Source organism: Pseudomonas sp. 18175 (assembly GCF_050432925.1).
Classification (GTDB): domain Bacteria; phylum Pseudomonadota; class Gammaproteobacteria; order Pseudomonadales; family Pseudomonadaceae; genus Aquipseudomonas.
Window position 1 is genome coordinate 1 of the sequence record NZ_JBKFTO010000033.1, and the last position, 53,256, is coordinate 53,256.

General features: G+C 58.1%; 63 protein-coding genes and 5 pseudogenes (1 of these 68 only partly in view). 47 read left to right on the forward strand and 21 right to left on the reverse strand.

Features of this window, described 5'->3' with window-relative positions:
* Nucleotides 1-105 precede the first annotated feature (105 nt).
* The 5 genes and pseudogenes from ACLD1Y_RS29060 to ACLD1Y_RS29080 form a co-directional block, all read left to right on the forward strand.
* Nucleotides 106-1,011: pseudogene (locus tag ACLD1Y_RS29060) on the forward strand (efflux RND transporter periplasmic adaptor subunit); the annotation flags it as partial.
* 2 nt (nucleotides 1,012-1,013) lie between these two features.
* Complete coding sequence (locus tag ACLD1Y_RS29065; protein WP_429481114.1) at nucleotides 1,014-4,097, forward strand: efflux RND transporter permease subunit; 3,084 nt, start codon at nucleotides 1,014-1,016, stop codon at nucleotides 4,095-4,097.
* 134 nt (nucleotides 4,098-4,231) lie between these two features.
* Nucleotides 4,232-8,973, forward strand: a pseudogene (locus ACLD1Y_RS29070) (RHS repeat-associated core domain-containing protein).
* 2 nt (nucleotides 8,974-8,975) lie between these two features.
* The gene (locus tag ACLD1Y_RS29075; RefSeq protein WP_429481115.1) at nucleotides 8,976-9,365 is read left to right on the forward strand and encodes a hypothetical protein; all 390 of its coding nucleotides are present in this window, start codon (nucleotides 8,976-8,978) and stop codon (nucleotides 9,363-9,365) included.
* Between the two features lie 36 nt (nucleotides 9,366-9,401).
* On the forward strand, nucleotides 9,402-9,815 hold the full coding sequence (locus ACLD1Y_RS29080) for a hypothetical protein (protein ID WP_429481116.1): 414 nt from the start codon (nucleotides 9,402-9,404) through the stop codon (nucleotides 9,813-9,815).
* An 87-nt stretch (nucleotides 9,816-9,902) separates the two neighbouring features.
* Here the strand turns inward: ACLD1Y_RS29080 and ACLD1Y_RS29085 are convergent.
* From ACLD1Y_RS29085 to ACLD1Y_RS29150, 14 genes and pseudogenes are all read right to left on the reverse strand, one after another.
* Nucleotides 9,903-10,016 (reverse strand): annotated as a pseudogene (locus ACLD1Y_RS29085) (GDP-mannose pyrophosphatase); the annotation flags it as partial.
* Nucleotides 10,017-10,198: 182 nt separating this feature from the next.
* Nucleotides 10,199-10,555 (reverse strand): Mor transcription activator family protein, encoded by a 357-nt coding sequence (locus ACLD1Y_RS29090; RefSeq protein WP_429481117.1) that lies wholly within the window; start codon nucleotides 10,553-10,555, stop codon nucleotides 10,199-10,201.
* Nucleotides 10,552-10,992, reverse strand: coding sequence for a gp16 family protein (locus ACLD1Y_RS29095; RefSeq protein WP_429481118.1), 441 nt, complete (start codon nucleotides 10,990-10,992; stop codon nucleotides 10,552-10,554). Before ACLD1Y_RS29095 ends, ACLD1Y_RS29090 begins: the two co-directional genes overlap by 4 nt.
* A complete protein-coding gene (locus tag ACLD1Y_RS29100; protein WP_429481119.1) occupies nucleotides 10,989-11,276 on the reverse strand; it encodes a hypothetical protein in 288 nt (95 codons plus the stop codon). Before ACLD1Y_RS29100 ends, ACLD1Y_RS29095 begins: the two co-directional genes overlap by 4 nt.
* A 1-nt stretch (nucleotide 11,277) precedes the next feature.
* A complete protein-coding gene (locus ACLD1Y_RS29105; protein WP_429481120.1) occupies nucleotides 11,278-11,472 on the reverse strand; it encodes a hypothetical protein in 195 nt (64 codons plus the stop codon).
* A 1-nt stretch (nucleotide 11,473) separates the two neighbouring features.
* Nucleotides 11,474-12,091, reverse strand: coding sequence for a DUF3164 family protein (locus tag ACLD1Y_RS29110; protein WP_429481121.1), 618 nt, complete (start codon nucleotides 12,089-12,091; stop codon nucleotides 11,474-11,476).
* Complete coding sequence (locus tag ACLD1Y_RS29115; protein ID WP_429481122.1) at nucleotides 12,084-12,563, reverse strand: hypothetical protein; 480 nt, start codon at nucleotides 12,561-12,563, stop codon at nucleotides 12,084-12,086. Before ACLD1Y_RS29115 ends, ACLD1Y_RS29110 begins: the two co-directional genes overlap by 8 nt.
* Nucleotides 12,560-12,835 carry a hypothetical protein gene (locus ACLD1Y_RS29120; RefSeq protein WP_429481123.1) on the reverse strand — a complete coding sequence of 92 codons (276 nt, stop codon included), beginning with the start codon at nucleotides 12,833-12,835 and terminating at the stop codon, nucleotides 12,560-12,562. Before ACLD1Y_RS29120 ends, ACLD1Y_RS29115 begins: the two co-directional genes overlap by 4 nt.
* A gap of 43 nt (nucleotides 12,836-12,878) precedes the next feature.
* The gene (locus tag ACLD1Y_RS29125) at nucleotides 12,879-14,060 is read right to left on the reverse strand and encodes an ExeA family protein (protein ID WP_429481124.1); all 1,182 of its coding nucleotides are present in this window, start codon (nucleotides 14,058-14,060) and stop codon (nucleotides 12,879-12,881) included.
* The gene (locus ACLD1Y_RS29130) at nucleotides 14,060-15,835 is read right to left on the reverse strand and encodes an integrase (protein WP_429481125.1); all 1,776 of its coding nucleotides are present in this window, start codon (nucleotides 15,833-15,835) and stop codon (nucleotides 14,060-14,062) included. Before ACLD1Y_RS29130 ends, ACLD1Y_RS29125 begins: the two co-directional genes overlap by 1 nt.
* Nucleotides 15,836-15,838: 3 nt before the next feature.
* The gene (locus ACLD1Y_RS29135) at nucleotides 15,839-16,768 is read right to left on the reverse strand and encodes a hypothetical protein (protein ID WP_429481126.1); all 930 of its coding nucleotides are present in this window, start codon (nucleotides 16,766-16,768) and stop codon (nucleotides 15,839-15,841) included.
* A gap of 10 nt (nucleotides 16,769-16,778) precedes the next feature.
* On the reverse strand, nucleotides 16,779-17,081 hold the full coding sequence (locus tag ACLD1Y_RS29140) for a helix-turn-helix domain-containing protein (RefSeq protein ID WP_429481127.1): 303 nt from the start codon (nucleotides 17,079-17,081) through the stop codon (nucleotides 16,779-16,781).
* Nucleotides 17,078-17,557 carry a hypothetical protein gene (locus tag ACLD1Y_RS29145; RefSeq protein ID WP_429481128.1) on the reverse strand — a complete coding sequence of 160 codons (480 nt, stop codon included), beginning with the start codon at nucleotides 17,555-17,557 and terminating at the stop codon, nucleotides 17,078-17,080. Before ACLD1Y_RS29145 ends, ACLD1Y_RS29140 begins: the two co-directional genes overlap by 4 nt.
* Before the next feature lie 205 nt (nucleotides 17,558-17,762).
* Nucleotides 17,763-17,972: a DNA-binding protein gene (locus ACLD1Y_RS29150; protein ID WP_429481129.1), complete on the reverse strand. Its 210-nt coding sequence runs from the start codon at nucleotides 17,970-17,972 to the stop codon at nucleotides 17,763-17,765.
* 145 nt (nucleotides 17,973-18,117) lie between these two features.
* Here ACLD1Y_RS29150 and ACLD1Y_RS29155 point away from each other — a divergent pair, with 145 nt between their 5' ends.
* The 30 genes from ACLD1Y_RS29155 (at nucleotide 18,118) to ACLD1Y_RS29300 (ending at nucleotide 39,787) form a co-directional block, all read left to right on the forward strand.
* Nucleotides 18,118-18,489 (forward strand): helix-turn-helix domain-containing protein, encoded by a 372-nt coding sequence (locus ACLD1Y_RS29155; RefSeq protein ID WP_429481130.1) that lies wholly within the window; start codon nucleotides 18,118-18,120, stop codon nucleotides 18,487-18,489.
* A gap of 164 nt (nucleotides 18,490-18,653) precedes the next feature.
* Nucleotides 18,654-19,058, forward strand: a complete 405-nt coding sequence (locus ACLD1Y_RS29160; protein WP_429481131.1) for a hypothetical protein — start codon at nucleotides 18,654-18,656, stop codon at nucleotides 19,056-19,058.
* The gene (locus ACLD1Y_RS29165) at nucleotides 19,055-19,447 is read left to right on the forward strand and encodes a hypothetical protein (protein ID WP_429481132.1); all 393 of its coding nucleotides are present in this window, start codon (nucleotides 19,055-19,057) and stop codon (nucleotides 19,445-19,447) included. Before ACLD1Y_RS29160 ends, ACLD1Y_RS29165 begins: the two co-directional genes overlap by 4 nt.
* Nucleotides 19,448-19,462: 15 nt before the next feature.
* Nucleotides 19,463-19,882, forward strand: a complete 420-nt coding sequence (locus ACLD1Y_RS29170) for a hypothetical protein (RefSeq protein WP_429481133.1) — start codon at nucleotides 19,463-19,465, stop codon at nucleotides 19,880-19,882.
* Between the two features lie 110 nt (nucleotides 19,883-19,992).
* The gene (locus tag ACLD1Y_RS29175) at nucleotides 19,993-20,493 is read left to right on the forward strand and encodes a structural protein (protein WP_429481134.1); all 501 of its coding nucleotides are present in this window, start codon (nucleotides 19,993-19,995) and stop codon (nucleotides 20,491-20,493) included.
* Nucleotides 20,490-20,708, forward strand: a complete 219-nt coding sequence (locus tag ACLD1Y_RS29180) for a hypothetical protein (protein ID WP_429481135.1) — start codon at nucleotides 20,490-20,492, stop codon at nucleotides 20,706-20,708. The genes ACLD1Y_RS29175 and ACLD1Y_RS29180 overlap by 4 nt, the downstream gene beginning before the upstream one ends.
* 174 nt (nucleotides 20,709-20,882) lie before the next feature.
* Nucleotides 20,883-21,500 carry a lysis protein gene (locus ACLD1Y_RS29185; protein WP_429481136.1) on the forward strand — a complete coding sequence of 206 codons (618 nt, stop codon included), beginning with the start codon at nucleotides 20,883-20,885 and terminating at the stop codon, nucleotides 21,498-21,500.
* 6 nt (nucleotides 21,501-21,506) lie between these two features.
* Entirely contained in the window at nucleotides 21,507-21,725 is a 219-nt protein-coding gene (locus tag ACLD1Y_RS29190) for a TraR/DksA C4-type zinc finger protein (protein ID WP_429481137.1), read from the forward strand.
* Nucleotides 21,722-22,027 carry a DUF2730 domain-containing protein gene (locus tag ACLD1Y_RS29195; protein ID WP_429481138.1) on the forward strand — a complete coding sequence of 102 codons (306 nt, stop codon included), beginning with the start codon at nucleotides 21,722-21,724 and terminating at the stop codon, nucleotides 22,025-22,027. Before ACLD1Y_RS29190 ends, ACLD1Y_RS29195 begins: the two co-directional genes overlap by 4 nt.
* Complete coding sequence (locus ACLD1Y_RS29200; protein WP_429481139.1) at nucleotides 22,024-22,317, forward strand: ArsR family transcriptional regulator; 294 nt, start codon at nucleotides 22,024-22,026, stop codon at nucleotides 22,315-22,317. Before ACLD1Y_RS29195 ends, ACLD1Y_RS29200 begins: the two co-directional genes overlap by 4 nt.
* A gap of 2 nt (nucleotides 22,318-22,319) precedes the next feature.
* Nucleotides 22,320-22,871, forward strand: coding sequence for a phage protein Gp27 family protein (locus tag ACLD1Y_RS29205; RefSeq protein WP_429481140.1), 552 nt, complete (start codon nucleotides 22,320-22,322; stop codon nucleotides 22,869-22,871).
* Nucleotides 22,868-24,472, forward strand: coding sequence for a hypothetical protein (locus ACLD1Y_RS29210; protein ID WP_429481141.1), 1,605 nt, complete (start codon nucleotides 22,868-22,870; stop codon nucleotides 24,470-24,472). Before ACLD1Y_RS29205 ends, ACLD1Y_RS29210 begins: the two co-directional genes overlap by 4 nt.
* Complete coding sequence (locus ACLD1Y_RS29215; protein WP_429481142.1) at nucleotides 24,469-25,965, forward strand: DUF935 domain-containing protein; 1,497 nt, start codon at nucleotides 24,469-24,471, stop codon at nucleotides 25,963-25,965. The genes ACLD1Y_RS29210 and ACLD1Y_RS29215 overlap by 4 nt, the downstream gene beginning before the upstream one ends.
* Before the next feature lies 1 nt (nucleotide 25,966).
* Nucleotides 25,967-26,797, forward strand: coding sequence for a phage minor head protein (locus tag ACLD1Y_RS29220; protein WP_429481143.1), 831 nt, complete (start codon nucleotides 25,967-25,969; stop codon nucleotides 26,795-26,797).
* Nucleotides 26,798-26,807: 10 nt separating this feature from the next.
* Nucleotides 26,808-27,284, forward strand: a complete 477-nt coding sequence (locus tag ACLD1Y_RS29225) for a phage virion morphogenesis protein (protein WP_429481144.1) — start codon at nucleotides 26,808-26,810, stop codon at nucleotides 27,282-27,284.
* A 233-nt stretch (nucleotides 27,285-27,517) separates the two neighbouring features.
* Nucleotides 27,518-28,618 carry a peptidase gene (locus tag ACLD1Y_RS29230; RefSeq protein WP_429481145.1) on the forward strand — a complete coding sequence of 367 codons (1,101 nt, stop codon included), beginning with the start codon at nucleotides 27,518-27,520 and terminating at the stop codon, nucleotides 28,616-28,618.
* A 14-nt stretch (nucleotides 28,619-28,632) separates the two neighbouring features.
* Nucleotides 28,633-29,553: a hypothetical protein gene (locus ACLD1Y_RS29235; protein WP_429481146.1), complete on the forward strand. Its 921-nt coding sequence runs from the start codon at nucleotides 28,633-28,635 to the stop codon at nucleotides 29,551-29,553.
* Nucleotides 29,554-29,795: 242 nt separating this feature from the next.
* Entirely contained in the window at nucleotides 29,796-29,921 is a 126-nt protein-coding gene (locus ACLD1Y_RS29240) for a hypothetical protein (RefSeq protein WP_429481147.1), read from the forward strand.
* A complete protein-coding gene (locus ACLD1Y_RS29245) occupies nucleotides 29,918-30,250 on the forward strand; it encodes a DUF2190 family protein (RefSeq protein WP_429481148.1) in 333 nt (110 codons plus the stop codon). The genes ACLD1Y_RS29240 and ACLD1Y_RS29245 overlap by 4 nt, the downstream gene beginning before the upstream one ends.
* Nucleotides 30,251-30,258: 8 nt before the next feature.
* Nucleotides 30,259-30,690: a gp436 family protein gene (locus ACLD1Y_RS29250; protein ID WP_429481149.1), complete on the forward strand. Its 432-nt coding sequence runs from the start codon at nucleotides 30,259-30,261 to the stop codon at nucleotides 30,688-30,690.
* A gap of 1 nt (nucleotide 30,691) precedes the next feature.
* On the forward strand, nucleotides 30,692-31,180 hold the full coding sequence (locus ACLD1Y_RS29255; RefSeq protein WP_429481150.1) for a Gp37 family protein: 489 nt from the start codon (nucleotides 30,692-30,694) through the stop codon (nucleotides 31,178-31,180).
* A complete protein-coding gene (locus ACLD1Y_RS29260; protein ID WP_429481151.1) occupies nucleotides 31,177-31,449 on the forward strand; it encodes a hypothetical protein in 273 nt (90 codons plus the stop codon). The genes ACLD1Y_RS29255 and ACLD1Y_RS29260 overlap by 4 nt, the downstream gene beginning before the upstream one ends.
* Entirely contained in the window at nucleotides 31,439-32,863 is a 1,425-nt protein-coding gene (locus ACLD1Y_RS29265) for a phage tail sheath subtilisin-like domain-containing protein (RefSeq protein WP_429481152.1), read from the forward strand. Before ACLD1Y_RS29260 ends, ACLD1Y_RS29265 begins: the two co-directional genes overlap by 11 nt.
* Nucleotides 32,864-33,388, forward strand: a complete 525-nt coding sequence (locus ACLD1Y_RS29270; protein ID WP_429481153.1) for a phage major tail tube protein — start codon at nucleotides 32,864-32,866, stop codon at nucleotides 33,386-33,388.
* A gap of 608 nt (nucleotides 33,389-33,996) precedes the next feature.
* Nucleotides 33,997-34,326 carry a phage tail assembly protein gene (locus tag ACLD1Y_RS29275; RefSeq protein WP_429481154.1) on the forward strand — a complete coding sequence of 110 codons (330 nt, stop codon included), beginning with the start codon at nucleotides 33,997-33,999 and terminating at the stop codon, nucleotides 34,324-34,326.
* A gap of 160 nt (nucleotides 34,327-34,486) precedes the next feature.
* The gene (locus tag ACLD1Y_RS29280) at nucleotides 34,487-37,051 is read left to right on the forward strand and encodes a phage tail tape measure protein (protein ID WP_429481155.1); all 2,565 of its coding nucleotides are present in this window, start codon (nucleotides 34,487-34,489) and stop codon (nucleotides 37,049-37,051) included.
* Nucleotides 37,051-37,932 carry a phage tail protein gene (locus ACLD1Y_RS29285; RefSeq protein ID WP_429481156.1) on the forward strand — a complete coding sequence of 294 codons (882 nt, stop codon included), beginning with the start codon at nucleotides 37,051-37,053 and terminating at the stop codon, nucleotides 37,930-37,932. Before ACLD1Y_RS29280 ends, ACLD1Y_RS29285 begins: the two co-directional genes overlap by 1 nt.
* The gene (locus tag ACLD1Y_RS29290) at nucleotides 37,932-38,138 is read left to right on the forward strand and encodes a tail protein X (protein WP_429481157.1); all 207 of its coding nucleotides are present in this window, start codon (nucleotides 37,932-37,934) and stop codon (nucleotides 38,136-38,138) included. The genes ACLD1Y_RS29285 and ACLD1Y_RS29290 overlap by 1 nt, the downstream gene beginning before the upstream one ends.
* On the forward strand, nucleotides 38,126-39,238 hold the full coding sequence (locus ACLD1Y_RS29295; protein ID WP_429481158.1) for a phage late control D family protein: 1,113 nt from the start codon (nucleotides 38,126-38,128) through the stop codon (nucleotides 39,236-39,238). The genes ACLD1Y_RS29290 and ACLD1Y_RS29295 overlap by 13 nt, the downstream gene beginning before the upstream one ends.
* 15 nt (nucleotides 39,239-39,253) lie before the next feature.
* Entirely contained in the window at nucleotides 39,254-39,787 is a 534-nt protein-coding gene (locus ACLD1Y_RS29300) for a phage baseplate assembly protein V (RefSeq protein WP_429481159.1), read from the forward strand.
* On the opposite strand, the gene ACLD1Y_RS29305 is transcribed toward ACLD1Y_RS29300, so the two are convergent.
* Nucleotides 39,788-40,417, reverse strand: a complete 630-nt coding sequence (locus tag ACLD1Y_RS29305) for a DUF4145 domain-containing protein (protein ID WP_429481160.1) — start codon at nucleotides 40,415-40,417, stop codon at nucleotides 39,788-39,790.
* Nucleotides 40,418-40,523: 106 nt separating this feature from the next.
* Between ACLD1Y_RS29305 and ACLD1Y_RS29310 the strand changes: the two genes are divergently transcribed.
* The 7 genes from ACLD1Y_RS29310 to ACLD1Y_RS29340 all read left to right on the forward strand — a co-directional run bounded on the left by ACLD1Y_RS29310 (nucleotide 40,524) and on the right by ACLD1Y_RS29340 (nucleotide 45,218).
* Nucleotides 40,524-40,901 carry a GPW/gp25 family protein gene (locus tag ACLD1Y_RS29310; RefSeq protein WP_429481161.1) on the forward strand — a complete coding sequence of 126 codons (378 nt, stop codon included), beginning with the start codon at nucleotides 40,524-40,526 and terminating at the stop codon, nucleotides 40,899-40,901.
* Entirely contained in the window at nucleotides 40,885-42,003 is a 1,119-nt protein-coding gene (locus tag ACLD1Y_RS29315; RefSeq protein WP_429481162.1) for a baseplate assembly protein, read from the forward strand. Before ACLD1Y_RS29310 ends, ACLD1Y_RS29315 begins: the two co-directional genes overlap by 17 nt.
* Nucleotides 41,996-42,577, forward strand: a complete 582-nt coding sequence (locus ACLD1Y_RS29320) for a phage tail protein (RefSeq protein ID WP_429481163.1) — start codon at nucleotides 41,996-41,998, stop codon at nucleotides 42,575-42,577. The genes ACLD1Y_RS29315 and ACLD1Y_RS29320 overlap by 8 nt, the downstream gene beginning before the upstream one ends.
* Nucleotides 42,577-43,524 (forward strand): gp53-like domain-containing protein, encoded by a 948-nt coding sequence (locus ACLD1Y_RS29325; protein WP_429481164.1) that lies wholly within the window; start codon nucleotides 42,577-42,579, stop codon nucleotides 43,522-43,524. Before ACLD1Y_RS29320 ends, ACLD1Y_RS29325 begins: the two co-directional genes overlap by 1 nt.
* A gap of 3 nt (nucleotides 43,525-43,527) precedes the next feature.
* On the forward strand, nucleotides 43,528-44,112 hold the full coding sequence (locus ACLD1Y_RS29330) for a hypothetical protein (RefSeq protein ID WP_429481165.1): 585 nt from the start codon (nucleotides 43,528-43,530) through the stop codon (nucleotides 44,110-44,112).
* Between the two features lie 150 nt (nucleotides 44,113-44,262).
* Nucleotides 44,263-44,442 (forward strand): Com family DNA-binding transcriptional regulator, encoded by a 180-nt coding sequence (locus tag ACLD1Y_RS29335; protein WP_429481181.1) that lies wholly within the window; start codon nucleotides 44,263-44,265, stop codon nucleotides 44,440-44,442.
* Complete coding sequence (locus ACLD1Y_RS29340; RefSeq protein ID WP_429481166.1) at nucleotides 44,424-45,218, forward strand: DNA adenine methylase; 795 nt, start codon at nucleotides 44,424-44,426, stop codon at nucleotides 45,216-45,218. Before ACLD1Y_RS29335 ends, ACLD1Y_RS29340 begins: the two co-directional genes overlap by 19 nt.
* A gap of 69 nt (nucleotides 45,219-45,287) precedes the next feature.
* On the opposite strand, the pseudogene ACLD1Y_RS29345 reads toward ACLD1Y_RS29340, so the two are convergent.
* Nucleotides 45,288-45,779, reverse strand: a pseudogene (locus ACLD1Y_RS29345) (NUDIX domain-containing protein); the annotation flags it as partial.
* Nucleotides 45,780-45,966: 187 nt separating this feature from the next.
* Here ACLD1Y_RS29345 and ACLD1Y_RS29350 point away from each other — a divergent pair.
* Nucleotides 45,967-46,893 carry an alpha/beta hydrolase gene (locus tag ACLD1Y_RS29350; protein WP_429481167.1) on the forward strand — a complete coding sequence of 309 codons (927 nt, stop codon included), beginning with the start codon at nucleotides 45,967-45,969 and terminating at the stop codon, nucleotides 46,891-46,893.
* Between the two features lie 192 nt (nucleotides 46,894-47,085).
* Here the strand turns inward: ACLD1Y_RS29350 and ACLD1Y_RS29355 are convergent, their stop codons facing one another.
* Nucleotides 47,086-48,246, reverse strand: coding sequence for an alpha-hydroxy acid oxidase (locus ACLD1Y_RS29355; RefSeq protein ID WP_429481168.1), 1,161 nt, complete (start codon nucleotides 48,244-48,246; stop codon nucleotides 47,086-47,088).
* 121 nt (nucleotides 48,247-48,367) lie between these two features.
* Between ACLD1Y_RS29355 and ACLD1Y_RS29360 the strand changes: the two genes are divergently transcribed.
* Entirely contained in the window at nucleotides 48,368-49,153 is a 786-nt protein-coding gene (locus ACLD1Y_RS29360; protein WP_429481169.1) for a DeoR/GlpR family DNA-binding transcription regulator, read from the forward strand.
* On the opposite strand, the pseudogene ACLD1Y_RS29365 reads toward ACLD1Y_RS29360, so the two are convergent.
* Both ACLD1Y_RS29365 and ACLD1Y_RS29370 read right to left on the reverse strand, forming a co-directional pair.
* Nucleotides 49,118-49,815: pseudogene (locus tag ACLD1Y_RS29365) on the reverse strand (DUF72 domain-containing protein). The gene ACLD1Y_RS29360 and the pseudogene ACLD1Y_RS29365 overlap by 36 nt on opposite strands.
* A gap of 35 nt (nucleotides 49,816-49,850) precedes the next feature.
* Complete coding sequence (locus tag ACLD1Y_RS29370) at nucleotides 49,851-50,282, reverse strand: DNA methylase (protein WP_429481170.1); 432 nt, start codon at nucleotides 50,280-50,282, stop codon at nucleotides 49,851-49,853.
* A gap of 226 nt (nucleotides 50,283-50,508) precedes the next feature.
* Here ACLD1Y_RS29370 and ACLD1Y_RS29375 point away from each other — a divergent pair, with 226 nt between their 5' ends.
* Nucleotides 50,509-51,012 carry a DUF4142 domain-containing protein gene (locus ACLD1Y_RS29375; protein ID WP_429481171.1) on the forward strand — a complete coding sequence of 168 codons (504 nt, stop codon included), beginning with the start codon at nucleotides 50,509-50,511 and terminating at the stop codon, nucleotides 51,010-51,012.
* A 30-nt stretch (nucleotides 51,013-51,042) separates the two neighbouring features.
* Nucleotides 51,043-51,603 carry a type 1 glutamine amidotransferase domain-containing protein gene (locus ACLD1Y_RS29380; RefSeq protein ID WP_429481172.1) on the forward strand — a complete coding sequence of 187 codons (561 nt, stop codon included), beginning with the start codon at nucleotides 51,043-51,045 and terminating at the stop codon, nucleotides 51,601-51,603.
* A 57-nt stretch (nucleotides 51,604-51,660) separates the two neighbouring features.
* Here ACLD1Y_RS29380 and ACLD1Y_RS29385 read toward each other — a convergent pair whose 3' ends face one another.
* The gene (locus ACLD1Y_RS29385) at nucleotides 51,661-51,867 is read right to left on the reverse strand and encodes a PLD nuclease N-terminal domain-containing protein (RefSeq protein WP_135288788.1); all 207 of its coding nucleotides are present in this window, start codon (nucleotides 51,865-51,867) and stop codon (nucleotides 51,661-51,663) included.
* Between the two features lie 292 nt (nucleotides 51,868-52,159).
* Between ACLD1Y_RS29385 and ACLD1Y_RS29390 the strand changes: the two genes are divergently transcribed.
* Complete coding sequence (locus tag ACLD1Y_RS29390) at nucleotides 52,160-52,636, forward strand: hemerythrin domain-containing protein (protein ID WP_429481173.1); 477 nt, start codon at nucleotides 52,160-52,162, stop codon at nucleotides 52,634-52,636.
* Nucleotides 52,637-52,700: 64 nt separating this feature from the next.
* Here ACLD1Y_RS29390 and ACLD1Y_RS29395 read toward each other — a convergent pair whose 3' ends face one another.
* Nucleotides 52,701-53,256: the 3' portion of a putative natural product biosynthesis protein gene (locus tag ACLD1Y_RS29395; protein WP_429481174.1), read on the reverse strand. It continues 14 nt past the right edge of the window; only the last 556 of its 570 coding nucleotides appear in the window; its start codon lies beyond the right edge, outside the window; it ends in the stop codon at nucleotides 52,701-52,703.

The following is a 53,256-nucleotide window of genomic DNA, read 5'->3' on the forward strand; positions in this document are numbered from 1 at the left end:
CGCAATTGGCGTTTGCCTGATCATGTCTACCTGAATCGCGAGCGCGAGCCTGTGAATAAACAAGTCACTTGAGATCTGACGCGACAACTACGTTGACACACACCGGTCAGCGGCAAAGTGAACGAACGCAAGGTCGATCCCGGCCAGCATGTTTCCCGGGGCGACACCTTGTTGGTGCTGGATATCGGCGACTTCGAACTGGCTCTGCGCTCGGCCAAGAACCGCGTCAACGCCGCCCAGGCCCAACTGCGCCAACGCCGTGACGATGAAAACCGCTACCAGCGCCTGGCCAATACCGGCGCGGTATCGCGGCAGATCTTCGACCAGTCGGCGACCAACCTGCGGGTAGCCGAAGCCGAGTTGGCCTCGGCGCAATCGGACGCCAGCCAGATCGAAAACCGCCGCACCTACTCCGTGCTCAAGGCCGATGGCGACGGCATCATCACCGACGTGCGGGTGGATCGCGGCCAGGTGGTCGCCGAAGGGCAAATCGTGGCACGCCTGGCCCATGACGGCGCCCGCGAAGCCATCGTCAACCTACCGGAAAACCAGCGCGACCAAGCCTCGCAAAAAGCCCTGGCCTTCCCCTTCGGCGCGCCCGACCACGCCGTGACCGCCACCCTGCGCGAACTCTCCGCCAGCGCCGACCCCACCACCCGCACCTACCGCGCCCGCTACGTCCTGCATGGCACCGTCGAGCGCTTCGCCCTCGGCTCCACCATCACCGTGCGCCTGCAAGGCAACGGCCAGGCCCAGCAAACCCGCGTCCCCATCGGCGCCTTGCAGGACACCGGACAAGGCAGCGGCGTATGGCTGATTGGCGCTGATGACAAGGTCAGCTTCGCCCCGGTCAAGGTCGCCAGCCTCGGCCAGGAGGACGCCCTGCTCGACAGCGGCGTAGTCCCCGGCCAGGTCATCGTCGCCCTTGGCGCACACCTGCTGCACAGCGGTGATGCGGTGCGCCTGCTACCCGCCCAGGAACTGGCCCTCAACCGCAAGCAGGATCACTGAGCATGCGCGGCATCAATCTCTCTGAACTGGCGGTCAAGCACCGCGCCGTCACGTTGTTCCTGATCATTGCGATCCTCGCCGCCGGGGTCTTCTCGTTCGGCAAACTGGGGCGCGCCGAAGACCCGTCGTTCACGGTCAAGGTCATGACCATCACCGCCGCCTGGCCCGGCGCCACGGCCCAGGAGATGCAGGAACAAGTGGCCGACCGCCTGGAAAAACGCTTGCAAGAGTTGGACTATTACGACCGCGTCGAGACCATCGCCCAGCCAGGCTTTGTGTCGATGCGCATGACCTTCAAGGAGTCCACCCGGCCCAACGAAATCCAGGACCTGTTCTACCAGACCCGCAAGAAGCTCAGCGATGAGGCGGCGAAACTGCCCAAGGGCGTGATCGGGCCGTTCTTCAACGATGAATATTCCGATGTGTACTTTGCGCTGTATGCCTTGGAAGCCGAGTACCTACCGCACCGACAGCAGGTGCAGATGGCCGAAGCACTGCGCCAGAGTTTCCTCAACCTGCCGGGGGTGAAGAAGGTCAACATCCTTGGCGAACAGGCGCAGCGCGTGTTTGTGGAGTTTTCCTATGAGCGCCTGGCGACCCTGGGCATCAAGCCAGACCAGATTTTTTCCGCCTTGGCCGCACAAAACGCTGTAGCGCCCTCGGGCTTTGTGGAGACCGCCGGGGCCCGCGCTTACATCCGTATCGACGGGGCTTTTGACAGCCTGTCGCTGATTGAAAACGTGCCGCTGGAAGTCAACGGCCGCGTCCTGCGCATCGCCGATGTGGCCACGGTAAGCCGTGGTTATGAAGACCCGCCCAGCTACCGCATCCGCCACCAGGGCGACCCGGCCTTGATGTTGGGCGTGATCATGGAAAAACACTGGAACGGCCTGGAACTGGACAAGAGTCTCAAGGCCCAGGAAGCCAGGATCCACGCCGACCTGCCCCTGGGCGTGAATTTCGCCAAGGTCTCCGACCAGGCAAAAAACATCAGCCTGGCGGTGAATGAGTTCATGCTCAAGTTCTTCGTCGCCCTGGCCGTGGTGATGGTGATCAGCCTGTTGGCGCTGGGCTTTCGTGTGGGTCTGGTGGTGGCTGCGGCAGTGCCGCTGACCTTGTCGGTGGTGTTTGTGATCATGCTGCTCACCGGGCGTGAGTTCGACCGTATCACCCTCGGTGCACTGATCATCTCCCTTGGCCTGCTGGTGGACGACGCCATCATCGCCATCGAGATGATGGTGGTGAAGCTTGAGGAAGGCTTTGATCGGATTCACGCCGCGACCTTTGCCTGGAGCTCCACCGCCGCGCCGATGTTGACCGGCACCTTGGTGACCATCATCGGCTTTCTGCCGGTGGGGTTTGCGCGTTCGGGCGCGGGGGAATATGCCGGCAATATCTTCTGGATCGTCGGCTTTGCGTTGATTGCTTCGTGGCTGGTGGCGGTGGTGTTTACGCCGTATCTAGGCGTGAAGTTGCTGCCGCAGATCAAGCCCGTTCCCGGCGGGCATGATGCGATCTACGCCGGGCGTTACTACCAGAAGCTGCGCGGGCTGGTGGAGGCATGTGTGCGTCGGCGCTGGCTGGTGACCGGTCTTGTGGTCACCGCGTTTGTACTGTGCGGCTTGGGCATGGGCGTGGTGAAGAAGCAGTTCTTCCCCAACTCGGACCGTTCCGAGCTGATTCTTGAGGTGTATATGCCGCCCGGCAGCGCGTTCAAAAGCACTGAGGCGGTGGCTGCGCAGTTGGAGAAGGCGCTGCTGCAAGAGCCACAGACCACGATGGTCGACACCTACGTCGGCGGTGGCGCGCCACGCTTTTTCCTGTCGCTGAACCCTGAGCTGCCGGACCCTGCGTTTGCCAAGTTGATCGTGCAGACGCCGGACTCCCACGCCCGCGATGCGCTGAAGGTACGCATGCGTGAGCGCATTGCTGCCGGTGAATTTCCCTCCGCTCGGGTGCGTGTGACCCAACTGCTGTTCGGGCCACCGGTGCCGTTCCCCGTGGTGTTCCGCGTCTCGGGGCCCGATGTGGAGGTGCTGCGCGGCCTGGCCGAAGACGTGCGCAAAGTCGTCGCCGCCAACCGCCTCACCAAGGACGCCTTCCTCGATTGGGGCGAGCGCACCAGCGGCTATCGCCTGGTATTGGACCAAGACCGCCTGCGTCTGCTGGGTTTCACCCCCAACGAGGTCAAATCCCAGCTCAATGCCTTGCTCAGCGGCAACCCGATCACCGAAGTACGCGAAGGCAACCGCACCGTCTCGGTGGTCGCCCGCGCCGAGGGCAGCCAGCGCGAGAACCTGGGTAACCTCAACAACATGACCCTCACCAACAGCGCCGGCACCTCAGTGCCGCTGGCACAGGTCGGGCACTTCCAACCGGTGATGGAAGAGCCGATCCTCAAGCGCCGCAACCGCGCGGCCACCGTGGAAGTACGCGCCGACATCATCGACGGCGTGCAACCGCCCGATGTGGAAATGGCCGTGTACAGAGACCTGCAACCCCTGATCGCCGCGTTGCCCGCTGGTTACCAGATCGACATCGGCGGCCCGGTGGAAGAAAGCGCCAAGGCCAACGTCGCCCTGGCTGCGCTGTTCCCGATCATGATCCTGCTGACCCTCACCGTGATCATGTTCCAGGTGCGTTCGTTCGGGGTGATGTTCATGGTCTTCGCCACCGCGCCCCTGGGCTTGATAGGCGCGGTGCCGACCTTGTTGCTGTTCAACCAGCCGTTCGGCTTCAACGCGATTTTGGGGCTGATTGGGATCGGCGGGATCTTGATGCGCAACACGCTGATCTTCACCGACCAGATCCGTCAGAACCAGGAACACGGCATGGCGATTCGCGAAGCGATTGTCGAAGCCACCGTCCGCCGTGCACGGCCAGTGATCTTGACAGCGCTGGCGGCGGCCTTGGCGTTTATCCCGCTGACGCTGTCGGTGTTCTGGTCATCCCTGGCCTATGTGCTGATTGGCGGGGTATTGGTGGGCACGGTGTTGACGCTGTTGTTCCTACCGGCGTTGTGCAGTCTGGTGCTGGGGCGCACGGCGCAGAAACCTGTCGAAATTTCCCACATTACGGCCGGATAAGCTCTACTCCCCGCCCCTGAAATCCTCTGCAAAGTCCCTCGCCTGAATACACAGTGCGAGGGATTGCAGATGAATTTAGTGGTTGCAAGGGTTCAAGCGTGAACCCGGCCATTGGCAGGCTGGCCCTGACCCCAATGAATGTGAAAACGGTCGATGTCGAGGCTGTTTTCCGAGATTTTCGCGGTTGCTTGAATACCTTTGACGAGTGGGCTTCAAGCTTTTGGAGCTTCTCGGCGCTGGATGTCGAGCAGGTGTTCAAAGTCGGCGACGAGGTGGCGCTGGTCGCGCCGATCACCGGTTCGCTGTTTCCTAGCACCACCACTGCGATGTGCGGCGCAAACGGCACATTGACCCTGGTGCACCTGTTCCAGAGCACCCGTTTTGTGCCGATCGGCAATACGCCGGTGATGCTGCAACGTATCGACCCCAACGGCGGCCCACTGGGTGAGCCGATCCACCACACCATCGGCCCGAGCGGCATTCTCGAAATCACCGAGTGTGAGCGCAACCAGCAGTATCGGGTCAGCTTTTATCCCAACGTTTCCCAGGATCATCTCAAGGCGCTGTATGGGTCTTATCAGTCGGTGATTGATGAGCTGGAAGCGCGCCTGCGTGAGGCGTGGACAGATACCTTCCAAGCCCAGTGGCAAACCTTTACCGACGCCAAGCCACTCGACCAGCGCCGCCTGTTGGAGAGCGCATTTCTACGCGGCATGGGCACAGCGCTTTACAGTCTTTGGGACAATTTCACACAGCTGTATGACCTGCTGGCGGACATCCAGCCCAACAGTGAAAAGCTGCTGGCGTACCTCTCCGAATCCGAACTCGATGAACTGCTGAAGCTGGGCAATGACGCCATTTCCAAGGGCTTGCTGGTGCTCAGTGATGAGCCGCTGATGTTTATCTACCTGTCGGCGATAGCCAGCTGGATACGGCTGTTGCCGCCGCAGGACATGAGCGAGGTGATGGGGGAAATCACTGGCGAGGTGTTGATCAACCTGCTGCTGTTGAGGGTTGCAGGTGCCATGGGCGTGGCGGTGCGCCTCGGTGCTCAGGGGTTGAGCCAAATCAAATCCAGTCGGGTACGGCAGTTGCTGGAGGTGCTGGCCCGACAGCTTGTGGGGCCGCATTTGGCCGCGCATGCCGATGCGGTAAAGCCGGTGCTGTTAGGGGGGCCAGCGACGTCGATCAAGACGATCCCGGCGGTGCCGTTGAAGGCTGGGGATGAGTTGGTTTCGAACCCGGTGGCGATGGCGCGGGATAAGGCCATGCAGAGGACTGCGTTGGTTCGGCAGGAGCACGTGGATGACGTGCCGGTTTCGGGGAAAAACCCGAACGGGGATGCGGCTTCAAGTGCGGATAAAACAGCCACCAATGGCTGCCCGGTGTCGATGGTCACCGGCGAAGAGCTGCTGACTTTGGTGGATGGAGCGCTGGACGGGATTTTGCCGTTTGAGTGGACCCGGTTGTATCGCACCAGTGCGGTGGAAGTGGATGGCGGGTTGGGGTTTGGTTGGAGTCACTCGCTGGCGCATCGGCTTTCTGTTGCTGGTGATTCGGTGGTGTGGACCGATCATGAGAATCGCGCGATTGCCCTGCCCTTGCCCTCTTCTTCTCGGCCTGCGATTACCAATAGCTTGGCCGAAGTGGCGATCTACTTGGGCTCGGTGCCAGAAGAATTGGTACTGGCGCAGGAGTCACGTTTCTACCACTTCGTTAACGGCGCGCTGACGGCGATCAGCGATGCGTATGGCAACCGGCTGCGTATTTCCCGTGACTTTTTGGGCCGCATTGAACGCGTGGATAACGGTGTGGCCGCTCGCTGTTCTTGCGGTATGAATCGGGCCGCATTGTGGCGGTGGAGTACCAGATTCAGCGGGCCAAGGACTATGAACCCTACGTCTGGGTGACCGAACATTGCGTGGTTTCCTACGCCTATGACGAACTCGGCAGGCTGGTTTCGGCGACCAATGCCATAGGCGAAACCGAGACTTATCGCTACGACGATCAGCACGTCATTCTTGAACGCGGCTTGGCCGGTGGGGCGAGTTTCTTCTGGGCGTGGGAACGCTCTGGCAAGGCGGCGCGATGTGTCCGGCATTGGGCCAGTTTCGCGCAGATGGACACGCGGTATGCCTGGGATGACAACGGCCGCGTCACTGTGTTTAACGCCGATGGCAGCCAGGAAGTCTATGTGCATGACCAGCGCGCGCGGCTGGTGCAGCGGGTTGATCCGGATGGCGCCCAGCACTTCAAATCCTACGACGACAACGGCCGGCTGACGGTTGAGCAAGACCCGTTGGGGGCGGTGACGGCGTATCAGTACGACGACGCCGGGCGTTTGGTGGCGGTGTTTCCGGGGGAGGATGAGCCGACATCCTACGAGCATCACAACGGCTTCGTACGGGTGGTACGGCGCGGTGAAGCGGTTTGGAAGTACGAGCGTAATGATCAGGGCGATGTCACGCGCAAGATTGATCCTGATGGGCATATCACCGACTACAGCTACAACAAATATGGGCAGTTGATTGGGGTTTGGTATCCCGATCACAGCAGTCAGCGGTTGGTTTGGAATGAGCGCGGGCAGTTACTTGAGGAACAGCTGCCCAATGGCGGTATCAAGCGGTATCGCTATGACGATATTGGGCGGCAGATTGCGCGGGAGGACGAACATGGCGCGCTGACCCAGTATCAGTGGGACAGCGTTGGACGCTTGATCCGTTTAGTACTTCCGGGCGGTTTGACGCGGGAATACAGCTACAACCCCTATGGAAAAATCACCGCCGAGCGCGATGAACTCGGGCGCGTGACGCGGTACGAATATGCGGATGGTTTGCACCTGATCAGCCGCCGCATCAATGCGGATGGCACCCAGGTTAAATACCGCTACGACAACACCCGGTTACTGCTGACCGAAATCGAAAATGAGGTCGGTGAAAGCTACCGGCTGGATTACCACCCCAACGGGCTGATCCAACAGGAAACCGGGTTTGACGGCCAACGTACTGCCTACGTCTACGACCTCAACGGCAATCTGCAGGAAAAAACCGAACACGGTGATGACGGTAGTCAGCTCGTCACTCGTTACGAACGCGACTTCGCCGGGTGCCTTGTACGAAAAACCCTGCCTGATGGAAAGGCTATCGACTATGCCTACGACCGCCAGGGCAATCTCCTTAGCGTCGAAGACGGCCATTGGGCACTTTCCTACGAATACGACCACCAAAACCGCCTCATCGCCGAACATCAAGGCTGGGGCACCTTGCGTTACGGCTACGACGCCTGCGGCCAGCTCCAAAAACTTCGCCTGCCAGATAACAACCGTGTTGTTTTTAATCATGCAAAAGGCGGCCACCTCGCCACAGTCGAACTGAACGGCGAAATCCTCACTTCACACCTCTACAAATCCGGCCAGGAACACCAACGCCTACAAGGCCACCTCCTCAGCCACTACCACTACGACGACCAACAGCGCCTCCACGCCCATGCCGTCACTCACCAAGAACACTACTTCTACCAACGCCAATACGACTACGAAAAATCCGGCAATCTCACCCGCCTATTCGACACTCGCAAAGGCGAACACCTTTACCAGTACGACCCCCTCAACCGCCTAACCCGCGCCGATCACTCCCAAGACCTGCAAGAACGCTTCGCCCACGACCCGGCGGGCAACCTGCTGATGCAAGACCGCCCCGGCCCCGACATCGTGGCGGGTAATCGCCTGCTGATGCAGGGCGACAACCACTACGACTACGACGCCTTCGGTAACCTGATCCGTGAACGGCGCGGCAAAGGCCATCAACTCGTCACCGAATACCGCTATGACTGTCAGCATCGGTTGATCGGGGTCACCAAACCCAACGGCCAAACTGCCAGCTATCGCTATGACCCGTTTGGGCGGCGTATCAGCAAAACCGTGGATGGGGAAACCACGGAGTTCTTCTGGCAAGGCGACAAGCTCATTGCCGAGCATCACAAAGACCGACACCGCAGCTACCTCTACGAGCCGGATAGCTTTCGTCCACTGGCAATGCTGGAAGGCTTCGGCCCAAAAGCGACCAAGCCCTACCACTACCAACTTGACCACCTCGGCACGCCCCAAGAACTCACCAGCCCTGACGGCGAAATCGTCTGGTCCGCCCACTACCGCGCCTACGGCGAAATCTCCCGCCTTGATATCGCCAAAATCGACAACCCGCTACGTTTCCAAGGCCAGTACTTCGACCAGGAAAGCGGGCTGCACTACAACCGCCATCGCTACTACCATCCGGATATCGGTCGCTACCTGACCCCTGACCCGGTGAAGCTAGCGGGTGGGATCAACGCCTACCAATACGTGCCCAATCCGACAGGTTGGATAGACCCGCTAGGCTTGAACAACTGTCCACATGCGGATAGCTGCAAGCCACCAATCAGCAAGGAACATTCGGGCGTACAGACGAAGGTAAATGAGGATGCTCCCTCGCTACCCGCGCCAAGTGCAAAAAAAGAATATTTATATCGAGGAGACTCAAGGCATCCAGACGAAATTTTTAAGACCGGTTTTGAGAGCAGAGGAAAAAGTACGGACCTCTACCTGCACTCCCAAAACAACGCAAACCCGCCAAGCAACTTTGTAAGCACGTCGACCTCAAGAGAGCAAGGATTAATGTTCGCCACAACATTTGGATTGGAGGAAGGCTACCTTTATACTCTGAGAAAAATTCCCGGCCGGGATGTCAATAAAGAACTAGGTAGCTTATCCGATTATAAAACTGAGCGTGAAATCGCAATACCGAATCGAATAGACACCAAAGATATACTTGGCGCCACACCTGTTCACGATGATGGAACACACAAAGGCTACTCCTTAATCAATCCAAACAGAGATTAACAATGATAACTCTCGGCATTGAAATTATTAGAAACCTTCATCGCGAGACAGCTGAAATCGAAGTTGATAGAAGCACGTCAACACTGTCGATCACATTCGCCAACGGGCTTAAAAAAACCTACTCCGACATAGATATTTACATCTGTTTTGGATCGCTAAGAAAAGAATTTAACGATATAAAATTCCTTTGCAAGGGATCAAAGATAAATGTCTACCCCTCTGCAATGGCATCCCAAATGTCTAGCGGCGTGGTCGCCTACGAAGTAATAATGGGTGACCCTGATGCGAAACTCGTTCGTATATTCGATTACGAAGAAGCCGACCTTACAAATGACATCAATGAACAGATCGCCTTTCGAAACAAGTGGGCTGAATCACTGCAGAACAATTAACACGCCAATACACCTTTACTTTAGGACAAAGCAACAATGAAAATAAAGACCGTCATGGTCAGGGTCGACAACCAAAAAATCGAGACTACCGTAGAGTTTGATGACAAGGCCTATAAAATGCGCTTTTCAGAGTCAAGTAATCCCGGAAAAATCTACACAGGAAAAGATATATACAAGTGCCTAGCAGCGGTCAGAGCGGATTTCCCACACATGACATTTTTGTGTAAGGGCGCAAAGATAAATGTCATGCCATCAAGGATGGCATCCCAGATGAGTGCAGGGCTTATCGCTTACGAACTGACACTAGGCAAGCAAGCGACTAGCGAGGACATAGTCCACTTATTCGATTATGAAGAAAACAACCTCACCAACAACCCACAAGTTCAGATCGACTTCTTTAAGAAATGGCTCACTTCATTAAGTGCTCAACGATATGAAAAATTCAATTGAGGATTTGCTCAAGCAAATTGATTTCGTCTGTTACAGAATAGGCCCGCAGCCCAGTGCTGGGTAAGCCCCCACACCAAAAAAGCTGGCTCACCAGCGTTCTTTTAGCATGCGCAGCTCCAGATGTTGCAACAACATGATGGTCTTCCCATCCACAATCTCCCCACTCTGCACCATCGCAAACGCCTGCTCAAACCCCAGTTGTTCAGGACTGAGATAAATCCCAGCCATGTGGCTAGATAAATCCGGGACACCCTGGGATAAAGCGGTTCATTCTGGGGGGGATTTTGAAATAGGGTTGCCACCCGTGCAAGAACCATTACCCCCGTTCAGCCGACGCTGACCGGGGGTTGGTTTCGTCTGGCGAAGCGCCCGTTACCTGATCCTCATTCGTCATCGGGAGACGCAAACAGGTCGCGCTGGTTCTTGGCGATGGTTGCCAGGCGCATCCTCTTCATCACTTTATAGACCAACTGAACACAAACCCCGTGCTTGGTCGCAACCTCATGATGGTTGCGACCGTTACAGTCGTCGTAGATTTGTTGATGTAGTTTGGACGTCCGGACACTGATTCTCTTGGGGATGTAAACCACCTGACCACCCCATAGATGAGCAAACATCGTGATAATTTCGATGCAGGTAGCCTCGGCAACCTCTGAGCTGACACCCAAGCTTTGCTGAATCACTTTTGTCATGGGCTCGATTGTTTCGCTCAGTAGATCATCGCCTCGAATGGTGCTCATGGCTCAACTCTCTTTATCCACTGTTTCAATTGCTCAATGACCCAGCTAGCTTGGGCCGGAGTAATCCATTGCAGTGCTGAAACCTTGGTTCTGCTCAGCACGAACTTCGCCAGGGCCTCCTCGGAGCTATCGCGCACCGCCCCCAGATCGTGTAACGAAAGCCACAGAGATCGGATTTTCTTCGACTGCTCATCATCAGCCAGCGGACGCGTCTGCACTTTGGTTGGACGAACCTTGAAGCCCCGAAGCTTGAGCTGTTCCAAAACCCTGATCAGGTTTGGAAGGCTCAAGTCAGCCGTAGATGTAGCGCCATTCAAACCCTGCATTCCAGCCAACATCAGCCGATAGGTATCGTCGTCCATACGTAATTCTCGACGAGCAACGTGGATCAGCTTGATATAGCGCAGGCGATCGGAGCTGGAGGGCGCGTTTTTCACTGGGTATCTCCAGATTCGTCTTCCTCATCGACCTTCGTGATCGATAGTGGAAATTTGCCAAAAAGATCCAACGCAGTAGCTAGCCCGGCCTTAAAACCTTTGCGCTCGTCGCCTAGCAAGATGACTTGCTGATCGTTGGCACCACGTAGCACCAACTCCGCATCCGCTGGCGCCTGCACAATCATCTGAAGCTGTGAGACGCGTTTGGCATGCCACTCCTGAAGCAGCTCTACGATCTCCACTACGTCAGGGTCAACGATATTCGCTTTCACTTGATCGCTCATGTCAGATGCTCCTATCCACTGTGTCGGGCAAGACGACTTCGACATATTCGACGGAGCAGCCAAAATCACTCAATGTCAGCAGCAGGTCGAGGCCCTCGTTCAAGGAGAAGAACAACATCCAGAGAGCAAAACAAACCCAAACGCTCTTAGGGACTTTGGGTAAAACGATGATGGGACCCACTTTAGAAATTTCCATGTCACACCACCGCCAAGTCGAGGGGGATAGCCTTGTAGCTGTCCGAGTCACCAATTCGCTCATAAACTCGGATGTACACGGAACTGCCCGTGACGAGGATGGAATCCTTCACCGCCTGCATCGCGGCCTTCCAGTTTTCGTCATTGATCTCCAGGCGTAACAAGTCGAGCACGTCGGAGGTCTTGATCTGGCCGTTGCGGTTAGGACTAAACGTCCTGTCGACGATTGCTAAAAGATGCCCGTCCGCGCCCTTACTCCAAGCGCGGATGCAGTCGTAAACCATGACTTTCGCCACCTCCATTTCCTCGGTGAAGGTCAGTCGGTCGGCGTAGGCTCGCTGTACCTTGAATTGGCCGTCGTAGGTGGCAATGGTCACATTGCCCTTCTTGCCGCCCATCTGAACGCCATAACGCTCACCGGCAATGCTGATCAAGTCCGCCACGTCAGCCAGGGTTTTTTGCTTGAAATTTTTCAGTGCCAGGTTCAGCGCCTTGGCCGCTTCAGCCACCTCACGAGCTACTTGATCACGCAGCTTGTCCTGCTCCCGCACCTGGTCGACGGGCACCAGGTGGCCCATAGCGTTGCGTACGAAGCCATCTAGAACTTGGTTGTCAGACATTGCTGTTCTCCTTTGCAAACGCTTGAAGATGCAAGGTGGTCCACTGACAGGTGTCATCAGCGCGCAGGCCTTGAGTCTGCACTGCGACCCGCTCGACGCCGCCTGATTTGTCGTAGACGGTGATCAGCCAACCACTAACGCGGTTGAAACCGATCTCCAGCCTGAGGAACGGCTTCAGCTTCAATGCCTCGTCAAAGGCCTCCAATAGACCATCCAACTGGATGACGTGATCGCTGCATTCAGCGTGTAAACAGTTCATGACGACGCGCAGGTGTTCAATTGCATCCGGCAACCGATCCTCTGCAATGGCCGTGTGAGCAGCCTCAAGCACTAGCGAGGAATCAGGCACCTGCTGAACATGGTCCAGAAGCACGGCCACATGCTGCTGCGTCTCTCGCCAGAGCAAGGTCTGGGTTTCAGATTCCACAGCGGCTCTGAGAGCTTTAATCGAAGCATAAAGGGTGCGATTCATTGTTCTTGCTCCTTCACCTGCGTAAGCCACACCACCTCGACTCCACGAATCTTCACGGTATTGCAGGTGAAGCGCCCTTGGGTCAGGTAGCAAATGCCACGGACCTCTTGCCCAAAGCGGTTTAAAAGCAACTGGGCACTGGACGGTTCGATAAAAATCCTGTGCTCGGTGAGCATCAGAGCGCAGATTTCAACGCCAGCGGTACGCATGCAGCGGGAGACATCGTTGAAAGCTGACAACTTCCCCGGAAACTCTTCGGCGAGAATACTCATGGGTGTTGCTGACCGGCTCGCGACTAATTTCAATGCAGGCATCTCACACCCCCTTTACAACGTCAGCGGTAACTACCGGCACCCCAAGTTGGGTAGCAAGGTTCATAGCGGCGACCATCAAGTTGCCGATAGCCAAGGGATACAGCAGCGACACTGTCTGCTCACGCCCTCCACGGCGATCCGGTTGGGACAGGCGTTCAGCAATGGCTTGAAGGCCGCTTGCATCAATGACCTCTGCAAGTGGCTTACCCACTCGTTCGAAACGAAACGCCAGAAACTCCTCCAGACGGGCACCTTCGACAGGCGGCAACGTGACCCGCTCGCACCGTTGTACAACTTCCCGCACATCCGCGTTGCGCTCACTCAGCTTCACGCTCAGTTCGGGCTGGCCGATCATGATGATACTCACCAGTTTGGTGAAGCCAACCTCCAGCTCCAGGATGCGCTTGAGGTGCTTGAGCGTCGGGATCGGCAAGCTATGCGCCTCCTCGATCACCAGGCAATGGCGATAGCCTGCGGCGTAGGACTCTTTCAACACCTTGTGTAACTGGGCAAAGCGGGCCTCGGGACTGTTTTTCGGCTTGGTCAGGGGCGAGACGGCGGCCATCATTGCCTCGGCAATGTGAGTGCTTTTCAGAGATTTACCCTTCGTGTCGTTGTCTTCAGAAGCCAGCACATATGGCTCAATGACCAACACGGGCTCGTTGTTCTCCGCAATCCGGTTCACAAGGTCGCGGCGCAACGTACTTTTCCCTGCGCCGGACTCCCCTTCAATCGCCAGGAACCCGCCGTGCCGTGCGGTCTGAAACATCACCTCTCGGACGTAGCGAATGTCAGGGCTAACCCACATGTCTTGAGTGCAGGAAAACTCCCCAAAGGGGTCTCGGGTCAAGTTGAATGCCCGACGAGTAATTGGCAGCAAGGTTTGTTTTGGCAGTAACATGGCATCGTCCTCCCCGGACGGCTCATTCATTTGGGCCGGATCTGTCGTGTTGGCGCACGGCAGGTCCACTTCTTCAAAAGCGCTGGCGATGTCTGCATCGTTGACGCCTGACTCATTCAAGAACACACGAATGCGCCCCTGTAACACCTCACAGTCCAGGCTGCGCGGCCATTGGCTGTGGTTCAGCAATTGAGCAACAGCAGCGCTGCTCAGGTTCAGCGACTCGGCCAGGGCCGACTGAGGCCGACCGACCTCCTGTAAAACGCGCTTAAGTTTCAACATCACTCACCTCCAACCGCCGCCAGAACCAGGCTGAACGGTTTGCGCATGACCTCGACAGGTCGTTTTAGCTCCGCCTCAATGGCGTTGAGCTGTTCTTGGGCAATGCCCTCCGGGTAATGCTGCTGTAGCCAGGTGAAAGCCTCGGAGGACCAGAGGTCCGCCATCCGTGGGCGCAGCAGTTTCGCTGCCTCGACATGCGTGAGCAGTGACTGCTCGACAGTCGGGGCGTTGACGTTCAGGGCCGTACCGCGACGCGGCAGGTATGCCGGTAGCACCGTGTCGGTCACATGTTTGTGTGGGTCGATCAGGCCTCCGAACGGAATCGCCTTGGCCTTGCGAGCGGTTTCGGCTCCGGCCACGCTGGTGGTGCCCGTGGCGATCTGCTCCAACAGCTTACGCGCCGTTTGCGCAGGCGTTTCGGAGTGGCGCTTGTGCTGCTCACCGATGGTGGCCGAGGTGTCGGCAAAGCCGAATTGATCCGTGCCGACCCGCTCGACAACGTGGTAATGCTCGCGGCCATCAGAACCAATCAACACCGCGATGGCTGAGTCTTTGTCGCGCCAGCAGTTGCGGGTCATCAGCAGCTTGTCGCCGACCATCACCTCGGGTACCGAGCAAACATCGAACTGATCGCCCCTGAACGAAACACGCAACAGATTGCTGACCTTGCGGTATTCCGGCGTGCTGACGGCCAGTTCGCGGCACACCTCAACGCTCGGCGCCAGGCGCAACTCGCCTTGTTTGATCATCAGCCACACGCTATAGCGGCTACGCTCGGTGCGGGTATGAATGGCTGTGGCATTGAAGTAACGCATCCATTGCCCCGCCCAGGTATTGATCTGCCCCAAGCTGGTCGCAGCCTGAAGTTTCAGGGCACTCTCAAACTCTCGCTCAACGATGTTATGGGCCTGCTCCACCTGTCCCTTGGCCCTAGCATTGCCGACCTGATTGATGATCAGTTCAATGGACATTGCCCGGCACAGGTTGCGAAAAATCCCACTGGTCATGGCCGCGCCTGGGTCCGTCATCAGCATCCAGGGCACGCCGTGGAACGGGTCGGACTCGTGACGCTTCTGCATTGCGTTGATCAACACACCGCACAGATTCTCCGCCGACTCCGCACCCAGCACATACTCGACATACAACGTGCCGCTGGTGTGGTCTGTAATCACATAACGCCACAGGCGCTGACGCTCGATCCTCTTCAGGTTGCCCGGTTTTCCGTCATAGAACTCGGCCTGCTTCATCACGCGAACACCGTCATTCGCCAGGTAGAACTGCGTCGAAATAGAGGCGTCCACCTGCCACACATGGTTAGGGTGCTTGCTGGCCAGCGACACAGCCGGCGCATCCTGCAGCAGTTGCTCGGGGTGCAGCTTGTAGCCGCGCAACGCCCGGCTGATGGCGCCATTGGAAAGTGGCCGAAATGCACCCGTGGTTTCGTCCACACGGCCTGCGACTATAAGGTTGTTGCTGCGCAGTCGCTCCACCGCTCGTTCGATGGTCGACAACTGTTTGTTATTGGCCCTGATCGACTCCAGCAACATCGCCGAGATCAGCCGGGCTTCATTCAAAGGCAATGCGCTATTACCCGCATCACTGCGACGCTTACGTGGCTTACTCACAGAAACCTCCTTCAACTTACGTTGCAGGGTTTGAAGGGAGATACTCAGCTCGGCCGCACCGGCCTTATAGATCGCGGTGCGCTGGCCGTGCGGGGCGCAGGCTGCCCGTTGGGCAATCTGAGCCAGTTGCTGGGTCAGTACCGGGTTCATGGCTTAAGCCTCAGCCGGGCTCATCCATTCGGGGGTATCGCCCTGGTGCTCGGGCAAATGGAACTCGCTGCGTACCTTTGCCAAGGTGGTGACAAGCTGACGGATCAAGTCCGCCTGATAGGCACGGTGATCCTGGCCCTGTTCGACACCGTGCTCAGCCATCTTGGAGAAGCCTTCGCGCAACTCGCCGAGGATCTTGGCTTCAATCTGAAAGTGCAGGCCGACCACCTCAGCGCGCAGCTCTTTGATGACATCGTCCGGCGTGGCGGACTGAATACGCCTGCGGGTTTTCTCCAGCTCCATCTTGGTCTGGTCTAACTCGCCGGAACGCTTGGCCATTATCTCGCCCTGGGCTTCATAATCCGCATTTACGTCGTTCAGACGTTGAGTCAGTTCGGCTTTTTCCTTGCTGTGTTTGGCAATCATTTCCTCGGCGAGATCGACAAATGCTTCCTTGTCACCCGCCTTGGCAACCTCAATCAGGGCGGCTTTCTCATCTTCAGGAAGGCGCCGGTACTGACGCATTTCGCGGTAGCCGATGCCCATGCGGGACATGGACTCAAGGGCGCCCTCGCCAAATTGGCGCAGGTTATTTATGTCTTCGTTTACCTTGGGTGCAGAAGTGCCCAGCAGGCTGCAAAATTCTTCCCAAGTGCCGCTCAAACCGCGACCGTCGCGGTCGTGCATCCCCGCCAAGCCCCGGTACAGCTTGTTTTCTTTCACATAGGCCATCTTGGAAACCGCGACCGTCGCGGTGAACTTGCCTATGGAGTCAGCCATTTGAGCCTGGCCGAGCAACTGATTGATGATGTCCCGCTCCTCACTATGCGAGGTCATTGCGGTGGCCATCGAATTTTGAGTGGCGGTCAGCATTTCGCCATCTAAAGCAGGCAATTCAATGGGGTCAGTAATTTGGGCTTTTGCGCGTGCCATGGTTGTCTCCTTAGTTGATCGCGCCAGCAGCAATACGCTGATTGATTTCTTGCATCCTCTGAGTCAGCCGCGCCATGTGTTCGGCATGAGCCTGGGCGATTTGCAACATCGCTACCGAATGGGCAAAGCGGCCGTTGTCCAACTTCACCGCCAACCCTTCTTCAATCAGGGTTTGCATTGCGCGGGTGATATTGCTCGGGCTGTTTTGGGTCAGCTGGGCCAGCTCGTTGTTGCTCAGGCCCGTGACCGTGTGGCCCTTCAAGGCTTTCAATACGCCCAGCACGCGGGCAGCTCCTGAGGCGGTGCGGCTCATGGCTGCCCCTCCAGTTCAAGTTGTGGGTGTAGAGTTTGGCTAACGTTGCCTCGGTGCCAGGCGAGTCCTTCCATGGCAGCCTGAATGGCGGCCAGGGTTTCCTCGGCCTCGCTGTGCTGGGTGTAGAACGCGAGCAGCTTCCCGGCGGCAGTTGTCAGCAGCTCCTGTAGGACCTGGGTGTCTTGGGCGGTACACGAGCGCCCGGTAGGCATCTCGATGGTCAGCCGCCCGGCGCTGGCAGCGATCCAGCGGGTGACGAAATCACAGTGACAAACACGCTCGTAAGGCCGGATTAAGTTGGCCGGCATGCGACCAGTTTGTAACCATTTATAAAGAGCCCAGTGATCAGGCAACCCCATCTCATCGGCAATGCGCTGAACGCTTTTACTATGAGCTTCGATTGCAAAATCCTTGCACAGCTCTAGAGCGTGGCGCAGAGACGTAGGACGAACGCTCTTCCAACGGCGGCGATTCATTGGCAGCCCTCCTGTAAGCGGCTTTCCAAACAAATACTTTTTTTGCAGCTAGCCAAACAGGTTGCATCAATTGCAAAGTTTTGCGGTACATTCGCAACCAGAGAGGTGGTTAAGCAGCCAGTAGATCGAGTCGGCAGTTGCGCGCCCATCTGTGGGACAACTCCCATTTTTTCGGAGTCTGCGCCACTGATTCGGCGTACGGAGATCATGCTGCCACCGCATCAGATTTCAGTCCGAGTTTCACAGCGATGTCATGAGCCTTGCCGTAATGGGCTTTAGCTTGGCCATTGAGCACGCGGTACACCTCGTTGCGGGTGTAGCCGTTTTCAGTGGCCCATTCGGTGATGGTCTTGCCGAGCTGGCGAAAGTTCTCTTTCACCTGGTCGGCGGATAAGGCTTTGGCATGGGTGGCCATTCGTAGTGGCTCCTGTGATGCAAAGATTGTTGGTGTTTGTGCTAACTATGATTGCTCAATATTTTGAGCATTACAAGTGGAGATGCTCATTTTAATGAGTAATTTTAGAGAGAGATTTGAGTCCGAGGTCGAACGGATCGGGGGAGTGACGGCCATCTCCAACAGCATGGGGGTAGCGCGAAACACAATTTATAACTGGATGGCGAAGGGCAATGTCCCCCTCAATAGCCTCGTCGGGCTCGCAGGGATGTTGGGGATGGATGCTGTGTATGTGCTGACTGGAAAGCACATGACTGACGCGCTGAACGCCGAAGAGGCCAAGCTGTTGGACGGCTTTCGCAGTGCGCCTAAGTCGGTACAGAACGCGGTAAGCGGCGCTTTAGCGGCAGGTCGCGAAAACGCGAAGGTTAAAAAGGTAAAGCAGATATTCAATGGCCCCGTAGGGCAGTCTGTTGACGGTGACATCACCAACCATCAACCAGTGACGTTCAACCTGGGAGATACCCCCAAGGAATAGCGCTGGGGCGCTGTGAACCCCCCGATAGCAGACGGACCTGCTGTCGATGGCAGTGAAGGCCGGTAACGTACCCGGCCCGATGCTTGCCGAAGTGTCGCAGCATAGATCTCATGGCCCTGAAAAATTGCCGCTGAGGGCACTGGTTTACACGCAAGGATATCGAGATGAAAACAAGGAATTTAGGCGTTTCGATTTTATCTCTTCTGGCGCTGGCCGGATGCGAAAGCGAGAAAGCCTCAAGTGAATTCGCGGTAGAAAAAAACTCAACCCTTGAGCCTTCCACCATTGTGGCTATTCGTCAGGCTTGTCCGGGCTTGGACAAGTACGCATGGCAATTCAAAAACATCAGGATAGAGAAACTGTTTCGTCGCTCTATCCTTTTTGATGTTCCAGAGCGGTCGCGCATACCTGACGCCTATAAAGCCGGTGGGCATACCTGCTATTTAGAAGTCAGCTCAGATGACAAAACGCTGTTCATTGAAAAGCTTGCCTGTAAGTCCATTTGCCTTGACCAACTGAATACGCCAGCAGGGCAACTTAAGCTCCCGCTGACAGGAGAGCAGCCATGACAGGTCGAATCATCTTCAATGGACCAGTCGGCCAGGTTGCAGCCGGAGATATCAGAAATGATATGGGTGATTTGTCAGACCTCAGCCGTAACGAGGTCGCAGCCCTAAAGCAGCATTTAACCGAACGTTTGGCTGACGCCCGTAAAAAAATACTCATCAACCCGGTTGTATGCTGGATGCTACTGGGGGGCGTGGTTGCGCTCACCATGATGCTGACCGGGCAGGCATTTGAGCACTCCTGGCGTTTCTTTTTCGCAATGCTGGTCGGTGTTATCGGCCCCTACTTTTTCTTTATCCCGATTCAGAAAAAATACGGCCCATTGGTGTTTGCCTATCGGGCCAACATCCAACAAATCGAAATATTCCAACACCGGCACGGCTGGATCTGATCAAGAGGGAATTGCATGGCAAGCCAACATTTTAATGGCCCTGTAGGGCAAGTAGTGGGCGGCAACAATTACAACCAAGGCCATTCGCGGTGGGACCGTTTTTCCGCCGCTGAGCTTAAAGGCATCAAATCAAAATACGCCCGCGAGCGAACCAGGACAGTCATTGGTGAATACATCAACAAATACGCGCTTGGGCTATTGATCACGCTTATTGGCATGGGGTTCTGGGGCACTTATATGATCAAGACATCTGGACTGACGGGACCCATCCCGGACCAAAACCTCGCAGTGTTGGCCGCATTTGTCGTCGCTATAGCAATCTTTGGCCTTGGCCTCGCTAAAGTTAGAAGTACGGCCAGCACGACGATTGCAGAACTCGATGATGACCTCAAGGGTATTAACCAAGCAATCCGCCTGAAGAAAACCCAAAGGTAAACGCCTCTTTAAACCTGATTAAAAGCCTTCCTGCCCCACGCAGCCGATCATGGCGGCGTGTGTATTTCTGGCGCTTCAAATCGTAGTGGCGCCGAGACAGGAGGCGCCCCATGCGAACCGAAACCCCACGCGGTATCCGCAACTTCAACCCCGGCAATATCCGTCACTCTAAGGGCGTGCGCTGGCAAGGCCAGGCCGTCATCCAAAGCGATACCGCGTTCGTGCGCTTCGAAGGCCCGCGCTGGGGTATTCGCGCCATCGCCCGCGTACTCATCACGTACCAGGACAAGCGCCGCGCCGCCGACGGTAGCCGCATAGACAGCGTGCGCGAGATCGTGGGGCGCTGGGCCCCGCCAATTGAAAACAACACCAATGCCTACACCCTGGCTGTCGCCCGTGCCTTGGGTCTTGATCCTGATTTTGAAGGCGTAGATGTCTACGATTTCATCGTCATGCGCGACTTGGTGCAAGCGATCATCCGCCACGAAAACGGCCCTGGCCCGCTGCCCGGCGGGCAGTGGTACGGCGACTCTCTGATTGCGGAAGGCTTGGCCCTGGCCGGGATTGAGCGCGGCATCCGCCACGGGCAAGGCGCCGAGGTGTCGGTATGAAACTGATCGCTCACTGGCGCTGCTGCTACAAGCTCTACAGCGTGCAACTTGGTGTGTTGATTGCGCTGTTCGGTTTCCTGCAACTGGAGCTGTTGCCGATGTGGCAGATGCAGTTGTCGCCCAGGGCTTATGCCGCGCTCAACAGCGCCTTAGGGTTGCTGCTTTTCCTCGCCCGCCTGATCAAACAAGGCCCTTTTCAGGAGCCGAACGCATGAAACTGCACCTGTTCGGACGCAGCTTCGCGGCGCTGATGGCGGGCCTGTCTTGGGGTTATCGCTGGGCATCGTCAAACACGGCGTCGGGTACTTGGATTCGGCCTGTCGTCAGCCGCCCTGACCGGCACGGAAAGACCCCTGCGCGCCCATCACGCAACCGCCATAGGCACACCCATGGGCACGCTTGATCAACTGGTCTGGCCGTTACCCGCGCGCTTGGCGGCGGTCGGTTTGCTATGCGCGCTCAGCGCAGCCGCTGCGGGCTCAGTGACCTATGGCTTCGGTTTTCGATACGCCGACGCATTGGGCCAAAAAACACTTTCTGACCTGAAAACTCAGAACGCCGAACAAGCCCGCGCAGCCGAAAGCGCCAACCGTTTGCAACTGCTGCAACAGGTCGCAAGGGCCTACGAAAGTGAGTCGCTGCTGTTCAACCTGATGGATCAGTACGCCCAGGAAAAACAACAGCTCCAGGAGCGCATCTCCCATGTATCAACTCAATACCGGCCGGCACCTGGTGCTACGGCTCAGCCTGTTCCTCGCTGCGTGTTCACTGCTGGCTGGCTGCGCGACTTCAACACCGCCCTCGGTGTGCCCGCCCCAGAACCAGGCGCCACTGCCACCCAACTTGCGCCAGCGCCCTGGGCCACCCCCGGCACTGACGCCGAACTACTGGAAAGCGGCGTTACGCCCGCCGACATCCTGGCCCATGCCCAGGACTACGGCTTGTGGGCGCGCCGCAATCTCGCCCAACTCAACGGGCTACTGGACCTACAGGAAAGACAGGACTGACGCCCGATGGATGTAGCCGAACACGCTACAGCGCAAGACGACGATGAGCCGGCCGCCCGCGCTTACACGCAAGGCTTGCAACGGCGCCCAGGCCGTTCGGCCCAGCGCTGTGAGGCTTGCGGGGATTCGATTCCCGAGGACCGGCGCCATTACGAACCGGGTACCGAACACTGTTTCGACTGCACTGGCGCTTTGAAACACATGAACAGACGGGGTTTTCGATGAACCTGAACGAACTCAGCTTTGGCTTCCAAACGGTGCAGTGGCTGATCTTGGCGGTACTGGGCATTTACACCTGGATGATCAAACGCCAAGCGGCGAGCGGCCAGGAACTCCTGGAACTGCGCACGCGCATTGTCGCCCTGGAGGAACACATCCGGCACTTGCCTGACCAGACAGCCGTCACTGATTTGCTCGGCGATATGAAAGCCGTGCGCGCCGAACTGTCGGGGGTCAAGGATGCCCTCGGCCCTTTAGCCCGCTCGCTGGACCGGATCAATGATTACCTGCTGAGAGAAAAGACATGACCCCATACTCCGACTTTATCCGCCAGGATGTGCGCTTGGTGATTCTGCGCTTGCTGGCTGAGATGGCCGCTTACCGCGCCAATAGTTCGGTGTTGACCATGGCCTTGGACAGCTATGGCCACACTCTCAGCCGCGACCAGGTGAAAACCGAACTGCACTGGCTGGCTGAGCAAGGCGCCCTGAGTATTTCTGATGTGGGCCCCGTGCTGGTTGCCACCCTCACCGAGCGCGGCCAGGACATCGCCGCAGGCCGCGCGCGGGTGCCCGGCATCAAACGACCGGGGGCGTAACCATGGCGGGAAAATCCTCCATCAGCCGCCTGCCGCCGATGGTCAAGGCGTACATCCAGAAGCTTCTGCGCGAAGACCGTATGACCCTGGATGACATGATTGCCGATATCCAGTCACGGTTCCCAAACGAGAAAGTGCCCAGCCGCAGCGCGTTGGGCCGCTTCAGGGCGGGCTTCGAACAGTTAACCGAAAAGGCCCGCCAGCACCGTGAGCAGGCCGAAGCGTTTGTGGGCGCTTTCGGCGAAGACGCCACTGACAAGACCGGCGCGTTGTTGGTGGAAGCGATCTCAACCCTGGCCTACCAGGCCGCGATGGGCGCCCATGAAAAAGATGACGTGACGACCAAGGAAGTCGCTGAATTGGCCCGCGCCGCCAAGAACACCATGCAGGCCCGCACGTTGAGCATGAAAGAGCGCCAAGCCGCCGAACAGGCCGGGCGTGACCGCCTGTTGCGCGAGCAATCCACGGAGCTGGATAACGCCGTCAAAGCCAAGGGCATGACCGAGGAGCAAGCGCTGTGGTGGCGCCAGAAATTCCTGGGCGTGAAGCAATGAAAGCCTCAGCCAGCACAGTGCGTGTCGTCGAATGGGATGAGCTGCCACCCAGCGTTCGGCAGATCCCCGAAGGCTGTAACCCGGTAGCCGAAGGCATCCTGATGGCCCACCAGGTGGACTGGCTGAACATCACCACGCAAATAAAACTCTGTGAAAAGGGCCGCCGCACCGGCATCACCTTTGCGGAAGCGCTGGACTCAGTTATCACCGCCGCCTCGCAGAAAGCAGCGGGCGGCATGGATTGCTTCTACATCGGCGATACCAAGGAAAAGGGCCTGGAGTTTATTGGCTACTGCGCCAAGTTCAGCCGGGTGATGGCCGAGGCTCAAGCCTCAGGTGTCAGCGAAATCGAAGAATTCCTGTTCGAAGACCAGGACGAATCCGGCAACACCCGTCAGATCAACGCCTACCGTATCCGCTACGCCTCCGGCTTCAAGATCGTCGCGCTGTCGAGCAACCCCGCCAACATTCGCGGCCTGCAGGGCAAGGTGATCATTGACGAGGCCGCCTTCCACCGTGACGTGTCCGCCGTGCTCGATGCCGCCACCGCGCTGCTGATCTGGGGCGGCCGCATCGTCATCATCAGCACCCACAACGGCAAAGCCAACCCGTTCAACCAGATGGTCAACGACATCCGCGACAAGCGATACGGCGACAGCGCGGAGGTCTACAAGGCAACCTTCGATGATGCGGTTGCCAACGGTTTGTATGAGCGCGTGTGCTACATGGCGGGCGAGCAAGCCACGGCCGAGGGCAAAGAGGCCTGGTACAAAAAAATCCGCAACGCCTACGGCCCGCGCAAGGCGCAGATGCGGGAGGAACTGGATGCGATCCCCCGCGATGGCAACGGCGTATGCATACCCGGTGTGTGGGTCGATGAGGCGATGCGCCCAGACCGTTCGGTATTGCGCCTGGCGCTGGATGCTGATTTTGTTCAACAGTCGGTCCTGCGCCGCGAAGGCTATGTGGATGACTGGATCGAACGCTACCTGACGCCACTTATCCCAACGCTCGACCCAGATTTGCGGCACTTCCTTGGCATGGACTACGCCCGGCACCGTGATTTTTCAATCATCTGCCCGATGTCGGTGAACTTGGCGCGCCATCGGGATGTGCCGTTCGTACTGGAAATGCACAAGGTTCCCACCCGGCAACAGCAACAGATCCTTTTCTACATCCTGCGCCGCCTACCGCGCTTTGTGGGTGCCGCTCTGGATGCCTCGGGCAACGGTGAGACCCTGGCCGAAGATACTGCCGACGAGTTCGGCCATAACCGCATCCAGCAGGTGAAACTCAGCCGCGCCTGGTACGGCGCCTGGATGCCTAAGTTTGTGCAGCTGTATGAAGACGGCGCGATCACCATGCCGAAGGACGACAACCTGCACCAGGACGTGCGTGCCATCGAAACAGTGGATGGTATTCCGATGATCGTCAAAGCCCGGTCACAGGATCTCAAAGATCCGGATCTGTATCGGCATGGCGACTTCGCTGGGGCGGGTGCGCTGGCCAACTTTGCCACCCTTGAAGTCGCGGCAGGCCCTGTCAACGTCAAATCACGCCGCCCGCGCCAGGCACAAAAACTCTTCCAGGGGTACGCATGAACAAGAAAGGCCTGTGGGTCAGCCCCACGCAATTCGTCCAGTTCGCCGAGCCCAAGCGCAACAAGGGCCTGACCGAACACATTGCCAGCCGTGGCCGCAGTTTCGACGCCCAGGCCCTCGGTATGTACCTGCCCAACCCGGACCCGATCCTCAAAGCCCAGGGGCAAGACATCAAGGTTTATCGTGACCTGCGCAGCAGTGCCATGGTCGGCGGCAACATCCGCCGCCGCAAGGCTTCGGTGTTATCCCTGGAGCGCGGGCTTAAGCGTGCCGATGCGCCCGCCAGGGTTGAGCGCTTTGTGCTGGACTGGCTCAAAGATATCGACCTGGACAAGTTAATCCGCGAACTGCTCGACGCGCCGCTGTTTGGCTACCAGCCAGTGGAACTGATGTGGCGTCCGGTCGGCCTGTACCTGTTGCCGGAGGAACTGCTGGGCAAACCCGCCGAATGGTTCCTGTACGACCAGGACAACAACCTGCGTTTTCGCGCCCGTGATGCGGGCATGACCGGCGAACTGTGCGACCCGCAACGCTTTGTTGTGGCGCGGCAGGACGCGACCTACATCAACCCCTACGGCTTTGCCGACCTGTCGATGTGCTTTTGGCCTGCGGTTTTTATGAAGGGCGGCTTGAAGTTCTGGGTGCAGTTCACCGAGAAGTACGGTAGCCCTTGGGTGATCGGCAAGCACCCGCGCGGAGCCACTGACGGCGAAACTAACCTGTTGCTCGATAGCTTGGAGCGGATGGTCCAGGACGCCGTCGCGGCCATTCCCAACGATGCCAGCGTGGAGATCATCGAAGCCACCGGCAAGACTGGCAGCGCCGATGTGTATCGCGGGCTGTTGGAATACTGCCGCAGTGAAATCAACGTGGCCATGCTCGGGCAAAACCAAACCACCGAAAAGGAAAGCAACCGGGCCAGCGCTGCGGCCGGTGCCGAGGTCACCAAAGACATTCGGGACGGTGACGCGGGGATCGTCGCGGCCGCGCTCAATGCGGTGATCCGGCGCATTGTTGACCTCAACTTTGGCGAGTCGGTCAGCGCCCCTGTCTATGAGCTGTGGGAACAGGAAGAAATCGACAAGGTCCTGGCCGAGCGCGATAAAAGCCTGAGTGAGTCGGGCTTGAAGTTCACGGCGCAGTACTTCAAGCGCACCTACAACCTGATGGACGGCGATATCATCGAAGCCCCGGCGCCTGCCGCTGGCCCCGAGTTCGCTGAGGCAACGCTCACGCCAATCCTCGACCAGGTCGCGTTGGATCAAGCCATTGAGCGCCTGCCTGCCGAGCAGCTCCAGGCACAGAGCGAGCAGGCGGTTGCGCCGTTGATCGACACCCTGTTGCGCGCGCGCACCGACGCCGAGGCGCTGGGCCTACTGGCCGAAGCCTACCCGCACATGGATGACCAAGCGCTACAGCAGCAACTCGGCAACCTGCTGTTTTTCGCCGATACCTGGGGCCGATTGAGCGCGGCCGCAGACAGGGAGGATTGACATGGCCACCGCCGCAAAAGCGCTCAACCCCGTCGACCTCAAAGCCATCTTCGGCCTTGAACCGCTGAAGGCCGTGGCCTACCTGAAATCCAAGGGCTACGCGGTCACCTGGAACTGGCAGGACATGCTGGACCAGGCTCATGACCAGGCCTTCACCGTCGCCAAAGCCATGCGCATCGACTTGCTGTCGGACATTCGCGGCGCCTTGGAAACTGCGCTGCAAGAGGGGCAAACCCTCAAGCAGTTCATCGGTAACCTACAGCCCATCCTGGAAAGCCAGGGGTGGTGGGGCAAACAGGTGATTGTCGATAGCCAGGGCGTTGGTGAACTGGTGCAGCTGGGCAGCCCGCGCAGGCTCAAAACCATTTACCAGACCAACCTGCAAAGCTCTTACATGGCCGGGCGCAAGGCGAGCATGGAAGAGACCGCCGAGTCCCATCCGTATTGGATGTACATCGCCATTCTGGATGACAAGACTCGGCCGAGTCACCGCGCCTTGCATGGCCGGGTATTCCGCCACGACGACCCGATCTGGGCTGCCATCTTTCCGCCGAATGGATTTAACTGCCGGTGCCGGGTAGTTGCCCTGTCTGAAGCGGCGGTCCGGCGCCGTGGGCTTGTCGTCATCTCCAGTGAAGGCAACACGTTCAGCGAGACGGTTGAAACCGGCGTGGACAAGCGCACTGGCACCGTCAGAACCGCCACCGTCACTGGATTAAGAACCACTGACGCGGCAGGAAAGCCGGTGACCTTCCGCACTGACCCAGGCTTCAACCATGCCCCCGGTGCCGGATTGGCGGACATGCTCAAACGCAAACAGGATGCCGCTTAGGAGGCTTGCAATGATCACCGTCGAACTTAACAGCACACGCTTGCAGGAGCTGTTGCGCCGCATCGAATGGGCGGTCGGCGACCTGGCGCCGCTGATGCGCAACGTCGCCGCCGAGCTGGCCAGCCAGACCGAAGAAAACTTTGAAGTGCAGGGTCGCCCCGAGTGGGAGGGTCTATCTGAAACCACCATCGAGCGCCGGACCGAAACCGGCAACTGGCCGGGGCAGATCCTGCAAGTCAGCGCGGCCGGGCTGGCCGCTTCGATCAGCACGCACGCCGATGACAGTTCCGCGCTGGTCAGCAGCAACAAGCCCTACGCCGCCATGATGCATTTTGGTGGTGAGCAAGCGGACTTCCCGCACCTGTGGGGCGATATACCTGGGCGACCCTACCTTCCGATGGATACCGAGGGCGTGCTGCAACCCGAAGCCGAAGAAGCGATCCTGGACTTGGCCCTCGCACACTTGGAACGCGCCGCCCGCGTATAACGCCCTCAGAGGGGCCAGGACCGTCGTGCTGCGACGGTTCATCATCCCGGTCAGTTGGTTGCTGTTGTAAATGCTTTATAAACCCCTCCCGCCGCGTTCCGCCTTCCCCACGCAGGTGCGCCTTGCATCTACCTCCGGTTTCATCCGCTTCGGCACTCTTTAAACAGGATTAAAAGCCCTAAGCGGCTCCTCGGCTCAGGCTGTGCGTATCACTTTCAGTCAGCGCATAAACCATGAAGCCTCTGCACATTTTCAAACCCGGCACCCACACCGCCATGAGCGGCGCCCGTTTCGACTTCAGTGAGTCCGACCTGGCCGCGACAGTGCAAGCCTATGACCCGGCGCTGCATGAAGCTCCGTTGGTGATCGGCCACCCCAGGCACGACGCGCCGGCCGCCGGCTGGGTCAAGTCCCTGTCGGTGTCTGTCCACGGCCTGACGGCGGAAGCCCAACAGGTAGACGTTGCGTTCGCCGAGCAGATCGCCAAGGGCAGCTACAAGAAAATCTCCGCCTCTTTCTACCACCCGGAAGCCCCCAACAACCCAGTGCCGGGCGTGTACTACCTGCGCCATGTCGGTTTTCTCGGCGCCCAACCGCCTGCGGTGAAGGGCCTGCGGCCTATCGAGCTGGCCGATGGCGAGGAAGGCGTCATTGAGTTTGGCGATTTCAGTGAGCGCATCACGGCTGGTGTTTTTCGCCGCCTGCGCGAGTGGCTGATCAGCCAGTTCGATCAGGACACCGCTGACTTGGTGATACCTGGCTGGGACGTTGACAACCTGGCGGCCGAAGCTCACCGCGCCGAGCAACGCCCAGCCTTCACCGAACCCTCCCCATCCAAGACACCGGAGAAGCCGCCCGTGAACGAAGCCGAAAGAATCGCCCTTGAGACGGAAAATGCACGCCTAAAAACCGCGTTGGAAACTCACCAGTCCACGCTGCGTAACGCGGCGGCAGCCAAGCGCCACGGAAACAATCTGGCGTTTGCTGAAACCCTGGTTGCTGCTGGCAAGTTACTGCCCAAACACACCAGCGCCTTGATCGCAGCCCTGGACTTCGCTGAAGCCGGTGATACCCCACTAGAGTTTGGTGAGGGCGACCAACGTAAGCCCGTGGTCGAGGGGCTCAAGGCGATTTTTGAAGATCTGCCCAAACAGATCGAGTTCGCCGAAACCGCCAGCAAAGACCGCAAGGGCGATGACGACGCGCCGTTGGATCTGGAGTTCGCCGAGAAAAACACCGACCCCGAGCGCCTGGTCCTGCACAACCGGGCAACGGCGTTGGCCGCGAAAAACAACATCCCCTATGAGTCGGCGGTACGCCAGCTCGTCAAGTAACCAGGAGTGCTCTGATGGACCGTTTAAAGAAACTGCGGATCGTCGATCCCGTCCTCACCTCTCTGGCACGCGGCTACCGCAATGCCCAGTTTATCGGCGAGGGCCTGTTCCCAATTGCGTTCATGGACAAAGAGGCCGGGATAATCCCGCAGTTCGGCAAAGAGGCCTTCGCGGTCTACGACACCGAGCGCGCCATCCGCGCCCAGTCCAACCTGATGACGCCGGAAGATATCGACGGCCTGGACGTGGTGCTACGTGAGCACGACCTGGCTTACCCGGTGGACTACCGCGAACAAAACGAGTCGATGTTTGATGCCGAGTCACGCGCCTCGCGCCGGGTGGTGGGCGCCATCGATCTGCGCCGTGAGGTCAGCTGCGCCAAGCTGGCACAAAACCCCGGCACCTTCCCGGCCGGCTCAAAAGTGACGCTTTCGGGCTCCAGCCAATGGAGTAACGGTGGCGGCGATCCGATTGCAGTGGTCGAGGCCGGCAAGGAGGTCGTCCGCAGCCGCATTGGAATTCGCCCCAACACCATGACCATGGGTGCCTCGGTTTACTTATCGCTGAAATTTCACCCCAAGCTTCAGGAAGCCCTGGGCAGCAATGAGCGCAAGCTGATTACGATTGAACACCTCAAGGCCTTGTTCGGCATTCCAGAAATCCTGATCGGTGAAGGCTTGGCCGGTGCGACCCGGACCTCGGATATCTGGGGCGACAACATGACCTTGGCCTATGTGGCCAAACCTGCCAGCGGCGCCCAATCCGACTACGAAGAACCGAGCTTCGGTTACACCCTGCGCCGTAAAGGCATGCCGGAGATCGACACCTATGACGGCTCGGGCGGCAAGGTACGTTTCGTCAGGAACACCGACATCTACAAGCCCGTTGTTGTGGGCTCCGATGCCGGTTACCTGATCTCTGACATCAACGGCTGAGGTGTGCCATGACAAGCAAAACCACTGCGAAAGAAAAGACCACGACCACCGCATCAGCCGACGCTCAAAAGCCAGCACAGCAAGAGCCCAACAGTGATGGGCCTCAAACCCCGTCGACGCTCAAACCCAGCGAAAGCGCATTGGACGCTCTCGTGCCCAACCCTCCACCTACGCCCCCCCCGGAAGCCCCTTTGGGCACCGCAAGCCAAGACGAGCGGCTCCAGCCATACCGGGTCACAGACGTGTCCTCGGTACTGCACAACGACAAGTGGTACCACCCGGGCGACACCATCGCTCTGGATGACACCGACGCTGAGTCGTTGCGCCTGCGCCGCGTCATTGAACCTATGGAAGCACCCAAACCATGAAAACCCAACAGCCGGTCCTCACCACCTCCATGGTCGCGGCCGAAGACTTGCCGCGTTACCACTTCGCCAACTTCACCGGCGGCCTGTGTGGGGCCGGGGACAAGGCGTTCGGCATCGTCGAAGCCGACACAGCGGCGGACAACGTGGCGCCGATCAACGTTCTGGGCATCTGCCTGGTCACCAGCGGCGCCGCGCTGGCAGCTGGTGACCTGGTGGAGTCCGACGCCCTGGGCCAAGCGGTCATCCTGGCCACCGGGTTATCCAACGGCACCGCCCTGGATGCGGCGACGGCAGCGGGTGAAATTATCCGCGTCGTCCGTGGAATCTGAGGCCCGCCATGCGCTATTGCACCCGCGCCGATATCGGCAACGCCATCCCCGAAATAACGTTGATCCAGCTTTCCAATGATGACCCGGCTGCCGAGCAGCCGAACGAAAACGTTATTGGTGACGGCGTGCGTCAGGCTGAGGAGTTGGTGGATGGTTACCTGCGCGGGCGCTACAACCTGCCACTCGACCCGGTGCCCACGGTGTTGCGTGACGCCGTGGTGTACCTGGCGCGGCACTGGCTGTACCAGCGGCGCCCCGAAGGTGTTTTGCCGGACCCGGTCAAGGACAGCCGCAAAGACACTATCAAGCTGCTGGAGAGCATCCGCGACGGCGTTGTCACCTTGGGTATGCCCACCGGTCAGGCTGCGCCGGAGCCGGGTGAGATTCGCGTTCGGGCGCGGCCCCAGCAATTCACCAACACCCAATGGGAGCGTTATTAGCATGGTGGTCCAGCGCAGCAAAACCCAAACAGAACAACTGCTGGACGCCTTACGCGACCGGCTCAAGGAAGCCTTCGACAAGGAACTGGCGGTCGAGCTGTTCCCGGAGATCCCGGAGAAATACCGTCTGAACCACCCACGCGGCGCGATCTTGCTGGCCTACGGCAAGTCAACGTTCGGCGGTTCTGAGGGCACTGACGCGGTATTCCAGGCGCGCAACATCGTTGTGCGCCTGACCCTGGCGTTTCGGCAGCTCAATGGCAAAGACGGTGTGGTCAGTTACCTCGACCGCATTCGCGACTGCCTGACCGGCTGGTACCCGCCGCACTCCGACCAGGCCTGCCGCCCCATGTCCGAACAATTCATAGGCCATATGAGTGGCGTCTGGCAGTACGCCCAGGACTTTTTCGTGCATGCCACCCAGTTGCAAAACATGACGCCGCCAACCTGGGCGCCACTCAATCCACCCACCTTTGAGGCCACCCCGTGAACCTGACTCGTTACCTCTACACCGGACCTCAAAGCGCAGCGTGTTTGCGCGTTGAGGGTTCCGATGACCTGTTGGACGTGCCTTTGCTGACGAACCATGTGGTGGAGCTGCCTGAACTGCACGATTACACGCGGGTGTTGCTGGCTCTCAAGCACCTGGTGGAAGCACCGCCAGCGGAAACACCTACCTCTGTTCCAGCGGCAATGCCTCCAGCCACTGACAGCCCGCCGCCCGGTGGAAAGAAAGGAGCAAAATCCGATGCCAGCTAACTACCTGCACGGAATAGAAACCACCGAAGTCGAGCGCGGCCCGCGCGCGATTCGGGTGGTTAAATCTGCCGTTATCGCCTTGGTGGGTACCGCGCCGACGGGGCCGGTCAATAGCCTGACCTTGTGCCTGAATGAAATCGAGGGCGCGCAGTTCGGATCTGACCTGCCAGGTTTCAGCATCCCCGAGGCCCTCGACGGCATCTACGACTTCGGCGCCGGGACAGTACTGGTTATCAACGTCCTCGACCCGGCAATCCACCGTACCAGCTTGACCGGCGAGGCCCGGCAGTTTGATGACGACAGTGTCCTGACACTGCTGCACGGAGTTGTACAAACCCTCACACTCAAGTCTGAGGACGGCGCAACGACTTACGAGCTGGATACCGATTACACGCTGGACCGAGTTACCGGTCGTGTAACCCGGTTGGCAGCGGGCGAGATTCCGCCCAAGGCCAAGGTCATGGCTGACTATGCCTACGCCGACCCGAGTAAGGTCACCCCGGCCGACATCATCGGTACGGTGAACGCGGCGGGCCTGCGCACTGGCATGAAGGCGTTCCAGGACAGTTACAACCAACTGGGATTTTTCTCCAAGATTTTCATCGCCCCGCGTTTCAGCTCCCTGAATGCGGTAAGCGCGGAGCTGATCGCAGAAACCACCAAGGTCAGCGGAGTGGCCTACATTGACGCGCCGATTGGGAGCACAGTGCAACAGGTCATCGCCGGTCGCGGGCCTGCCGGCACGCTGAACTTCAACACCAGCAGTGACCGGGTACGGCTGTGCTACCCGCACGTAAAAGTGTACGACGCCGCCACCAACGGTGAGCGCCTGCAACCCTTGTCCATTCGCGCCGCCGGTTTACGCGCCAAAGTGGATAACGACCTGGGCTATTGGCGCAGTAGCTCTAACCAAGAGTTGCTCGGGGTTATCGGGTTGGAGCGCCCACTGACGGCGCGAATCGACGACCCCAACAGCGAGGTCAACCTACTCAACGAAAACGGCATCACCACAGTCTTCAACTCATTCGGCACGGGCCTGCGGCTGTGGGGTAACCGCACGGCGGCCTGGCCGACCGTGACCCATATGCGCAACTTTGAAAACGTGCGCCGTACCAAGGACATTGCCGACGAATCGATCCGCTACAGCTCGTTACAGTTCGTTGACCAGAACGTCACCACCGCCCTGATCGACAGCATCACCGAAAGCGTCAACCAGTTCTTCCGCAAGCTGATCGGCGATGAGGCATTGCTCGGCGGCGAATGTTGGTTCGACCCCGCCCGTAACCCGCAGACCGAGCTGGAGCTGGGGCACGTGCTGTTCAACTACAAACTGACCGTGCCGCTGCCGTTTGAGCGCGGCACCTTCGAAACCGAAATCACCGGGGAATACCTGGTCAACCTGGGAGCGGCCTAAATGGCAGGTTTTAGCGCACACCGCATTACCAACGCGGCGATCTACCTGGACGGCGCCAGCTTTTTCGCTAAGGCCGAAGAAATCGATCTGGGCTCAATCAAGTCGGTGATGAGCGACTTCCAGGGCCTGGGCATGGTGGGCCTGATGGAGCTGCCGGACGGTATCGACAAACTGGAAGGCAAGATCGTCTGGAACAGCCTCTACATTGAAGCAGCCAAGAAGATGGCCACACCGTTTAAAACCGTGCAACTGCAGTGCAGGTCCAACGTCCAGGTGTTCAACAGCGCGGGCCTGCAAGACGAAATTCCGCTGGTCACGCTGATGACGGTGATGTTCAAAGAGTACGCGCTGGGCAGCTATAAACCGCGTGACCCGAGCAAGTTTGAATCGCCGTTTTCCGCAATTTTCGTGCGGCAAATCATCAACGGCGAGGAGGTGGTGTTGCTGGATTACCTGTCCAATATCTTTAAGGTTGGAGGGGCGGACCAGTTGCTCAAGTATCGGCAGAATATTGGGCAGGCTTAGTTTTCGCGATGACGCAATACAGGTTGCCCCCGCAACCTGTATTACCGATGCTGTTTAAAGTCAGTCTGATACACCGCCTTGCAACGCACGTGGCAGAGACGAATTGCACCGGAGAGCCTTGTATGTGGCGACGAACCGGTCGTTGCCCAATCGGTAGACGAAACCCTCATGCTCCAACCAACTCAAACAGTGCTCGAGAAAAATCTCGTCGGCGCTAGGCTTATAATCGGCACCATTGCCAAGGCCTCCAATAGTTGGTCTCGGGGTATATTCTCCCTGTATGAGACTCAACGTTGACGACGACAACTCGACAGGCTTCGGACAATTTTCCACCAGATGCTTCAAAATATTGTCTAGATAGCTATTGAATTTTTCTTCGTTCGTCGTATCCATTTTTCCCTCAACGCACATTATGTAGTGATCAATTAGTCCTTCATCACCACTGTGAGCTTATGGGGGAAACTTCTCAAGAACTCGTTCGACGGGTGTCCACATTTACAATCGCATGCCGTCTTTAAACCTGATTAAAAGCCAGCTCCCACAGTTAGCAACGACACTTAGGGCTCTCATCGAGTAATCAAACACCTGATTAACCTGGAGCAATGACCGTGGCTGACAAACTCTGTCTCACCTTGAAGTTCCCCTTCAAATCCGCTGCTGGCGTGCAGTTGGAAACTCTGCCCATCAAACGCGTGAAACGAAAAGACATCAGCGCCTGCCAGGCTCTCACCAAGGATGAAAGCGTTCTGGAAGACATGATTATCGCCAAGATTTTCAACCTGACATTGGAGGACCTCGGCGAGCTGGACATTGCTGACTCAAAGTCAGCCACTGAGGTGCTGCGGGAAATGTCCAATGGACGAGACCTGGCTGAGGTCCTGGGACGAAGCACTGTTGATGGTGCTAAGGATGCAGCCATCGGAGATAGCCGAACTTGAAATGGAGGACTACCTACATTGGGTGGAGGCCTGCGGCCGCGAGATTGACCGCCGAATTGAGCAACTGAACAAGTAGTTTTTTCGGCCCGAATTTCCCCGCCAAGACTCCGCCGTTCGCCAGCCGGGCGGCACTTCCTCCTTCTGACACGCAGGGCACACCATGGCCAATGAAGTCCTCGTCGGGTTAAAGATCGGCGCGTCAGTGGCGAGCACGCTCGGCGCCGCCTTCGGTTCCGCCAAGTCCACGGTCACGCAACTGGGCCGCGCCACCGAAGGACTGACAAGCAAGCAAAAGCTGATCGGTACCCGTCTCGCCGAGTCACTGGCCCGAGGTGGCAGTGGCATCGAACGTATGCGGCGCCAGTACGACTCGGTGGGCCGGACCATTGATCAGCTCAAGATCAAGCAGGAACAGCTCAATACCAGTATTGCCCGTGGGGCACGGTTGAAGGCTGAGCGGGCTGACCTGCGGGGCCAGGCATTAGAAACCGGCGCTACGGCGGTAGCGGTGTTGGGACCGGTGGTGAAGAGCCTACGTACGGCCATCGACTTTCAGGATCAACTACGGGATATCTCGATTACGGCGGACTTCAGCCCCGCCGCTGAGGCCGAGTTGGGGCAGTTAATTCGTTGGTCGGCGGTCAGGACCAACCAAACCCACACCGATATCGGCGCCGGGGTCGGAGAACTGGTTGCCGGTAATTTGGGCTCTCTTGAAGAGCTGAAAATGTTCACGCCGGTCATGGCGGAGGTTGCAACGGCGACCCGGGCCAGTATGGAGGACTTGGCCAAGACGACCATCGCCTTGAGCAAGAGCATGGGGATCACTGGAGAGGACTATAGAAGTGTCATGAACATGCTCGCGGCGGGCGGCAAGGAGGGGCAGTTCGAACTGCAGGACATGGCCAAATGGCTTCCCGTACTGGCATCAACCTATGGGGCTATGGGGCAGAAAGGCAAAAACGCGGTAGCTGAACTGACGGCGTCCCTGCAAATTGCGCGTATGGGCGCGGGCAGTAGTGACGAGGCCGCCAACAACTATAAAAACTTCCTGAGCAAGTTGAATTCGCCAGACACCATCAAGGCGTTTGAAGACGCCGGCATTGACTTGCAAGCGTCCATGCGCAGCGGTGTTGCCAGTGGCCTATCCCCTGAAAAATCAATGCTAAACATCGTCACCCACTACTTGGGCAACAAAGGCCCTGAGGCGGCCGAGAAATACAAGAAAGCCCTTGAGATCACAGACGATGTGGAGCGCGAAAACGCCATCCAGCGGTTGGACGAAGCCTACAAACTGGGGCGGCTGTTTCGCGACCAGCAAGCCATGGGCTATCTGCGCCCCGCGCTGGCAAACCAGGGCGAAAAAGCCGCCATCGAAAAAGTGGCCCTCAACGCCGCCGACCAGGACGTCAACGGCCGAGACTTCGCTAAGCGCATGGACACCGCAAAAAGCTCTCTCGGCGCCTTCAAAATCGGCATGACCGAACTGGCCCTGTCAGTCGGTGATGCGCTGCTTCCTGCCGTCAATGACCTGCTCAAAAGCGTCATCCCCGTGGTGCAGCGTTTCGCCACCTGGGCCGGTGAAAACCCCGGCCTTATCAAAGGTGTCGTCACCCTGGTAGCCGGGCTGTTCGCGACTAAGCTGGCCTTCATCGGCGTGGCCTACGGCGCCAATCTCATCCTGTCGCCCTTCGTGTCCATCTACACCACCGTGAAAAGCCTGTCTGCAAAATGGACGTTGCTGCGCGCCGCCTGGCAGTTGGGCAAGTTTGCGCCGTTGATCAGCGGGCTAGGCAAGGCCGGTCGCGGCATGCTCACCGTCGCCCGCTATGGCGGCCTGTTATTGCGCGGTACCTTCATGGCCTTCTCGGCGCCGCTGATGGGGTTAGCCCGAGGTGGTTTGTTCCTGGGCAAGATCCTCGGCGGTACGTTGTTGTATGGGCTGAAACTCGCCGGTCAGGCGGTGTTGTGGATGGGCCGTGCGTTGTTGATGAACCCCATTGGCTTAGCCATTACCGGCATCGCCCTCAGCGCGTACCTGATCTACAAGTACTGGGCCCCGATTAAAGCCTTTGTCGGTGGTCTGTGGGCCGAGATCAAAGCAGGGGTCAATGGCGGTCTGTCCGGCATCCTTGGGCTTATCGTCAATTTCTCACCCCTGGGCCTGTTTTACCGCGCCTTCGCCGGGGTGATGAGTTATTTCGGGCTTGAACTGCCGGGAAAATTCAGCGAGTTCGGCAGCATGCTCATCAGCGGCCTGGTGAACGGTATCACTGGGATGGCCGGCAAGTTGAAAGAGAGCGTGCTGGGCGTTGGTTCGTCGATCAAGGGATGGTTTACCGACACCCTGGGCATTCAGTCGCCAAGCCGTGTGTTTATGGGGTACGGCGCCAACCTCAGTGAAGGCGCAGCCCTAGGTATTACCGCGCAGTCGGGCCTTGTGCGCCAGGCAGCCCTAGCCATGGCGGGGCAATCGCGGGTCGATCTGGCACCACCCAACCCGGCAGCAGTGTCCATGGCCAGCATGATGGGTGGCGGTGCGGCAGGCGGAAAAATGGAGTTCCATTTCTCGCCGCAGATCAACGTACCGGCCGGGGGGGCCGTGGCGGAACAGGTCAATCAAGGCCTACAGGCCAGCTACTCCGAATGGATGCGGATGATGGAGCGCTTCATGCACGACAAAAAACGCCGCAGCTTCGGCGGCCCGAACGAGGGCAGCTTCTGATGTTTGCCATCCTGGGTGATATCGAATTCACCGTGGCCGGTGGCATCAGCGGTATGGAACACACCGGCACCGCCGATTGGGCCGAGCATCCCCGTATCCAGGGCAAGCCGTTGCTGGAATGGATCGGCGAGGGCCTGGACGAATGCAATCTGACCATTGAGTTGCACCCGGTGCTGGGCGATCCCGAGGCGCGCCTGCGAGCGTTGCGCCAGGCCAAGAGCAAGCACGAGCCGCTGGCGTTTGTCATGGGCAGCGGCGAGTACCTAGGGCCGTATGTGATTACCCAGGTCGGTAACATGATTCGCCGCGCCACAGCCGTCGGGCAGACCGTGGCAGGCACCGTGCAAGTGAGTTTGCGGGAATACACCGGGCTCTTCACCCGCAAGGTACTGCGGCCTGGGTTGGTGGATTCAGCGTTGAACGGGACCTCGGCTGCCGTTATTGGCTCCCCAGGTTTGATCTCACGTTTTTTGCCTACGCCGAGCACGACCCAGTTGGTTATCGGCCATGCAAAATCGGCGAGCAACATCCTGCGCGCAGGCCAAAACCTCTACGAAAGCCTCAAAAACGGCAACGCCTCGACCATTCTCGGTCAGGTCCCCCAGTTGCTTGGGGTAACGGCGCGGACACTGCAGCCGCTGCAAGGGCTGGCGAACGCCGCCGGGCTGCTCGATGACGGCGCCGACCTGACGCGGCTGGGCGAAGTCGTGCTGGATAGCGTCATGGGGGCCCGATCCAGCCTGAGCCCGGTGGACATTGGCAATATCGTCGAGCGCTTCGGCGCGTCCTATGCCGCCCTCAACCAGGCCGCCAGCGTGATGGACAGCGCCGGTCCACGCCTGGCCGGTCTCGCCGCCGACGTCCTAGTACGGAGGGCCTGATGTTCATTACCCATGTGACGACCGAGGGTGAGCGTTGGGACCAGTTAGCCTGGCGCTATTACGGTGACGCGTACCGGTATTTACCCATCGTCGAAGCCAACCCGCATGTGCCGTTGACAGGCGCTTTGCCGTCCGGGTTGACCCTGGCCATCCCGTTGCTGGAATCCGGGACCGTGACCGAGGATCTGCCACCATGGATGCGTTAATCCCCGCACAGGTGCCTGAGGCCCGTTTCGTGCTGACCTATCAGCAGCGCAATATCACGCGCAACATCAGCCTGCACTTGGAGTCTTTGACTTACACCGATTACCTGACCGGCCAGGCTGACAGCCTGGAGGTCGAACTGGAGGACACCGAAGGCAAGTGGCTCGGCGCCTGGTATCCGGGGCACGGCGACACGCTGACGCTGTCCATAGGCTGGGAGGGGTCGCCCTTGCGGACCTTGGGACGCTTTGAGATCGACGAGGTGGAGTTCCGCTGCCCGCCCTCGACGGTCATCATTCACGGGATCGGTACTGGCATTCACAGCGCGCTGCGCACAACGGAGCACCGCGCCTATGAAAACCTCACCCTCGACGCCGTTGCCAAGCAGATCGCTACGCGCCTGGGTTTGTCGCTGGTCGGCCGTATCGAGCCAATCAAGCTAGACCGCCTGACGCAGCAGGAGTCCGACCTGGCGTTCCTGCGCAACTTGGCGGAGGAGTATGACTACGCGTTCAAAGTCACGGGTAACCGCCTGGTGTTTCACGCGGTTAGTGATTTGGCCAAAGGCGTGGCAGTCGCCACGCATGTGCTCCAGGACCTGGCCAACGTGCAAGTTCGCGACCAGATTAAGGACGTGCCCAAGGCCGTGGAGGTCAAGCACAAGGACCCGGTCAAGAAGGGCCTGATCACCTACAAAGTCGTCAATAACGAGACCATCGCGGTGCCGAGCAGCGCCAGCAAGACCACCACCAGCGGCGACACCCGCAAGAGCCGCAAGCGCAGTGGCTCGGCGGAGGAGTCCAAAGCTAAAGCCAAGGCCGAGCTGGCCAAGGCCAACCGCGAGCGCACCACCGGCAGTTGGACGTCCATGGGGCGGCCTAACCTGGTGAGCGGCAATGTCGTGATGTTGGTCGCGGCGGGCAAGCTGGGTGGGAACTATCTGATTCTGTCAGCGCAACACCGTATGACCCGTAGCGGCGGCTATACCGCCGACACTGAGGTGTGCCGGGTTTCCGCGCCTTCGATTGGTTTGACGTTGGATAACAATAAGCCAGACCTAGCGCTTTCGACTTATGGCATCGAGCGCGAGGTGGTGGCGTGATGAGGGGTAAGGTGTATGGGCGTTGAGTTGGAGTATGGCGAAGTCAGCGCGGTGGATTATCAGGGTTGTCGCATTCGTGTGCGCCTGGATGGACGGGATGGTGTCGAGAGCTATTGGCTCAATGTGCCCCAGCGCAATACCCAGGGTGTGCAATGCCGCCCGATCCTACCTGAACTAGACGAGCAGGTGGCGGTGCTGCTCGACAGCGATGGTATAGGCGGGGTCTACTTGGGAGGGGTCTACTCGGTGGTAGAACCGCCTCCGGTCGTGGATGAAAACACCCACTATGTGCGCTTCAAGGATGGCACCGTGTTGACCTATGAACAGGCAAGCAGTGAAATGTCACTGGACTGCGTGGGGGCTGTGACCTTGAAATGCGCCAAAAACCTCGACATCCACGTTGGTGAGTCGTTGGTAATTAAAGCGCCTAAAGCGACTTTAGACATTCCACAGGTCACCTTGAACGGGAATCTGCAGGTGAATGGTGATATCAATGCCACTGGAAAAATACTGGACGTTGGTGGTAACTCCAGTAACCACAAGCATTAGCTACAGATCCCGTCGTTTGCTTTCCGGCGTCAAAAGTCGAATTTCTTCAAGCTCCTTATCGTCCGAGATGCAGTGCCGAACAGCAAGGTTAAGGAGTTTGAAAAGGATGATTGCAATGTCGGGCGTGTCATTCAAATGCAACGTTCCAGGATGAACCGACTCATTGCCGAATATGCGTATTGTGTCAAACGCTTTGAGGGCACGGCTTGGAAAACCAAGCTCGACTAGCTCGCCAATCATTTTGTGGATATCACCTTTTTCCCTTTTCAAAAGGATCAAGCAGAGCTGCTCAACACAGAGTCGCAGCAGCGCCGCTGCCGCTCGTGGTGAGACTTTGAAAACCTGCCGAGCTTCCTCAAAGACGAGTTTTACGTCGTCAGGCATGTCAGATTCCGCCATGGGCGCTACTGAGTCCGCAGGATAAACAAGGAACCCTTCTACAAAACCAGTAAATTCTCCTTCCTCTCCTTCAGGAACCCATAAGCAAATTTCGGTGCAAGTACAAACTGAAGTGTATGCAACAGTTCCTCGGTCACGCAGGGTTAAAGGCGCCCACTTCATGTGCGACAAAGCTTGGCAGTACGGGCACGAAAAAGTCGCACTTTTAAAGCTAGGGGTCACATATTGCATAACGCACTCCAAGGTTTTGCTCACTATAGATAACGCCGCTTTCGTTTACACCTTCTTTAAACTTGATTAAAAGCCTTCGAGCTTGGCACCTACCATGATTTGGCGCATGACAACGCCAACTCCCTACACTCGCATTACCGCCGCCCACTGGCAGCCCGCCCTCGGCACCTCCGGCGAGGTGGTCGAGAGCCTGCGCGACATCGACCAGGCCATTCGCATCATCCTCACAACCCCCAAGAGCGCCGATCCGCACCGGCCGACCTTTGGCAGCGACATACACCTATATCTCGACTGGCCCGCCCACCGCGTCACACCGTACCTGGTGCGCGAGGCAGTAGATGCTATTGGCCTATGGGAACCCCGCGTCGCAGTGGTTCAGGTCCGCGTGCAGATCGATGCCGAGCACATCACGGTGCGCGTGCGCTGGCGGGTCGCTGATGGTGTCGTCCAGTTGACCGAGGTGCCCTATGCGCGAGCTGCCTAAACCCGAGTTCATTAAAATCGACCCGGCCGAGCTGGAGGCGCAACTGATTGCCCGGTATGAGAAGAAGTCAGGCAAAACGCTGTACCCTGCGCAGATTGAGCGTCTGTTCATCGACCTTATTGCCTACGCGACCACCCGGTTGCAGATGGGCATACAGAGCGCGGGCGAACAGCTCCTGGTGCGTTTCTCCCGTGGGCCGATCCTCGACTACCTGGGCGAACTGGTTGCCACGCCGCGGTTGCTAGCGAAATCCGCGCGCTGCATCTTGCGCTTCAAAATGCCATCCGCCGTTACCGCGCCCTTGCTGATTCCGGCCGGTATTCGGGTCAGCACTCAGGACGCCAGGCTTACCTTCACCACCGACCAGGACGTGGTGATCAAGGCCGGGCAAATCCAAGCCAGCGTCACCGCCACGTGCCTCACCTCAGGTGAGCAGGGCAACGGCTGGGCCGTTGGTCAAATTAGCGTGCTGGGCGCTTCACCAGCGGCAGGCCTGGTCGCCAGTAACACCACCGTCACTGCCGATGGCGTGGAGGATGAAGGCGACGACCGCTACCGCGAACGGATCATCCTGGCGCCCGAAGCCTTCAGCAATGCCGGCAGCCGCGCCGCCTACCGCTACCACGCCTTGGCGGTTCACCAATCGATCATTGATGTGGCGGTTCACGGCCCCGACGAGGGCCAACTGGACGGCCATGTGGCCTTGTATCCGCTGACCGCTACAGGCCTGCCATCGGAAGATTTGCTTCAGCAGGTCAAAAATCAGGTCAGTGGCGAAAAGCTCCGACCTCTCTGTGACACAGTCCATGCACTGCTTCCAATAGAGGTGTCCTTTCAAATCAAGGCGCTCATCACGTTTTACGCTAATGCGGAACGTGCTGACGCGATGGCTGCTGCCCAGGCTGCGGCGGACGCTTACGCCGTCAACCTACGTGGCGGATTAGGCCGGGATCTTGTACCAGAGCAACTAACCGCAGCATTGCAGGTGACTGGCGTCTACCGAGCTGACGTGGAGTTGCCGGTACTTCAAGAGCTACAAGGTAATGAGTGGGCAAACTGCACCTCAATCGAAGTGATCGACGCGGGGGTGGCTTATGGCTGATCAGCCGCTAGCGCCTGCATTGGCCGGTGATGAACGTTTTGCGCTGCTCAGCGAACTGCTCGACGAAAGTCTTGCAGAGATCGATCTGAATGTGATGTTGGTGTATCTGATCGATTTGGTTAAACCCAAATTATTGCCTGTCTTGGCGGACCAGTTCTCGCTCTTAGATGAGGCCGCGTGGATGCTTGCTGAGTCAGAGGAAGCCAAGCGCAACCTGATCAAAAGCTCAGCTGAAATACATCGGTTCAAGGGAACGCCGTGGGCTATTCGCGAAGCCATTCGTGTACTGGGCTTTGGTGAAGTCAAGCTTCAGGAAGGCTTTAACGACCGCGTATACGACGGTTCATTCACCTTTGACGGTACCTACGTCCATGGCGCGCCTTCAGCCTGGGCGCTGTACCGAGTCTTTCTCCGACGCGTCATTACTAATGATCAAGCAGCGCTCCTGCGGCGCTTACTTCTTTCCGTCGCCCCTGCGCGTTGTCGTTTGGTGTCCCTGGATTACCAGTCGGCACCAATACGATACAACGCCGTCGCAAGGCATGGCGGTCAATACAACTACGGGAGCAGCTAATGGCCGACTTACCTGAATCAACCGAGTGGGTGCCGGGCATCTATCAGTTGGAGACGTCCGACCCCGTATTAGGTGGACCGGAGGGGATCTCCAACCTCCAGGCAAGGCAACTGGCAAGTCGAAGCCGTTGGCTCAAACTCAAGATTGATGGCTTTCTGAACGGCGATGAGGCGGTAGTTAAAGCTGACAAGCTTTCTAGAGCCAGACGGCTCTCGATATCGGGTGCAGCGACTGGGAGTGTGGATTTTGATGGCGGCGCGGATGCCGAAATTGCGATCACGTTAAAAGACAGTGGTGTAAAGGCTGGGACTTACACAAAGGTTCTCCTCAACGCCAAAGGGATTGCAACATCCGGGGACAGCCTTGCCGCAGCCGACATTCCAGATCTTGATTGGTCAAAAATAACCACCGGTAAACCAACAACGGCCAAAGAGTACGGTATTGAAATGGCATCCAAAGAGGATGCTGAGGCAGGAGCCGATAGTGAAAAACCAATGGCTGCTTTGCGGGTAATCCAGGCAATTCGTTCGGCCAAAGCTGTAGCGTCGGAACTGCTTCGGGGCGTGTTGAGAGTCGGTACTCAAGCGGAAGTCGATGCAGGTGGGCTTGATGATGTAGCGGTCACCCCTAAAAAACTCCGTTTGGGGTTCTCGATTATGCGCAGTGCTGCAGGCTACATCGTCTTTCCGACTTGGCTTGGAGGTTTGATCATCCAATGGTCTGCCGTTTACGTGCAAGCTGCGGATAACAATGCCAAATATCCCGCAAGTTTCCCCCTGGCTTTTCCGGCAACGGTACTGGGTATTACCGGTTCATCAGCGTCCGACGCTGAACACAAAACGCTAACCAGCGTAATCGGCAATTTGACTCCATCCGGCTTCAACGTCGCCTGGGGTAATTCCAATGGTACTAACGCTGGTATCCGTTACATCGCCATAGGGTTTTGAGCCATGTTGAAATATAGCCGTACTACAGGCAATTGCTATTTGGTTGGAATTAATACGTCGATACCCTCCGACGCGGTCGACCTCCCAGAAGAGCGATTCGTGGCGACCATCGGATCTCCCAAGGAAGGCAAACGAATCAGCCACGATGCTGATGGCCTACCGATTCTTATTGACGAGCTGCCGACGCCCACCAGCGTCCAACAGTTTTATACCAGCATTGATTCAGCGGCGAATGAAGCCCACGGGTTTATCGCTGGCGGCGCCTTACGTGCTTTGGAGTACGCGCAAACTGCTGAGCAAGCCGAAGCTTTCGCCGATGCTGGATATCCAAGCGACAACATCCCACCCCTGGTTGCCGCTGGGGCCGTCAATGGGCGGACGCCAAAAGAAGTTGCAGATGAAATCAGGGAAAAACATGCCCAGTACATCGAGAGAGTGTCGCGCTTGCGCACTGCGAGACTGGCAGGAAAGGAGCAGGTCCGTAGCCTCATCAAAGTCGGTGAGATTGTCGATGCGCTAGGTGTGGTTGAGCAAACACTGGCGGTTATCGAAGAGATAGCTTCTGAGGCCCGCGATGATCAAGAGTAGCTAATACGATTTAGACGAGGGCTGCCAGCCTAGGTGTACCAGCACCCGGACTGGCTGCCAGTCAGCAGATCTACCCTGCAAACCAGCCTAGGCCCTCCTGCTCACGTGAGCGTTGGGGAGCCTACCAGAAGTGCAAAGGGTTTGCAGATGATGCAAGAGATACGTTGTGGCAACTGCGGTCGGAAGCTCGCCGCCGTGCGTGGTTTCGTTGAGTTGCAAATTAAGTGTCCGCGCTGCCGGACACTTAACCATTTGAAGGCCGAGAGCCTCCCGACACCGCCATTGAGCGCTCAATGTCTTGAGGAGGCCACATGTCTGCGCAACCAATAATCCCTTGGATGGGAGGCAAGCGTCGTCTTGCCGACCGCATTTTCTCTTTGTTTCCGGCCCATAGTTGTTACGTGGAGCCGTTTGCGGGCGGCGCAGCGTTGTTCTTCCTGAGACCGGTACCTGCAGACGTTGAGGTGCTGAATGACGTCAATGGCGATCTGATCAACCTCTACCGGGTGGTCCAGAACCACCTGGAGGAGTTTGTCCGGCAGTTCAAATGGGCATTGTCGAGTCGTCAGGTATTCAAGTGGTTGCAGATGACTAGGCCAGAGACGCTCACTGATATCCAGCGGGCTGCCAGGTTCTATTACCTACAGCAGTCCGCCTTCGGCGGGCGTGTTGATGGCCAGACATACGGAACGGCAACTACGACACCGCCAGGACTCAATCTACTACGCCTGGAGGAAACGCTATCCGCTGCACACCTACGTCTTAGCAATACCTATATAGAACACATGGGCTGGCACGAGGTGATGACAAAGTACGACCGGGAACACACGCTGTTTTACTGCGATCCTCCGTACTGGCAGACCGAGGGGTACGGTGTCTCATTTGGCCTGGAACAGTACGAAGCCCTGGCAAAGCTCATAGGCGAGCTTAAGGGCAAGGCGATTATCAGTCTGAACGACCATCCAGACATTCGGAGGGTGTTCGCTGGTTTTCACATAGAGACCACCGACATCAAGTACATCGTCGGTGGTGGCAAAGGGAGTGACGCGAAGGAGGTACTGATCTTCAGCTGGGATACTCAGGCTGAACCTGCTGGCCTGTTTTGATATTCTGTTGCAACAGACGCAAAAGAATCTGACGCCATTTATCTCAGATTAGAGCGCGAGTTTTTCGCGCTCGGCATCACCCAGTTCCAGCACCTCAATATCCTCCCCCTCCTCCTCCAACCCGCCCCCGCTACCCACCCGATCCCCCGGCTGATACTCCCCCATGAAAAAGTGAATCCGCTCCGTCACCGACCCTGGGCTCATGAACGCCGCGTAAATCTTCTCCACCTGCCCCACGCGGTAGCCGGTCTCTTCTTCGGCTTCCAGGCGAATGCGTTCTTCGGGGCTGGCGTTATCCAGCAAACCCGCCGCCGCTTCGATGAGGTAGCCGTGGTAGTCGTTGACGAACGTGGGCATGCGGAATTGGCGGATCAGCAACACCGTGCGCTGATCGCGGTTGTACAGCAAGATGGTGGCGCCATTGCCCCGGTCGTACACCTCGCGGGTCTGGTGTTGCCAGCTGCCGTCGCGGCGGCGCAGGTCGAAGCTGTATTTTTTCAGCAGGTACCAGTTGTCCGAGAGAGTTTCTTCGGCGGTGATGCGCACGGGGCTGTCGGTCATGGTCGGGGCTGTGCTCCAGGAGTGGTTGAGTCTTGCTGTGCTCGGCCGCCCACCCTAACAACCCCGGCACGCATTGTTCAATCCTGTAACACTTTGCAAGCAATCCCCGTTGACGACTGTCGAATTAATTCCTGCCTGCATGGGGCTTCTGTTAAAACCCCTGCTTCACCTTTGCCCTGGAACCTTCATGCCTTCACGTTTTCTCTCACGCCTGAGCCTGCGCTGGTTTCCCCTGTTGTGCATGGCGCTGTTGATTGTCGGCTTGCCGGTGGGTTGCGCCGTGTTGCAGCACAAGGAGCGCGAACTGGTGTTTCGCATCGAGCCGGGCACCGCCGGTTGGTACACCGGGTTGCCCAAGGCCGTGCAAGAGCTCGAACTCAAGCCCGCCAGTTTCAAATCGGGGCAGAACATTCATGGCTGGTGGTACCCGGCGGACAAGAAGGACGCCCCGGCGATCCTCTACCTGCACGGTGTGCGCTGGAACCTGACCGGGCAGTTGTTTCGCATCGAGCAATTGCATGCGCTGGGTTATTCGGTGCTGGCCATCGACTATCGCGGTTTCGGCCAAAGCCACGGCGAGTTGCCATCGGAAACCACGGTGTATGAAGACGCCCGCATCGCCTGGGAACGCTTCCAGCTGCTGCAACCAGACCCCACCAAGCGCCTGATCTACGGGCACTCCCTGGGCGGCGCAGTGGCCATCGACCTGGCGGCGCAGTTGGGCAAGCAGGTGCCACTGCCGGTGCGTGGGCTGGTGATCGAGTCCACCTTTACCTCCCTAGCCGATGTCGCCACCGCCGTGGCGAATACCTCATTGCCCGTGCGCTGGTTGCTGTCGCAGAAGTTCGATTCCATCGACAAAATCGGCGGTATCCATATGCCGCTGCTGGTGGTACATGGTCTGGACGACCGCTATGTGCCGCCGCGTTTCAGCCAGCAATTATTCGAAGCCGCCCAGGAGCCCAAGCGGCTGTTGCTGGTGCCCGGTGCCAGCCATAACAACAGCATGAGCCTGGCCGGTCGCAGTTATGGCCAGGCGCTGGACAACCTGATGCGCGCAAAGATGCCAGCACAGGTTGTGACGCACTCCACAGGCCGCAACGGCGAGTCTTAAAAACGCTTTTCGGCACTGGGTTCGCGCTTGCGTGTCAAGCGCAAACCCTGCCCATACTGGCCCGCGCCGGCAGTTGATCAAATATTAACCTTTGGTTAAATCGCCATAGCCACCGGGGTCTCGCAAAGTTATCCACAGAGATACCCACGGTTTTCGTGGACAACTCTTTTTAAATTTTTACGATTTTTTTGCTCAATAAACGGTTTCAGGAAATGTGCCGGGCAACAAAATCTCGCGATTCACATCACGTATATCGTTATACCCACACAGCGCCATCGACACGTCCAGCTCACGCGCAATGATCTCCAGCGCCTTGGTCACACCCGCCTCGCCCAACGCGCCCAACCCATACAAATGCGGTCGGCCGATCATGGTGCCCTTGGCGCCCAACGCCATGGCCTTGAGCACGTCCTGGCCAGAACGAATGCCCCCGTCGAGCCACACCTCGATGCGCTCACCCACCGCCTCCACGATCGCGGGTAGCTGGCTGATGCTCGACGGCGCACCATCGAGTTGGCGGCCACCGTGGTTGCTGACCACCAGCGCATCGGCACCGGAATTGGCCGCCAGCCGCGCGTCCTCCACATCCAGGATGCCCTTGATGATCAGCTTGCCGCCCCAGCACTTCTTGATCCACTCCACATCGTCCCAACTCAAGCGCGGGTCGAATTGCTGGGCGGTCCAAGACGACAGCGAACTCATGTCCGCAACGCCCTTCACGTGCCCGACGATATTGCCAAAGCCACGTCGCTTGGTACCGAGCATGCCCTTCACCCAGCGCGGTTTGGTGGCCATGTTGAGGATATTCGGCAGCGTCAATTTAGGCGGCGCCGACAGGCCGTTGATCAAGTCTTTGTGACGTTGCCCCAGGATCTGTAGATCGAGGGTCAGCACCAGTGCATCCACACCGGCAGCCTTGGCCCGCTCGATCAATTGCTCCACAAACCCACGGTCGCGCATCACGTACAGCTGGAACCAGAACGGCTGGCCGACCTGTTCGGCGATGTCTTCCAGCGAGCAGATGCTCATGGTCGACAAGGTGTAGCGCAAACCGAATGCGGCAGCGGCGCGGGCGGTGAGGATCTCGCCATCGGCGTGTTGCATGCCGGCCAATCCGGTGGGGGCCAGGGCCACGGGCATCGCCATCTCCTGGCCGATCATGCTGGCCCGGATCGAGCGTTCATCGATATTGCGCGCCACCCGCTGGCGAAATTTGATCCGGGCAAAATCGCTTTCATTGGCCCGGTATGTGCTCTCAGTCCAGGAGCCGGAATCGGCATAGTCGTAGAACATCCGTGGGACACGTTTTTGCGCCAGCTTGCGTAAATCTTCGATGGTTGTGATCAACGGCATCTAGGTCACCTCTCCCTGAACTGAGGCCTGAGAGTAACCGTCCATCGGCCGTTCAACCAGCCATTGTGTTTAGAACGCCGGAGGAATAATCTCGCACAAACCCGCAAAAAGACGCATAACCATGCACAATACCCATAACGCCATCGACCTGCCTTCTTTGCGTAAACAGAAGATTTTGTTGCTGCTGGAGCGCGACGGCAAAGTCACCGCATCGGAATTGGTGGAGCACTTTGCCGTGTCCCAAGACACCATCCGCCGCGACCTGGGCGAACTCGCCGCTGCCGGCCTGTTGCAGCGTGTACACGGTGGCGCATTGCCCCGGCCCAAGGACACCGGCAAAGACTTTTTCACCCGCGTCGGCGAGACCAACGATGCCAAGCGCCACCTCGCGCAGCTGGCCGCTGATCGCGTTGAGGATGGGCAAATCGTGTTGTTCGATTCGGGCTCCACCACGCTGCAAATTGCGCAGTCATTGCCACGTTCGATTCGCCTGACGGTTGTCACACCGTCGCCGATGATCGCCATTGCCCTGGCCGATCATGCGCACGTGAAAGTGATCCTCGCCGGTGGCCAACTCAATCCCGCGACACTGTCCACCAGCGGTCAGGAAGCCGTGCGGTTGATTCAAAGTATCAAGGCGGATTTGCTGTTCACCGGGGTATGCGCGCTGCATCCCCAGGTGGGCATCAGCTCGCTGCATTTTGATGAAGTGGCGGTCAAGCAAGCACTGCTCGACAGTGCCTCACACGTGGTGGCAGTGACCATGGCCGACAAGCTCGGTGCGGTTGAGCCGTTTGTGGTGGCACCGTGTGAGCGTATCCACACGTTGATTACCGAGTGGCATGTGCCGAGTGTGGAGGCGTATGAACAGTTAGGGCTGGAAGTGCTGCGGGTAGAGGTGGAGTAGCGATAAGGCATCGACGACGGCGTGGCCGCTGGCGGTGTTGTCAAAAATGCACCAGGTGGGAATGCCCTCCTCAATTGAGCAGTGCAGCAATCGCCCGAAGGCTTGCACCCGCTGCGGGCCATACGCGCTGTGATAGATCCTCGGCGCGCCGTGCAGGCGCCAATAGCGCACGCCCTGCCAGCCTCCAGGCGCGTCTTCAGTGTTGATGGCCGGCGGGTCGGCAGCCACACGGCCGATGTGTAGATCCTGCAAAAGAGCTTGCGCCTCAAGCCAACTGGCATGACGCGGCTCCACCACCACCGCCCCCCATAGCGCTGTCGTAATGCATTCAAGAACGTGGCAGCGACAGCGGGCTCAAACGCCAGCGACGGCGGCAACTGCACCAGCAGGCAGCCGAGCTTTTGCCCCAACTGCATACACTGCTCGAGAAATTCGTCCAACGCTGTCTCGCAGTGCTGCAGGCGCTGTTCATGGGTAATGCGCTTAGGCAGCTTGACCGAAAAACGAAACCCCGGCGGCACACTGCGCGCCCAACGCTCATAGGTCGTCGGCAGGTGCGGGCGGTAAAACGAACTGTTGATTTCCACTGAATTGAACCGAGTTGCGTAGCGCTGCAAATGAGTGCCCTCCTGCGCAAACGCCGGCCAATGCTCGCGCGGCAAACTCCAGCCTGCGCAACTCACGTAAAAAGGCGTCGTCAAAACAGCACCTTGGCCGCATCACGCATGAAAATCTCGATGGTCTTGGGCCCTACGCCGTCAAATTCCCCCAAGCGCTTTTCGAATGACTGGCGGTCCTCGCTGACGTCGCGTATGCGTGTGATCTTGCCTGCGTAGTCGGCATTGAGCTTGGCGCTCAGATCAAGCAGACGCTGTGCGGTGGACTCGTCATAACGCACGTAATGGGCACGCCCCAGCATTGAAACCAGTTCCCTTGACGTGCAGTGCTGGAGCTTGCGCGGGGTATCGCGGCCCTGTTCCTCGACGATCACTCTGTACGCCTGCGCGGCGATGGGCGCTTGAATGCGCTTGCCCATCAGGAAGCTGGCAATAAACCACTTGAACAGACTGCTCTCATCATCGGGCTTGAGTGCGATACCCAATTCAGATGCCGTAATCGACTTGGCCATCGTCACAGGGCCTGAGCGCAGTTGATATTGAATGAAACGTCGTGGGCGTTCACTTATCTCTCCGAACCGTTCACCTATGTAGCAGAGGCCACCGAATATCGATAGTTCAAGGAATCTGGGCGGCTACGCCGTTGGCGAGAAATGCACAAATTAAATTAAACCTTTCACCCTGCGCCCGGCTCAACTCTCAGGTAACGGCACTTCGCCAATTTTACGGAGATCCATCATGAATACGCTGATGATGAAAAAACTGGGCCTGGCTTTCGTATTGGCCGCCGGCTCGATTTCTACAGCCATGGCCGCCACCTCCAACAGCTTTGTCGATGACGCTGCTCAAGGTGGAATCACCGAAGTAGAGGCCGGCAAGCTGGCCCTCGAAAAAAGCAGTTCGGCGGACGTGAAGGCGTTTGCCCAGCACATGGTCACCGACCATACCAAAGCCAATCAGGAACTGATGGCGCTGGCGAAAAAGCTGGATATCGAAGTTCCGGATGACGCCGCCCTGACCGATAAGGCCAAAAAAGCCATCCTGGAAATGCGCGATGAATCCTTCGACAAGGCCTATGCCAATAACCAGGTGGCTGCCCACGAAAAAACCGTCGAGCTGTTCCAGAAAGAGGCTGCTTCTTCGGACAACGCAGAGCTGAAGGCCTTCGCCACCAAGACCCTGCCAACCCTTGAAGCCCATCTGAAAATGGCCAAGGAACTGCAAGCCAAACACGACCATTAATTCACCCCTCGTACAAGGAGACTCTCGATAATGAGCTCGCAACTCAACGGCAAGAAAATCCTGGTCATCACTTCCAATACGGGCATTGAGCGCGACGAATTGCTCAAGCCCCTGGAAGCGCTGCGAGGTTACGGCGCTACCGTCACCCACGGTTCGAGTGACGGCGGCACCACCCAGACATTCGTTGGCGATACGGAAAAGGACCGCACGGTTGAGTCCGATGCCAAGCTGTCTGACCTCAACGGTGCTGATTTCGATGCACTGGTGATCCCCGGCGGCACCGTCAATGCCGATACCCTGCGCCAGGATGCAGCCGCGCTGAAGCTGATCAATCAGTTTGTGGCGGCGGGCAAAACCGTGGCCGCCATCTGTCATGGCCCGTGGACGCTGATTGATGCAGGCGTGATCAAGGGCAAGACCTTGACCTCTTACAAAAGTGTGCGCATCGACCTGGAAAACGCCGGTGCTGCCGGTTGGGTGGATGCCGAGGTCAAGCAATGCCAGGCCAACGGCTGGACCTTGATCACTTCGCGGACGCCGGATGATTTGCCGGCGTTCAACGAAGCCATTGCCAAGGCCGTTGCAGGCTAATCTGCCGGGCAAAAAAACAGGCGCCTGCAGGGCGCCTGTTTTTATTCAGCCTAAGCGTCAGTTGCGACGATGTTCCGGCATTTCACGCTTTGGCCCAAACATAGCCCACGCAATCAACCCGAACAGCGGCACAAAAATCAAGATAACCAGCCACAACCCCTTGGTCTCCCAGCCACTGGTGCTGCGCAACACCACGTTGATCGCCCACAGTTCCAACAGCAGCAAAATCACTGCCAAACCTATCCAGACGTAATGTAATTCCATGGTTCACCTCCTGAGGTCTTAACAGTTAGGTCAACCAATTCAGCCGAGGGTTCATTAAAAAGTGCCGGGGCATTTTTTAGCTGTTGTACTGGCTGTGCGTAATGCACGTCATGAGTGTTGAGACCATGCAAGCTGCACGACACACTAGCCTCCAGGTACAGCGCATGTGATTGATTCGAAAGGTAAATGTTGAATCGCTCAACTTGGTACAACTGATGCAGGTTCAACCATGAAGATACTGTGAAGAGGCGCGCATTCCGACGCACCCGCCAGCTCTGCATGAGGACTACCCATGAATGCCATCGACCTGCTCAAAGCCGACCACGAACGCGTCAAGGCCCTGCTGACTCAATTGAGTGAATCTACCGAGCGCGGTGTAAAAAAACGCACCGAACTGTTGGCCAAGCTGGAAGCAGAAATCAGCCTGCATACCAGGCTGGAAGAAGAAATCCTTTACCCGGCCTTCAGAAAAGCCGGCGGCAAGGAGCAGGACATCATGTACCACGAGGCCAAGGAAGAACACCGTACCGTTGACTCACTGGTACTACCGGACCTGAAGCAAACCGAGCCGTCGACTACCGAATTTTCGGGCCGTGTCAAAGTGGTAAAGGAATTGCTGGAACACCACATCGAGGAAGAAGAAACCGAGATGTTCCCCCAGGCGAAAAAGCTCCTCGGCAAAGCGACGCTTGATGCCTTGGGCGCCGAGATGGAAGCCATGAAGGCGGCCCATAAAAAGCAGCAAGCGACCAGACCCGTTGCAGCTTGATGATGGCACCTGCGAAGCCTGATGCAATTCGGGCTTCGCAGTCGTAGATGGATTGATCCAAGAGTTACCGGAGGCAGCCCGGGCCAGGCAAGGGAATGGGCGACCAACCGTTTATGCGGCCTCGAACGTCCAGGGCGCACCAACCGAAATCCCACGGCAAGGGTGGTAACTGCGGTTGCTCATCCGCCGTCAGCTCAGCGCCTTTCCAATCAAACACCCTACCCCCTCGCCAGCCCAGGGCAATGCCTTGCGAGTGGCTGTCATCTGTATCGATCCAGCGTGCAGCGGCTGCCGCCATCAAAGACTCAATCGTTTCGTCATTAATCTGCGAGCGGTACACAGAGCCCAGCAACCAGCGACACACGTTAAGGTGATAGGTCCAATTATGGGGCGGACGGTTGCGATACGCCCAGGTCATGAAACTGCGAAACAGGTTCAGGCCCTCGGGCGGGTCCAGCTTGAGCAACGCCGGGCAGATATCGAACAGGGTGTGCCAATACGGCAACAGGCGCGCATCCAGGTGCACAAAGCAGCGGGAGTTGCTGGGGTAGTCAGGCAGCGAAGGTTCGGCGCGCAGGCGACGGGACGCCTTGCTGACCAGGCGGCTGGCGCCTGCAGGC

Coding starts and splice junctions, on each gene's coding strand:
- ACLD1Y_RS29065 (WP_429481114.1), top strand. CDS start 1,014: ATGCGCGGCATCAATCTCTCTGAACTGGCGGTCAAGCACCGCGCCGTC.
- ACLD1Y_RS29075 (WP_429481115.1), top strand. CDS start 8,976: ATGATAACTCTCGGCATTGAAATTATTAGAAACCTTCATCGCGAGACA.
- ACLD1Y_RS29080 (WP_429481116.1), top strand. CDS start 9,402: ATGAAAATAAAGACCGTCATGGTCAGGGTCGACAACCAAAAAATCGAG.
- ACLD1Y_RS29090 (WP_429481117.1), bottom strand. CDS start 10,555: ATGAGCACCATTCGAGGCGATGATCTACTGAGCGAAACAATCGAGCCC.
- ACLD1Y_RS29100 (WP_429481119.1), bottom strand. CDS start 11,276: ATGAGCGATCAAGTGAAAGCGAATATCGTTGACCCTGACGTAGTGGAG.
- ACLD1Y_RS29105 (WP_429481120.1), bottom strand. CDS start 11,472: ATGGAAATTTCTAAAGTGGGTCCCATCATCGTTTTACCCAAAGTCCCT.
- ACLD1Y_RS29110 (WP_429481121.1), bottom strand. CDS start 12,091: ATGTCTGACAACCAAGTTCTAGATGGCTTCGTACGCAACGCTATGGGC.
- ACLD1Y_RS29115 (WP_429481122.1), bottom strand. CDS start 12,563: ATGAATCGCACCCTTTATGCTTCGATTAAAGCTCTCAGAGCCGCTGTG.
- ACLD1Y_RS29120 (WP_429481123.1), bottom strand. CDS start 12,835: ATGAGTATTCTCGCCGAAGAGTTTCCGGGGAAGTTGTCAGCTTTCAAC.
- ACLD1Y_RS29125 (WP_429481124.1), bottom strand. CDS start 14,060: ATGTTGAAACTTAAGCGCGTTTTACAGGAGGTCGGTCGGCCTCAGTCG.
- ACLD1Y_RS29130 (WP_429481125.1), bottom strand. CDS start 15,835: ATGAACCCGGTACTGACCCAGCAACTGGCTCAGATTGCCCAACGGGCA.
- ACLD1Y_RS29135 (WP_429481126.1), bottom strand. CDS start 16,768: ATGGCACGCGCAAAAGCCCAAATTACTGACCCCATTGAATTGCCTGCT.
- ACLD1Y_RS29140 (WP_429481127.1), bottom strand. CDS start 17,081: ATGAGCCGCACCGCCTCAGGAGCTGCCCGCGTGCTGGGCGTATTGAAA.
- ACLD1Y_RS29145 (WP_429481128.1), bottom strand. CDS start 17,557: ATGAATCGCCGCCGTTGGAAGAGCGTTCGTCCTACGTCTCTGCGCCAC.
- ACLD1Y_RS29150 (WP_429481129.1), bottom strand. CDS start 17,972: ATGGCCACCCATGCCAAAGCCTTATCCGCCGACCAGGTGAAAGAGAAC.
- ACLD1Y_RS29160 (WP_429481131.1), top strand. CDS start 18,654: ATGAAAACAAGGAATTTAGGCGTTTCGATTTTATCTCTTCTGGCGCTG.
- ACLD1Y_RS29165 (WP_429481132.1), top strand. CDS start 19,055: ATGACAGGTCGAATCATCTTCAATGGACCAGTCGGCCAGGTTGCAGCC.
- ACLD1Y_RS29170 (WP_429481133.1), top strand. CDS start 19,463: ATGGCAAGCCAACATTTTAATGGCCCTGTAGGGCAAGTAGTGGGCGGC.
- ACLD1Y_RS29175 (WP_429481134.1), top strand. CDS start 19,993: ATGCGAACCGAAACCCCACGCGGTATCCGCAACTTCAACCCCGGCAAT.
- ACLD1Y_RS29180 (WP_429481135.1), top strand. CDS start 20,490: ATGAAACTGATCGCTCACTGGCGCTGCTGCTACAAGCTCTACAGCGTG.
- ACLD1Y_RS29185 (WP_429481136.1), top strand. CDS start 20,883: ATGGGCACGCTTGATCAACTGGTCTGGCCGTTACCCGCGCGCTTGGCG.
- ACLD1Y_RS29190 (WP_429481137.1), top strand. CDS start 21,507: ATGGATGTAGCCGAACACGCTACAGCGCAAGACGACGATGAGCCGGCC.
- ACLD1Y_RS29195 (WP_429481138.1), top strand. CDS start 21,722: ATGAACCTGAACGAACTCAGCTTTGGCTTCCAAACGGTGCAGTGGCTG.
- ACLD1Y_RS29200 (WP_429481139.1), top strand. CDS start 22,024: ATGACCCCATACTCCGACTTTATCCGCCAGGATGTGCGCTTGGTGATT.
- ACLD1Y_RS29205 (WP_429481140.1), top strand. CDS start 22,320: ATGGCGGGAAAATCCTCCATCAGCCGCCTGCCGCCGATGGTCAAGGCG.
- ACLD1Y_RS29210 (WP_429481141.1), top strand. CDS start 22,868: ATGAAAGCCTCAGCCAGCACAGTGCGTGTCGTCGAATGGGATGAGCTG.
- ACLD1Y_RS29215 (WP_429481142.1), top strand. CDS start 24,469: ATGAACAAGAAAGGCCTGTGGGTCAGCCCCACGCAATTCGTCCAGTTC.
- ACLD1Y_RS29220 (WP_429481143.1), top strand. CDS start 25,967: ATGGCCACCGCCGCAAAAGCGCTCAACCCCGTCGACCTCAAAGCCATC.
- ACLD1Y_RS29225 (WP_429481144.1), top strand. CDS start 26,808: ATGATCACCGTCGAACTTAACAGCACACGCTTGCAGGAGCTGTTGCGC.
- ACLD1Y_RS29230 (WP_429481145.1), top strand. CDS start 27,518: ATGAAGCCTCTGCACATTTTCAAACCCGGCACCCACACCGCCATGAGC.
- ACLD1Y_RS29235 (WP_429481146.1), top strand. CDS start 28,633: ATGGACCGTTTAAAGAAACTGCGGATCGTCGATCCCGTCCTCACCTCT.
- ACLD1Y_RS29245 (WP_429481148.1), top strand. CDS start 29,918: ATGAAAACCCAACAGCCGGTCCTCACCACCTCCATGGTCGCGGCCGAA.
- ACLD1Y_RS29250 (WP_429481149.1), top strand. CDS start 30,259: ATGCGCTATTGCACCCGCGCCGATATCGGCAACGCCATCCCCGAAATA.
- ACLD1Y_RS29255 (WP_429481150.1), top strand. CDS start 30,692: ATGGTGGTCCAGCGCAGCAAAACCCAAACAGAACAACTGCTGGACGCC.
- ACLD1Y_RS29265 (WP_429481152.1), top strand. CDS start 31,439: ATGCCAGCTAACTACCTGCACGGAATAGAAACCACCGAAGTCGAGCGC.
- ACLD1Y_RS29270 (WP_429481153.1), top strand. CDS start 32,864: ATGGCAGGTTTTAGCGCACACCGCATTACCAACGCGGCGATCTACCTG.
- ACLD1Y_RS29280 (WP_429481155.1), top strand. CDS start 34,487: ATGGCCAATGAAGTCCTCGTCGGGTTAAAGATCGGCGCGTCAGTGGCG.
- ACLD1Y_RS29285 (WP_429481156.1), top strand. CDS start 37,051: ATGTTTGCCATCCTGGGTGATATCGAATTCACCGTGGCCGGTGGCATC.
- ACLD1Y_RS29290 (WP_429481157.1), top strand. CDS start 37,932: ATGTTCATTACCCATGTGACGACCGAGGGTGAGCGTTGGGACCAGTTA.
- ACLD1Y_RS29295 (WP_429481158.1), top strand. CDS start 38,126: ATGGATGCGTTAATCCCCGCACAGGTGCCTGAGGCCCGTTTCGTGCTG.
- ACLD1Y_RS29300 (WP_429481159.1), top strand. CDS start 39,254: ATGGGCGTTGAGTTGGAGTATGGCGAAGTCAGCGCGGTGGATTATCAG.
- ACLD1Y_RS29305 (WP_429481160.1), bottom strand. CDS start 40,417: ATGCAATATGTGACCCCTAGCTTTAAAAGTGCGACTTTTTCGTGCCCG.
- ACLD1Y_RS29310 (WP_429481161.1), top strand. CDS start 40,524: ATGACAACGCCAACTCCCTACACTCGCATTACCGCCGCCCACTGGCAG.
- ACLD1Y_RS29315 (WP_429481162.1), top strand. CDS start 40,885: ATGCGCGAGCTGCCTAAACCCGAGTTCATTAAAATCGACCCGGCCGAG.
- ACLD1Y_RS29320 (WP_429481163.1), top strand. CDS start 41,996: ATGGCTGATCAGCCGCTAGCGCCTGCATTGGCCGGTGATGAACGTTTT.
- ACLD1Y_RS29325 (WP_429481164.1), top strand. CDS start 42,577: ATGGCCGACTTACCTGAATCAACCGAGTGGGTGCCGGGCATCTATCAG.
- ACLD1Y_RS29330 (WP_429481165.1), top strand. CDS start 43,528: ATGTTGAAATATAGCCGTACTACAGGCAATTGCTATTTGGTTGGAATT.
- ACLD1Y_RS29335 (WP_429481181.1), top strand. CDS start 44,263: ATGCAAGAGATACGTTGTGGCAACTGCGGTCGGAAGCTCGCCGCCGTG.
- ACLD1Y_RS29340 (WP_429481166.1), top strand. CDS start 44,424: ATGTCTGCGCAACCAATAATCCCTTGGATGGGAGGCAAGCGTCGTCTT.
- ACLD1Y_RS29350 (WP_429481167.1), top strand. CDS start 45,967: ATGCCTTCACGTTTTCTCTCACGCCTGAGCCTGCGCTGGTTTCCCCTG.
- ACLD1Y_RS29355 (WP_429481168.1), bottom strand. CDS start 48,246: ATGCCGTTGATCACAACCATCGAAGATTTACGCAAGCTGGCGCAAAAA.
- ACLD1Y_RS29360 (WP_429481169.1), top strand. CDS start 48,368: ATGCACAATACCCATAACGCCATCGACCTGCCTTCTTTGCGTAAACAG.
- ACLD1Y_RS29370 (WP_429481170.1), bottom strand. CDS start 50,282: ATGGCCAAGTCGATTACGGCATCTGAATTGGGTATCGCACTCAAGCCC.
- ACLD1Y_RS29375 (WP_429481171.1), top strand. CDS start 50,509: ATGAATACGCTGATGATGAAAAAACTGGGCCTGGCTTTCGTATTGGCC.
- ACLD1Y_RS29380 (WP_429481172.1), top strand. CDS start 51,043: ATGAGCTCGCAACTCAACGGCAAGAAAATCCTGGTCATCACTTCCAAT.
- ACLD1Y_RS29385 (WP_135288788.1), bottom strand. CDS start 51,867: ATGGAATTACATTACGTCTGGATAGGTTTGGCAGTGATTTTGCTGCTG.
- ACLD1Y_RS29390 (WP_429481173.1), top strand. CDS start 52,160: ATGAATGCCATCGACCTGCTCAAAGCCGACCACGAACGCGTCAAGGCC.